Raw genomic sequence first — 57,671 nt, 5'->3', positions numbered from 1 at the left:
TGGTGGGACAAACTTCAGGCTGAAGCCCGGGAATCTAAAGAAAAGGCAGCGAAGGAATTGGTCCCGCTTACAGAACCCGTTTACCAGAGCTTCCGGTAGATAATCTCTAATAACTCACAATTACAAATATATCCCTAACACATACCATTTAGCGATGCAGGAAATAACATTAACAACAAACGAAATTTTTGAAAAGCGTTTAAGCGCATTACGTCTGGCTCAAGATGAATTGCTCAAACGGACCAATAAAGCTGAAGAATTGGGTAATGGCATTTTTACCCGTTATCAAAATCCAATTCTCACCGCAGCCCATGTTCCACTGGAGTGGCGATATGATCTAAATCCTGAAACCAATCCATTCCTGATGGAGCGTTTTGCAATCAATGCCACCTTTAATTCGGGAGCTATCAAATTTAGAGGGAAATACATAGTGGTAGCAAGGGTTGAAGGAGCAGACAGGAAATCTTTTTTCGCGGTGGCAGAGAGCGACAATGGAATTGATAATTTTCGCTTTTGGGAATACCCTTGTTTAATTCCCGAAACCAACGATCCTGATACTAATATTTATGATATGCGCCTGGTGCAGCACGAAGATGGCTGGATCTATGGGCTATTCTGTACCGAGCGGAGAGATCCTGCTGCTTCCGACGGAGACCAATCATCAGCTGTAGCACAATGTGGCATTGTTCGCACTAAGGATCTACTTACCTGGGAGAGATTGGCAGATCTAAAAACTCCCTCTGCCCAACAGCGTAACGTGGTCCTTCATCCGGAATTTGTGGATGGAAAGTATGCTTTCTATACCCGCCCTCAAGACAGCTTTATTGAGGCCGGAAAAGGCGGCGGAATAGGATTTGGATTAAGTGAATCCATTGAGAACGCTATCATAGAAAAGGAAGTAGTTATCGACAGGAAACAGTATCATACCGTTTACGAGTCGAAGAACGGTTTAGGGCCCGCTCCCCTAAAAACAGAGAAAGGTTGGCTTCACCTTGCCCATGGAGTTCGTAATACGGCCGCTGGTTTGCGTTACGTACTTTATGTTTTCGTAACAGATCTGCAAGATATTACCAAAGTGATCCATAAGCCAAATGGATATTTTATCGCACCTGAAAATGAAGAAAGAGTAGGAGATGTATCTAATGTCGTTTTCAGTAATGGCTGGATAGCTGACGAAGATGGCAGGGTATTCATCTACTACGCCTCATCCGATACCCGTCAGCATGTAGCAACTTCAACAATAGATCAGTTGCTGGATTACGCAATTAATACTCCTGAAGATGGCCTTTGCTCTGCGAAATCTGTAGAGACGATCTATAGCATTATCGATAATAACAAGATTTAAAATGAAGAGGGGCAGAGGATTCTCTGCGAATGAAGATCACAAAATAATAACACAAGCGGTAAGCATTACATCAATGTCAACAATCCAACTAAACTCATCACTGGAGGAATACCAGAAAGAGGCAAAACGTGAACTGGTCAATATTTTGGGCTATTGGTTGCAGCATGCACCAGATAAGGTGGATGGTGGGTTCGTTGGAAGGATTGATAATGATAATGCCTGTGATCATACCGCGGTAAAAGGAGCGGTGCTAAATGCCCGCATCCTTTGGTCTTTCTCTGCTGCTTATAATCTTGAACCTAAGGAATCATACCTTGAAGCAGCCGACCGGGCCTACCAATACATAATAGATTACCTGATTGATAAAGAGTTTGGGGGTGTCTACTGGACAGTGGATCACAAAGGAAAACCCCTTGATACAAAGAAACAGGTGTATGCTGTGGCTTTTACCATTTATGCTTTTGCTGAATACTTTTTGGCAAGCAACAGACCTGAAGCAAAAGACAAAGCAATAGAGCTCTATAAACTTTTACTGGAAAGGAGTTTCGACCAGGAGCAGACCGGCTATTACGAAGCCTTTACACGTGAATGGGGGGAAATATCAGATTTCAGGTTAAGCGACAAAGACGCTAACGAGAAGAAAACGATGAATACACATCTTCATGTTCTGGAAGCGTATACCACCTTATACAAAATATGGAGGGATGAGGGCTTGAAAGAGCAGATTCAGTTGTTGCTGATTAATTTCCTCGACCATATTATTGATGCAGAAAGTGGCCATCTGATCCTGTTCTTTGACGAAAACTGGAATCGAAAGTCGGATACCATTTCCTTCGGTCATGACATTGAAGCGGCATGGCTGCTATTGGAAGCAGCAGAGCAGATGCAGGATGAGTATTTGATTGAGGAAGTGAAGGAGGCATCTCTGGGATTAGCGAATGCAGCAGCCAGGGGCCTGGCAGCTGATGGCAGTCTGTATTACGAATTCGAGCCAGGGCATCAGCAGCTGATCAATGAAAAACACTGGTGGGTGCAGGCAGAAGCAATGGTTGGCTTCTTCAATGCATGGCAATTATCAGGGAACGAAGAACAGCTCGAAAGATCCATCAAGGTTTGGCGGTTTATACAAAACAAGATCCTCGACAGAGAAAACGGGGAATGGTTTTGGGGAGTGCTGGACGATGGAAGTATTATGGCCGATCAGGACAAAGCAGGATTGTGGAAATGCCCTTATCATAATAGCAGGGCTTGTATAGAGATTATAAAAAGGATCTAAATGCAGCTAATTCAGGAAGTAACACCATTTAAGAATGGCGACTGCTTTGCAGTTTTTTCGGGAAGCAAAAGCACAATTAGTGTTCCTGCCCATTCCCATCCAACATATGAACTGCATTTACTGCTAAATGCAGGAGGTGCCAGGAGAGTAGTAGAAGGCAGAGAAGAAACAATCACCGATTTCGATATGGTACTGCTAGGGCCTGATCTCATGCATGGCTGGACGGGAAAGGCATGCAACAGTGTTGAAATAATAGAAGTTAGTGTTCAATGGCCGGCAGACCTTTTTGCTGACAAGTTCCTGCAACGAAGTCAAATGAACTACCTGAAGGCAATGTTGAACAAAAGCTTTCAGGGAATTGCTTTCTCGAAGGACTCAATTTTAAATGTATTACCTAGAATGCTGGCTTTGAAGGGAAAGTCTGGCTTTGTTGCCTTCGCAGAAATAATGGGCATACTGAATGAACTTTCTCTTGCAAAAGGTTATCGAACCGTTTTACATGACGATGATGAGTCAGGCTGCAATTCAAATTATACCAGCAGAATAATAGAAAATGCTTTAGAACTTATGAACTGCTGTTTTGAGCAACAGATTTCCTTGTCAAATATGGCTTCGATGGCAAATATGACAGAGGAAGGCTTCTGCCGGTTTATTAAAAAACATACTGGTTGTACTTTCACAGAAAGTCTTACAAAAATACGTCTCAGTCAAGCTTCACGAATGCTTATAGAAACTTCGCAGCCAATTGCTACAATATCCAGCGCCTGCGGCTTCCGGAATCTTTCTAACTTCAACCGCATTTTCAAGCGTAAAAATGGCTGCACTCCTAGAGAATATAGGAGAGGTTTTCAAACGAAGATGCAATTTATTTAATGTAATGATGGCTAAACCTTTGTCAAATAATTTAGAAAAGCTGGTAGAGTTAATAGAAAAAATCCCAGTTTTGAAAAAGCAGCATTTAGCAAGCGATAATGGAAGAAATAGAAATCAGGAAAGTAACCGTAGACGATTTAGAAGCTTTGCAACGTATTGCCAAGGAAACTTTTGCAGAAACCTTTTCCGATAGTAACAACGAGGAAAACATGGCCAAATATCTGGACGAAGGCTTTTCAATAGAAAAGCTTACCAGGGAAGTACATAATGGGGCGTCTCAATTTTACTTTGCACTACTTAATAAGGAAGTGGTTGGTTATCTAAAGTTGAATACTGGTAACGCTCAAACCGAGGCTCAAGACGATCATGCATTTGAAATAGAGCGAATCTATGTGCTTGCAAAATATCATGGTAAAAAGGTCGGTCAAGTACTTTACAACAAAGCAGTACAGGTAGCAGAGGAATTAAATGCAACTTACCTATGGTTGGGCGTTTGGGAGGAAAATACCAGGGCGATCCGGTTTTATCAAAAGAATGGTTTTGTGGCTTTTGACAAGCATATTTTTAAGCTGGGTGAAGATGAACAGACTGACATTATGATGAAGAAAGAAATTGTCAAATGAACGAATTAATATCATATTGTTATTAATGTGTCTCCTACGGCAAGTTTGCCTGTTATTACCGATGCTAATCCTAAGAAGCTACTTTTTAAAGATGATCGTTTGTTTGTTGTTGTTCACCATATAAGGCCTGGTGATAGGACATTTTTAAAAGGAATCGATAACTTATTGAAAAGGGAAGCAGTAATTTATTCTTGAAGATCAGCTACTTTCTTTCTACTACTACTGATGATCTGCTCCCGATGCTGTAGCCCCCAATTAGCAATAACATCAATAACCTCTTTTAAAGTTTCGCCATACTCTGTCAATTCATAGATTACCGTTTTTGGGTAACCACTTCCCTCTGTTCTTTTAATCAGCTGGTTCATTTCCAGATCTTTCAGCTCTCTGCTCAACACCTTACCTGAAATGCCCAGTATTTTCTTTAGCAGATGGGAATATCGCTTAGGACTAAAACACAGACAAGACATGATCGAAACTTTCCATTTACCGTTTATTACGTCCATTGCGTCATAAATTGCCATTACCCGTTTACGGCACTCTTCTGAATTAAGTATATCCTGCTCATCCATATCATTAAATTGGTGGTGACTCAAATGTCACCATTATTACCAGCTACAAAAATAGCTAATGCACTACTCTGATTATAGCTTTGCATCCTAAAATAGAATATAACATGGGTTTACTACAAGATTTAAACTGGCGTTACGCCACAAAAAAGATGAATGGATCAAAGGTTTCTAAAGAAAAGCTCGACTACATCCTTGAAGCGGCCCGGTTAGCTCCATCATCCTCTGGTTTACAGCCCTATCAAATTTTTGTGATCGCTAATAAGGAACTATTAGAAGAAATAAAAAAGATAGCATACAATCAAACTCAGATTACTGATTGCTCACATCTTTTAGTATTTGCTGCCTGGAATGGATATAGCGATGAACGGATTTCAAACGTTTTCAATTTTATTGTAAAAGAACGGGGCTTACCTCCCGGCACGATGGATGACTACAAAAAACAACTACTGGATCTATATTTACCACTTGGAACCGACTGGCAGGCGCAGCATGCAGCGAAGCAAAGCTATATTGCATTTGGTATGGCGATAGCGGCCGCTGCCGAACAGAAGGTTGATGCAACTCCAATCGAAGGCTTTGTTAATAAAGATCTGGATAAGCTTTTGGATTTGGATAAATTAGAGTTAAAGAGCACTGTTCTTTTACCCCTTGGTTATCGGGATGAACAAAACGACTGGTTGGTTAAAATGAAAAAAGTTCGGCAATTGCCAGAGCAATTTATAACTTATATAGAGTAGGTCTTACGGCTTTAATAGATTTAATCAGAACGGAAAAGCATGAGCTACCAGAGCTACTATGATGGCTTTTTCATTACTGCGCAAGAAGAAGAAAAAAGAAACAAAGGGAAGTCTCAGGTTTATCTTTGTATTTATAAATTGAAAAGAATCTTATGCAGGAGGGGAGACATGGTACCAAGTATCAGGCGCATTTTATGATGCTTTGTATGAATGATGGAACTGTCCACTTGAAAATTCCCCTGTTCCTGAAGATTATAACGATATCAGCAACGTAATGGAGGAGATTGCATCAAATTCATTTGAAGATGGGCCCAAGGGACGAACTTTTGAAAATGTGGCAGCATGATCATTTCTAAATATTTAAGAGTAACTTTAATAGCCATTCTAATTTTAATAGGGATGGCTATTTTCTGTACTATTCCAACTTTTTTTTTATCCGGCTCTTATAAGGAGTTTGTAAGATTAACTACTGCCACCGTTTATAACTCTGTTGTTGCAATTTATTTATGGAAAAAGTTTAATTTGACTTTTACCCCAGTTAGGAGTGTTCAGGTTGGTTATGGTTTAGTTTGTGGTATCTTATTGTTTTTATCGGTTTCTACGATGAAGAATTTCATCCTTCCGTTCCAGTATCTAGATATAAATAATCAATTACCTCTTAGTCCCATCCTTCTTTCAATACTTATTGCTCCAATTTATGAAGAAATTATTTTCAGAGGGGTGCTACTTAAAGAGGTATTAGTTGTAAACAATACGTTTTTTCGTTTACTATTTATTTCAATACTCTTTGCATTGTTTCATTTAAGCTTCCCCTTCGACACTCGGGCATTACTAAATTTTACTGGCCATATTTTTGCGGGGATTGTATTCGGATATATCTATCTCAAATCAGGAAACTTGTTAACTTCTATTATTGCGCATAGTGTTACAAACATTTCAGCTGTCCTACTTACAACAACTATAATACCTACAATGAACCCAATTAATAGTCTTGTTTTCTTTTGCATAAGCTTGTCTACCTTGTGGCTTATTTTGTTCAGAATGAAGGTAACCTAGTTGGTTTGGAAAATACTGAACTATTATCTCAATGCTAAGACATTTATTCGCCTAATCCTGGCTATTAGTGATTGTCACATGCAGTTTTGAGAGTTCGTCAGGTTTTCCCTTTCAGTTATAGTATTTTTAAACCCATAAATAGGGATATCTTTTCACTAGGTCGCTTTTTAAGTCAAAATTGACCGATAGCTTTATGTTTTCAACTTTTTCTATTATTAATATTAAATAATTGTTAAAAAAAATTACAAAAGTGAGAAAAGTCATAGTTTTATTAACATAAGCCTGGTAGTTTTAGGAAACAAAATCCTAAAATCATATCAAAATGTCTATCGACTTTTACTCTGCCAGCTTTAAAGACTTCGAAGATGTTCCTGGTCTTAATGTTTATGAACGTTCAGCTTACTTTACACAATTCTTAAGCTACCTGAAAAGTCAGGATCGCCTCAATTACCGTTTACTTTCCAGCAGTCCCTGTTCGCCTGAAATGGATGTACATGTTGAAGGAAGTTCAAAACCAAGAAGAATGGTAAGCTTCGTTTCGAACGATTACCTTGGCTTTTCCCAACACCCTAAAGTGAAAGAGGCGGTGATAAAAGGAGTGGAGAAATTTGGGGCAGGTTCTGGTGCTTCGCCGGCGATAGGAGGCCACTTTAGCTACCACCAGATTCTGGAAGATAAAATAGCTGCCTTTTTTAAACGGAAAGATGCTATTCTTTATACCACTGGCTATACAGCCAACAGTGCTTCACTGATGAGTTTACTGAGGAAGCAGGATATCGCTATTCTTGACATGGCAGTACATGCCAGTATGTACGAAGGCTGCGCTTACACCAATGTTAAAACCTTTCCTCACAATAACCTGGATGCCCTGGAAAGGATCCTTCAAAATACAAAAGGTACTTACCGTACCCGTGCCGTAGTTATCGATGGCGTTTATAGTCAGAACGGAGACCTCGCTCCAATAAAACAGATCGTTGAGCTCACTAAAGCATACAAAGCTTTTTTAATTGTAGATGATGCACACGGAACAGGTGTATTAGGAAAAACAGGCCGGGGACTGATTGAAGTGTATAACCTCTTTCAGGAGATTGATATGATCACTGGAACCTTTAGCAAAACCTTTGGCAATATTGGTGGATATGTTATCGCCAAACCTGAGATCATAAATTACCTTAAATATCAATCCCGACAGCACTTGTTTTCTGTAACGGCAACCCCAGCAGTACATGGAATAATAAGAGCAATTGACCTTATCGATGAGGAACCCCAATGGATGAACCGCTTGTGGAATAACATAGACTATCTGAAAAAGGGATTGCTTGATCTTGGCTTCAATATAGGAAATACACAATCGGCGATAATCCCGGTTAAAATAGGCGATCCTGTACTAAACGCAGAATCGGCGCGCATTCTTCTAAATGCAGGAATATACGTCAACCCAATTATGTATCCTGCTGTCTCCCGAAAAGACGCCCGCATTAGGCTTTCTGTTATGGCTACTCATACCACCGAGCAGCTGGATAAAGCTTTGAATGCATTCCAAAAAGTAAAAACAATAATTCATTAAATATTCAATTCACATTAATCATTAAAAACTATGATGGATTTTAAACAAAGCAGGAACAAAGATTTAACAATGGCGAGACTTATCGAAACAGTTGGGGAGATTTTTATAAAAGACGGAGTTAAGGGTTTAGGACTTAACAATATAGCCAGAAAAGCGGGTTATGACAAGAATCTAATTAACCGGTATTTCGGATCACGTGACGGACTGCTGGATGCATATATTGCAGATAGAGACTATTGGATAAAATATAAGAACGAGATTCGGCAATCAATAAATAATGTAATTGACATTAAAAATTACCCCTTAGTTGTCGCAACGATATTAAAAAATCAGTTCAACTATTATTACGAAAACAAAGAAGCCCAGCTTATAATACTGGCAGAGATTTGTGGAGAGGAGGAGGAGCTTTTACAAAGTATCGCCCGCGTTAGGGAATTATTAGGTGAAGATATCTTTGAAAAAATAGACCCGATATTTATAAAATCCGGTCTTAATATTCGTACGGTAATGGCCCTGCTAACAGCGGGTATTTACTACCTGATCTTACATGCCATCAATAACGGTTCAACCTTCTGTGGTGTAGATATTAACACTAAAGAAGGCAGAGATAGCGTTGAGAAGGGGATTGACTGGGTGGTGGATCTGGTTTTCAAAGCTACAGGGCTTTTTTAAGCAAGTACTGGTAAGAAATGGCTGCGCTTTCTATGGTTAGAACTTAACGGTAGAGAGCGTAGCTGCTTTATCAGTCTTGCTCAATTAAGTGATAAGAGTGCACTAGGATGAGAGAAACTGGCGTATTCATTTAGTGTAATGCTGTTCCTATAGCAGCACGGATGAATTATACAAAAGCACGGTGCTCCCTTAGCCTGGACTTTTGTATTTCGGAATTACCTTAATCATAATGGAATAAAGGATTGAATGATTAATATAAATTTAGACAAGACGTACAATTTAGATTCAGTTATTATAGAATCAGCGCTCAGCGTTGCGGAATTTGTTTCTCCTCAAACTGATGGGTACAGTGTTCTAATGCGCATAGTATTTAGTCCTCATCCAGATCCGTTATTAAGGAACGTTTAAAATCTGGCTATGGGCCCCCCAGAAGGTGCAGAAAGGATTAATGATAGTATCAGATTAAGACATAGGGATTCGAGCCGTGTTTTTTCAACAGCAATTTTATTCGCACTTACCTTTCTAATAGATTTTCCGGAAACGCTTATTGGTTTAGATGGGTCAGATGATCTAAGGGCAATACTTTATCATAGTATGTTTATAACCAACAAGAGAGTAATGGATGAATATTTTATGACAATTGGAGTTGATTGGTATGTAAAGTTACTACGAAATAAGACAGATATCGAGCGTGATTATAATGGTAATCCTTTTTTCAAACCCCGGCCGGAAGCCTTTGACTATACCCGGAACCGGCATGATCTTTATAGATATTATATGTTTCAATTGAAAGATTAAGTATATTTGAGTATGAATTCGCGCATCCAGGGAAAAATAGCTGAGATTAAAAGGCTGTCTGACCAAAATAAAAAAACTGGGAAGATAACTTATAGTTACGCAACTCAAAGTCGTGATGGTTTATCTATCGCAATTCGTACGTCAAAAGACGCTGAGACTTTTATGGCAGAACTGAAGGCAATCAAGAAAAAGTAGGATTAAATTCAGTTTGATGGTAAATTGAGACATACCTTCATTAACTCCTTATCAATCCCTGCCGAGGAAACTGAGCATCCTGCTCCACCATTTTAATCTTCAATAGATTACTTTATAAGAGATGGACTTTTTTTCCTCCTTTCGCGCAGCCTGATCCTAAAACCGGCAAGCCCCTGTCAAACTTAGTACTTTCAATGCCCGTTATGATAAGCTTCTCAACTCCAACATCTGGAAGCCCCTGGTAGGAAAAAGGCATTGTTTGATGGTGGTGAATGGCTATTACGAATGGGAGGAGTTGTATGAATGGGCCGACGACAAGCATAAGAAAAAGAAAAAACAGCCGCATTTCATAAAGCAGAAGGGTGAAGATCTGACCCTCCTAGCTGGCCTTGGGAGGGATTGGGTAAACAAGGGTACCGGGGAATCATCAGCAGCTGTACGGTGATCACGCACAAAGCAGTAGCAGCCTGGGGTAAAATCCACGACCGAATGCCTGCTTTCGTAACCAGAGAAGATTCTAAGATCTGGCTGGACAGAGAAATTCCTGTTCAGGAAAGATTAAAAGTGATTCAACCAGTTGGAGAGGATTTCCTGGAATCCGTAACCATTGATACTGTTGGGGATATTAAGGAGTTCGAGCAAAAGGTGTTGAAGTAAAGTCAGTCCTGTATCTTTCTATTATTCATGATTTTGCCGAGCACTAGTCAGTAAAGTTATCAGAACTCATTTTTTGTGATCTTTAAGGGAGCCTTTTCGATGGATCACCCTGCTTAATTTTAGGAATGATCAATGAATAATAATAACGCACCTAAATCCTATCGTATTGGATAAAGAAATCGAACTTTAAAAACTCATCCTGTTGCTTAACTTCCCAAGTAGTCAGTGAATTACTTTCATTATCAGTGTAAGATTTCTCTTTAAATTCCACTATTTGCCCAACAACAAGGTAGTAGCACACATATTTCTTTCTAAAGGTTATATCATCATTAATACAAAAAATACCGTCTGGATTGATATCTGGCTGCCTTGAAAGGTCTACTCCCATCTGCTTTAATAACTCGAAAAGCTTAATTGGCTGTCTGATTAACTCATCTTGAAAATACTTGCAATCTCCACAAGAACAGTTTTCCTTTATTTGAGGCTGTTCAGCATAGTATTTAGCTGTAGCATCAAAGTCTACTTCAAGTATCATCTCTTCAATCTGAAATCTCATATCTGGTTTTCTGCATGGGTGCTTAGGTTCACTCACCGGTTTCCCTATCAACTTATGGATAGCTACTATACCTCCACCAATGACTAAAGCTACTACAAAATCAATTAAAATGTTTACAGCACTAAAAATGTATTGCTCCCCTATACGTAGGTCCTTTAAGTGGACATGCCTCAAGAAAGTTAACGGATAGCCGTATTGCGTTTCTGAATCATAATTACACCTCTGACATTCAACAGAAAGTTCAACAATTGTTGAAAGCGTAATGAGAACGAATATGACTATCGAATATAGCAGGGTGATTTTCAAATACTTTACCATAATTAATAATCATTTTACGCCATCACTTGCTTTATTTTCGTTAACAGTTACAAGAGTAATGAGAGCAAAAGCAACTCCAATCCGAAGTATAATACCTCTCAAACAGTGATTATTGTACACTCCAATAAATCTGCGTTTTCTCGTCACAGTAGAAACCTTCGAACCCATATTGCTGAACTATTCTTTCAACTGTTTTCTTATCAGCGCAAAGCATTGTATAGAAGCTATCCCAATGAGCGGTGTAAAGAATCTCGTTTTTAGGAGTATACCAATTCTCATGAGCAGTAGCTAGCTCTACCTCTCCATTCTTGTCTATTACATCTTGTACATAATGAAGCTTCCTTTCAAATCCGAATTCATCTGCCACAAACATGTGTGGATACCCAGCATCAAGTAAGCTTCTTAGCATATCAATTTTGTTTGCTTGAGAAAAACAACCTTCACCTGGTATAATTAATCCATTTCTTTCACATGTGTCTTTCAATATCTCAACATCTTCATAATTTCGGTACTTGCTTACAAGACCTCCAATCGCATTTCTTAACGCAATATCAAGTTGATTTATGTTTTTAAATCCAGCGAGCTCAATAACTTTTTTCCAGGATAGATACCCTATATTATCTCCCCTTTTATCAACCTTTTGAAATGGGTTAAGCATAACGTAGACACATTCAAAGTAACCTTGATAGAAAGAAAGGATAGGCTCATCTTCATAAGCACAAATACAATTGTGTTCAGGGTAGAATATCAGTTTATCCGTCATTTGTTTGGGTAAAAGGTACGCATATTCAGATTCTTGTTATAATTCTAATATACAGTTAAGATAAAGATATTCAATATCCTTACTCTTTTAAAAGGTTAAACTTCCTGAATTCCCATTGCCTGTATTACTTTCTAAAAGATAAGCTCCTAGAGGATGCATATTTTTGAACACCCTGAAGGTTTTTGGTCCTTGGTTAACCAACTGTTTTATTACCTTTAAATAAGAATGATATTTGCCAAGCTGATAAACATAAAAGATCACATCGATGGAATAAACACTTCAGAATCCCATTCGGAAAGGACTTACCTGGGTAAAAGCTACTTGATAATCCCATTCATAAATATCGATTTTTTACACGGCAAGTTTTTGGAATTGAAAAATTATAGTAGGGTGGAATTCGCTTATCTCCTTCTACAAAATGTCAGAAAAATAGAATGGGCAGAAACTAATTCAGATGGGAGTAAAATAGTAGGAAGAAAAATTTTTGCTACAAAACAGCCTGAGGACAAAGAAGACTACTTCGCTATAAATGACAAACTTTATTTAACAGACTTCGAAAACAACGAATACCTAATTAACTTCGATGGAATTACGATAGAGTAACAAGTAGCTACTAAATAAAATGTTTAATGATTAAACCACTGCCTTATTTTGGAGAGATAGACATCGCAGCCCTTTTAGACTATTATAATGTCAACACGACTTTTGATAATAAACAAGTAAGCCTTGACATTAATTTCCTTAACACCTCCATAAGCGAAGGAGTTTATCAGCGAATCAATGCATTTCTTGATAACATTCGGGAATTCAATAATCAGAACAAGTCTATAATTGAAAGAAATTTCAAAGAAGGTGGTGAAGTTGTAGATTATATCCAATTTCACCTCGAGGAATTAAGCGAAGAAGAGCTCGCCAGTATTATTGATAACAATGATTCGCAATCTAAAGACCAACAAATCCTTGACAGCCTCAGGCTTGTTAGAATAGGTCTATATCCTGATGGAAAGTATGAAACATCCTATTTCGCCGTATTCGATTATTCAATTGAAATAGATGGAGATCTATCTAATCAACTAGTAGTTGTTAAAACAAATGAACGAGGAGAGCTAGATCACGTTACTTGGGAAAGTTAATATATTTAAAATAAATGATTTGACTACCACGCTTGATCAAGGTAAGAACTCATCTATTAAAACTAATAATATAATATGGGAATGATTGGAAACCTTTACCGTGTTTCGGAAAAGGACTTAGAAGAAATATTGAAAGACTCCTCTATTCTTGAAAGTAAGGTTTACGCTGATGAAGGTGAAAACCTGGAGGATCTACTTGATCTTGACAAATCGTGGGAAGCTATCTTCTATTTGTTAACCGGATGTAGCATTGCTGAAATCGAAGATGCGCAGGCTCCCTTATCATGGAGCTTATTCAGCGGGCAGATTGTCGACGAAGAACAAGATATGGGCTACGGACCGGCACATTATCTAAGGGTTGACCAGGTTAAACAACTCGATGCTGAACTTGATAAAATAAGTATTGATGAACTGAAAGGGAAATATAACGGACAGGAGATGAATGAAGCCGGGATCTATCCTGAAGTATGGGATAGAGAAGAATCGCTTGACTATGTCACGGACTATTTCGAGCAATTGAAAGAGTTTTATAAAATAGCATCGGAAGAGAATAAAGCTGTCATTACGTTTCTTAATTAAGAATTATCGGACACTTTATTTAAAAACCCTGATTTCTAGAGGTAAATCGCAAAGGGTTCGGAACTGTCCTTACACTGGTTAAATTAGCGAATCAGAAGTAATAATTGACGACACCAATAATACCTAGTTGTCCTTAACTTGATGACACTGAGAATTAAAGTTTTAACCATGTCAATCATGCTATGCTTCATATCATGCTTTGATGTCTTAAATGTATACAATCCTAAAGAAACAGTCAACCTTAGCAAGGAAGATTTGGAAGCGTTCGAGTTGTTGAAGCAGGAATTATTGAACGATCTGGCCAGAATCAGGAAGGTTATGCCGGATTCCGACGAGGAATGGGTATTTACAAATTCCTACTATTTAAACCAGGTTGATTCGATCAAGTACACCCCATTATTAAAAAGGTTAAAAGGTAAATATGTAGATAATTTTGCGGTGGATGAAAGCGGGAATTGCGGGTTCATATTAAAGGAGTATGTAGATAGAAACGCCAGTGATTATAATCATCGTTACGAACAGCAGCTTATAAGCATTAAATGCAATTGCCTTGATAATTTTACAACTCTTAATGGCGATACAATCTTTGTCGACTCAATTGTCAATAATAACTGGCGCTATATTTCAAGAATGTATTATACTGGACATTAATTTGAGGCTATAATTATCATAGCCGGATTATTAAAACACTTATATTACAAGTTAATGCGCTAAGAGTTGGAAAAACGACAAATACATTGTCTTTTGAAATAAAAAGGGGAACTCTTACATTTAAGCTTCCGATCTTATTACAACAATGAAGTTTAGAATTTTTTCCATTGCAGCTATAACAGCTGCTATTCTACAGCTGGGGTGTAACAATCGCACTCCTAAAACATTCGAAGAAATTCCTATTGAGATGCAGCCTGATTGGAAAGGAATAGACATTAGTGAGCTACCCGTAAAATTCGGACAAATACTGAGGTTTAAGAAAGACAGTAATGTTATTGATGCTATCATTGTGGATTTTGATAAAGATGAACGCGGTATCTGGATCGGCTTATGTTTTATTAATAAAACAAAGCTTTTTGGAAGGCAGATACCAAGTGCTTGGATTAGTTCTCAATGTCTTAATCTTCTTGACCTGGCGTATTTAAACACTGACGGACTAAAACAATACGAGGTCATTAGTCAAATAAAAGTTGATAGAGGCAAAGTGGGAATAGGTTCAATAACTCCTGTATCAAACGTTAATGAGTTAATGGTAGAATATGAAAATGGAATTAAGCAGCGTAAGAAGAAGCAAACTCCTTGTAATGAGGAATTAACAGACGAAAAGTCTGTTAGAGAGTGCTATTTCGATGTTGAAACTATAAAACAGCAGTAGAACTAATAATATAAAGACACAAAGAGGAACAACTGGAAGTTTACATGATTCTGAAGAAGCAGATAAAGTTCATTTGGTAATAACTACCTTAACAGGAGAAAAAGATCTGTATATATCCAACTTGAACAAGAAGCCAGAAGTCATCTCACATTACGTGGAGTCTTTCAAATTAATTTCCAGGAACAGTAAATAGCTTATTGGTAGGTGCTCAGGGTGTTTTACAGAAGGAAATAGATCAATTTATTCTGAGGGTGATTGCCTTAATCTAATTGTAAACCTAAGCATAAAGCTTTAGAAGGGTAGGTTAAGGTATATTGACAGTGGAGAAAACGAAACAGCAATCATCAAATGACAATATCTGATGCCCTTACACAATACCTGGAACTTGGAAGTTACTTTGATCCCGAATACGGACGTGAAAATGAGGTGCTAAACATGTTTAAAAAAGACAATCCTATTTTGAGTGCTGCACATGCTCAAGAGTTGATTGTTATTTTAGAGGATTGGAGTGGCGATAACAAACGAATGTATTTCGTTGCTGATTTGGCTTACTTATATGACTCTTTACCAATAGAACTTGTAATTAAATTACTTAACACAGCAGTGGCATGGGATGACCCTAGCTTTAATCGAGTATTTCTTCGTCCTTGTCTAACATCTCTTCCCCATGAAAAAGTAACATGGATCCTGCAACGCAGGTTTAGACTTTATCCGACAGGTGTCATAAACTTAATTTTCCATCTTAATGCTTATGGAGTCGATACACGATCATTGACAGAATATATAGATGATTTAAACAAACCACATAAAACCTATTCACTACTAAATTCAGTACAAAATGTATGGATCAGAATAATAGTAAGCTTACTGGGGGCGAGAGTTATAACTGAGGGGTATTTATGGTCACCGGTGATCCTACCGGAAAAAGAACCGAACCAGACCTAACTTTATTATATGCAATCATGATCTTCCTTGTAGTAACAATAGTAATTAGAAGTCGAAAGCATGCAAGTTGATCAAGAATACAATCAAGCTATTGCAGATTTAAAACGGCAATGGGTATTTCTTTCTTATGGTGCAGCAATGGTGCTTTCAATAGCAGTTGCTTTTATTCTTTACATCTTTCTTGCTGTTATAGGTGAGAGTGTTACTCTTGCAGGTTTTGTTGGAATTTACGGTCGAGCATATGTAGGAGGTAGTATGGTTTTAATATCAATATCGGGATCTATTATATAGAACATTCGAAACGCTACGAAATGGTAAAGCCGCGCTTTCTGCTTCGGTTTGGTTATCTTCAAGATTTACTTCTATATCAGGAATTGTATTTATTGCGATTGCCTTGTTTGATAATCCTCATCGGGATAAGTCGTCAATTGCAGTGATATCCCTTATTGCTTTTGGATTGATTACCCCGGTAATAGCATTCACAATTGGTTTACTTGTATGTAATGGTATTAAGAAGACGATCAAAGAAATTGCAGTAGGTAGTTATATGGAAAGATATACATGTCCTTGTTGTGGTTACAAGACTCTTATTTTACCTCCAGGTCGTTATGATATTTGTTCTATTTGTTTTTGGGAGGATTGTCCTATTCAAAAACAGTATGTAGACGATGACGGAGGTCCAAACAAAGTACCGTTACATCGGGCACAAAAGAATTTTTGAAGATTTTGGGGCTTGTGAAAACGATATGATTAAAAATACCTCCCAACCATCAAGTTCAGATGTTCGTAATTCTAGATGGAGACCTTTAACATAGGAACCGTATACTTCCTTTTTAATCTTATGATTGTGTATCAGAAAATGTATTGATAGTTAATCTTATTCAGGGTTTCTAATAGAAAATTAATAAGGGCTATTAACAGATGTTTTTGAATAATGTTTGATGTTTTTTTTCTATTTTGCATTATCGAAACTTTTATACTCGTACTTAACCTTATTTTATGACAGTTGCAAAAATTGTGGCCCCTTTTAACTTTAACTTTACCTTTCCTGAACCCTTAGATGATGAACTAAAACGAAACGTTTTTATTGAAACTATTGAAAGATTACTTATTGAAGAAGATAGCGATGTGATCTTTTTGGAAGGTAAATCAGGGAGTGGAAAAACGACTATAATAAGCCAATTTATAAATAAACAGTTCAAAAATTCAATCTCTTATTTTGTTAGTAGTATTGACAGGTATTCTCAATCAAGGGAGTCGCTTAATATAAATTTATACAATCAGCTTAATAATTATCTAAGTTTTTCAGATGAAGAAATAGTACAAATTCCTGATAACTTTATCTATCAATTGAGACCACAATTAGATAGAAAAATCCGAAAACTACCAAAAGGGGAATATCTTTTTTTAATATTTGATGGTCTTGAGTGCCTTACTAAACAGGCATTAGAAATTTTCAAAGAAGTATTAAGTGATTTGCCGTGGGGAAAGGCAAAATTTATTTTTACAGGAGATATTGACCTGTTAAAATCGCTTTTGCCTTCAACTTCAAAATTGAAAATAAGGTCTTTTCCTATAAGTTTTTTTACTATCGAGGAAATTGCTGAATATTTTTCAGGATTCAACTTGACTATTGAGCAAATTAAAGACATTCATTTATTATCAAACCGCGGATTGCCGGAGATTTTATCCAGAATCAAAAGGAATTTTAATGAAAAGGAAGTGTCTGATGTGTTGAACGAATTGAGTGAAAAAAGACTTACATTATTCGAGATGGACTGGCAGAAAGTGGATACAGAGCTTCAAGTAATGATTCTTTCTGTCCTAGCTTTCTCCGAACCATTTTATATACTAAAAACTCTTTCTCAAATTCTCCAGATTAAGGAAGAAGACATTAAATTCTCTGCATCTAATATCCCTTTTTTAACCTTAAAAGGAAATACGCTTTCGTTTGCTAATCAAGAATATTTAACATTGGTAAGAAAAAAACTTGCCGATAAGGAACAACAAACGTTAGCACTGCTGATAGACTTTTACGTTTCCAATACCGGTGCTGGAAATGGCAATCAACTTTCTAATTTATACGTGCAAGCCAAGAGGTGGAAAGATCTATTGAAATACCTTTCGTTTGAAACCTTTTTAAGGCTAATAGAAGAAAGTAAATCATTTGATGCAGTTACAAATCAATTAAATATAGGCCTTAAAGCCTCGAAGGACTCTAATAATGCCTATTTTGACTTTTTGAGATTCTCACTTCCCAAATCTTCATTTAAAGAAATAGAAAAAATAGATGGCCTTGAAAGTGAAATTAAAGCAAGAGTAGCACTAGGGGACAATGAAGGAGCGTTAGCGTTGCTTGATAGCACTTTCCTTGTTGAAGATAGACTCAAACTACTCGCCAATCTGGCCAAACAGCAAAAGATAAATAACGTTGAAATTGACCCATCTATCATCAACCAGATTAAAGAATTGTATGATTCGGTTAATGTTGAGGCCTTGAAAGATGGAGCGGTGAAACTAGCATCCACGCTTTTGTACTCATGTCCCGATTTAGCAATAGATTTAGTTGAGAAAACTACCGAAGAAACGGAAGAGGGAACAAAACTTGATAAGGTTTACACGTTATTGTCTTTAACTGCACTTCGAGTTAATAAAAATTCTGATTCGAGCGTTGCTGACTTAACGGTTTTGCAAGACAGAATATCAAATACAGAAGAGCGAGAGTTGGTGCTTGCTCTATCTCATCTAAGTGAAGAATATAATGCTTCTGAAATCATAGAAAAGGCAAATGCACTAAATTCTTCTGCAAGAAAGTTATACATACTGAAAAATTGGATTAAGTTCAATATCAAAAATATTGATGTTGTGGAAGTCATTAATGAAGCTCTTAAAGAGGTAATCAAAAGCTCTGGTGATGATACCCCCAACGCTAACACCTTAATGGAGCTAGCTCAACCATTACCTTTTATAAGGAATTATGAATCATTAGAGCACATTATAGAAATATTTGATACTCAAAAGGAGACTATCATCACTCCTACTAGAGACTACGTGAAGCTGCAATTACTCTTGGCGGAAGGTGAAGGCAAATTTGAAAAAAAGAGAGCAGCTTGCAGGCTTATTGATATTTATTATTACATCGCCTCCTTAGATGATGTTGCTATTAAAAATGACTGTTTAGTTCTTTTATGGCTAAAATTAAAGTTGATTGATCCAGAGGATGAGATTGAGAAGAAAGAAGGCTTAAAAGCTCTGGCGAAGCAGGACGCAGATCAATTGTTGAATAATATCATTGGCCAAACTGCCATGCATTTTGAAGTAATGGAATATGTAATTTCATATTCTGTCGAATTTGATGGTGACTTCGTTCTAAATATTATTAATAGATTAAATACACAGGTAAGGCGAGATTTTGCGTACAAGCTAGCAATTGAAAAATATGTGGAGGGGGTTAAAGCTAGCGAAGCAAACATTGACTTTATTCTTAAATGCTACAGACTAATTTGCTATAAAGCGATAAAAGACCACATCTTAATACAAATTATTGATTATTTAGTTGCTGCTGAAGAATTAGATAATATTACATACTTTTTTCAGGTATTGGATGATATTAAACAGATTAATGATTCAGAAAGTCGCTGTTACGCGCTTTGTGAGGTTATAAAGGTTTTTGAAAAGGGGGGGAAAGATAGTGTAGTGGCAAATTTACTTGATCTCTTAAAAAAATCGTGGGAGGCAATTGATACGCTGTGGATAAAAGTAAAGGTAGCTTCTCAAATAGCTATTCAAATAGCTGATTATTCTAAAGAGCTAGCAAAAAAATATCTTGACGATGGGTTGCAAGAGAAATGCGATAGCGTATTTGAGTCTTATTCTTCTGCTCATGCATATTTCCTTAGCCTCAAATTAAGTATCCGCTCGTTTGGAGGCTTGATAAAACAGGGTCATAGCTATGACGATGATTTGCAAACGCTCTATGACCTAATCGAAGTTATACCTTGTTATGGAGAAAGGATTCGTTTGTATTCAAATTTGGCTATCAATTTTTATAATAAGAATGAAGAGTCTACATTTAAAAGTATATTTAAACAATTTGTTATTCCAGCTTTTTCAAGTCTGTCAAATAGCTTGGACAAGGAGTATTACACCTTCATTTTTAAGAGAATAGGCCCGGCATTATATCTTTATCATCCAAATACTTTCACAAGTTATTTAGAGAAGGTAGATAGTTTCGACAGAGATTCAGTTCTGATGGATTGTGTATATTTTCTTTTGAGAAAATTGTATTCTGACGATCATTATGATCTTGGAGATTATAGACCGACACTAAGCTACGAAAGAGCGACTGATGTTTTGGAACTAATTAGGAAGATGGACTATGACAATTCAATTTATATTGGAATAAGTGAATTAATACAAAGTCTAAAAGTTACTAAGGAAATTTCTGTAAATCAAAGAAATCTTATTGCTAAAGATCTTGAAATTATTATCAATTCTAAGTTACCAAACCCGGTAACCGGCGTGAAACATGATGGTTACAAGATAGCTGCTACTATTTTTTTAGATAGCCTAAAAGGTGCTCAGGAAAAAGCACATATTGAACACTTAGTTGGAAGAATCAAGCTGATACCAAATACTAGTGATAGATCTCTAATCCTTCATATACTTGCCCGTGAATTAAAATTTAAATCCACTGCTCAGAGACTCGAGGTGATGTTGGATGCGTTTGCGGAAGCAAAGAAAATTCCTTCGACTTTTGATATGCTAATGCGTCATGAAGAAATGCTTCCGACTATGGCTGATTTAGAAAAAAGCCAGTTTAAAAAAATTATTCAGGAGCTTATTTCGACCATCATAATTGATAAAGAGGATGAAAATATTTACTATAAGCATCGGAAATTAGTTGATCTGCTGCATCAGTATGATCCCAAAAATATTGGCAGCTATATAGACGTCTTAGATAAAGATCCCGCTCGAAATCGACAACTAACTGAGACAATGAAGGATCGACTTGATTTATTAGAACGAGATGCTAAATATCGGGATGATATTACCAAGGCTAGAAAGTTTAGATCAGGAGGAGAGCTTTCTGAGTTTTCCTACAAGTTATTATCCAAAGTACAAGCGGGTGTTTTTACTCCTAAAGATCCAAAGGAAACATTTTCTCTTTTAGAGGCAGCCGCCCAGTACAATTTATCTGATTCTTACAATACCTATGCTTATTGCATTGAGAATTTAGTTCGCAAGTATCAAAATGGGATGAAGCATCAAGATTTAGTACGGTTGGCTTTTGAGGCGACAATATTTAATGCTAAACTTATTTCCGCTTTGACTCAATCTTCAATACAAAATATGCGTAATAGGTATTCTATTATAAATAGGGCAAAAACAGCAGAAAAGAAGTTTTTTCGTTTAGGAGAGCGAGAACTGGCTTTAAATTTCTTTAAAAGGTGGTTGGAAGATGTAACATACGAATCTATAACTCTTATTGATAGCTATTTCAAGCCACATGATGTAGAGTTTCTTAAATTAGTCAAAGAAGTTAATCCAAAATTAGAGGTTTTCGTACTCACATCAAAAGAAGGCCTCAAAGATATTGTAGATTATGAAAAGGAGTACATGGAATCTTGGATTGCTATATCTGACGAACGAGCTCCGACAACCACAATAAAGATTGTATGGATAGACGGAACAGATAAAACACCATTTCATGATCGGTATTTAGTTGCAGGAGGGGATGAAGGACTGAGATTAGGAAGTTCTTATGGTGGCTTTGGATTCGAAAAAGTGGCAGAGGTTAGTATAATGTCTGAAGATCAGATGGGCGAACTTGAAGACACAATTATTAGAGACTATGTTTTAGGTGGTAAGCATTTTCATAATGATAAGCGGTTGAGGTTTAAAACTGTGACATTGTAGGTGAAACTAAAAATTATTTACTCCACCGCCTCCGCCAACGGAGGGAAGGCGGCAGAAATTTGATAAACCAAAGATCAAAAGTAAGTAATGTTACGATTCAATGTTTAAGTGGAGCCTGCCGTTCTACTGGGTGAGGTTTTATTTGGACCGATAATCTTCTTGCGTCTAAAAAAACGACTCTCCTTTTCCGCGGATTGTCTATATTTATTGTTATAGGAAGAGGCTGCATGACAACTTTGAACACAATATGTGCAAAATGTTCTTACCCTAAATGTTTTTAGTATCAGCGGGAATGGAATTTGTTTAAGCGCAGGAAACGCATTTTCCTAATTTTTATTTGCAGGCAAAAGGAGGGCAACATTGAGAAGAATATCCACTGCCTGTAAGATTCCTATAGGACTAATAACTAAATCTGTAAAGATTTTTTGGACGAGACAGTGTACTTTGCAGTGGAATGCTAGTGTACTTTCCTCGGAATATTTACCGGGTACTTGGCTTACGAAAGCTAGCTGACTTAGCCGCCCGCTTCACTGTCATGTTTGTTTTTAGCTTTTTTTGCCTCGGCTTTAGCATACTCCTGATGTGCTTTTTTTTCCTTAAATTCTTTTTGACGCTGCTTCTTTTGTTGCTCTGCTGCCTTGGTACTCATGACGTGCTGTTTTGGTAGATCTATTTATATAAGGGCTGGTTTCCCAATGATGATTTAAAATGAAATTTTATAAAGGATACAAATTATGTACCAAAGCGCAAACTGGAGATGTAAGGTAACGACGACCAAAAGTTGGGAAAAACCGTTATATTGCCCCAGCATTGCCACCGCTATTAGGGAAGAACGATGATCATCGAGAATACTGGCCCATTGACCTCCGTTTTATATAGGAGCATCTCCGGAATCTGCACTAAGTGTTTATAATTCTACTGCAAGGTTAGATTTCAAAATTTTTCTGTTTTATGCATGTTACTTCTGATTCTTCAACCCTAATTAAAACTTTATTGCTGCTTGTATATCGCGATCATTCTAAACACGTCGGTGAAAAGTTAGTCTCAAATTTCTTCTTTTGGCGCTTAGATAGCTAACAAAACTGAATTTAGGTCTTCAGCATGAATTTTCGAGTGAGGGCTATTGGCAAGAATACAACTATTTCAACTTGCTGAAATCCACTAAATCATTCAATGTAACATCTAGTGCTTTAGCAATCAACCATAAGTTATAAGCTGTAGGGTTGGCTCCTTGCCTTTCGTATCTATTAATAGCTTGTTTATCCTTACCGCCCAAAATTGCGGCTAAAGAAGATTGAGGAATGTTTTTTTGCTCACGCAGTTGACCTATACGCTTCCCTAAATTTTCCCTAAACTTTTCAAGCTCATTATCCACCAATGCAAGTTCAAAAGAAAAAAAAATTAAAGGTCAACATATATGTTTACTTTCCCATTTTATTTTTTATATTTGAGTTAAATAATTAGGTATTAATAAGAGTCTTACAATCGCATTTCTGACGCCGTGATGTAAGACAGCAGATTAGTACCCCACTTTCTATTAGTAGGTATGTATATTTGCCTACCTCAATAGATGTGGGGCTGCTGTTATACGTGGCACGTAAGGCGTCAGAAACTTTAAGCGATCACGAATACGGTTCCCCCACATCTATTGGAATCAGTTCGAAGACTCGTAATCCCAATACGAGTATGAAGCATTTATCATTAAAAACCCTTCTGCAAAATTTAATCTCAGCGCCTGAGTAGCGTAGGTACTTCCCTTTAGCCATATTGGCTTCTCTGTTGCAATCACAAACAATCGTCAAAATGATTTCACCAAACCAGTTAACATATGAATACAATTTTAAATCAACAGCTTCAATCCGACTCAGACCCTAGCTTGTTAGAAAACTTTTTCAAAACCTATCCTCCTGAAAAGACGGAGAAGATCTTATGGCGCTGGCTGCTGGCTAGTGTGAAAAATGATTTCACTGGCATATCTCAGGATGATATGCATGAGTTTTCTGATTTTTTCGAGAAGCTTCATCGTCTGGAAGTGGTGCTTCAAGAGCAATACAATGAGCAACAGAGTCAGCTAAAGAAAGGGGAAAGCGCATGAACATGAACGCTGAACTGAAGACCAGGAAATGGTCCCTTCTCATTTGTCCTCCTGAATAGAAACTACCTAAAGAAGACTGGGATTAGGAAATGGGAGACGTCACCTCACCCTATCCCTCCCGATGAATCGGGACAGGTCCTCCTCAAGGAGAGGGGAATGCTAGATGCCTATTCTAAACGATCCATTCCAAGTCAACCTCTTCTTTTTCTAATACAATTTTTCTTGATAATTCTAGGCCAGCAAAAAAGCTGAAAATAGCCTTAGGGGAATTCTATTGCCTTTCTGGGCCAGAATATTATTGAAACATTACTCGATCATTAATTCAATTCTTTAAAAATTATACTATGTCCGTTTACTATGATCCGAAGGAATCGCCTGAACGAAGGGGGATCAAAGCAATAATCTACATTATTTTAATTCTCATAGCAGCCTCTGTGATGTCTGTTGTGAAGGCGCAACCCTTAGCTGGGTTTAGAGCTTTGCAAAAAGGAGATTCTGTCCCTGATCTTACGCTTAGCAACTTGGTGAATACCAAAGATCCCGCAGAAACGATTCGTATCACAAGTAAGGATGATAACCTCACAGTCCTGATCTTCTTTGGTACCTGGTGTGGATCCTGCCGCGCTGAATTTCCTTCTCACCAGGCTTTGCAGAATCGCTTCAGCAAGGAAATGCAGTTAGTAATAGTAAGTGATGAAAGCAGAGCAAAGCTGAGCTCTTTCTTTCAAACAGCCCGCTACACAGATGGAACGCCTTATTCCTTCCCTTGTGTTGCAGAAGACAAGCACTTGAAAGCGCTTTTTCCTCATCGCTTCATTCCTCATTTGGTATGGCTCAAGTCGGGTAGGGTAGTGGCTACAACCAGCGGGGAAGAACTTACTGCCGAAAACATTACCGCAGTTCTTCAAGGATCTACCCCTCCCTATCAAAAGAAGGATAAAGATCCTACAAAACCTCTGTTCTTTAACGACGATCTGCCACCCTCTGCAACTTTTTCGCTCTTTGTTAAAGGCAAGATCGACGGTTTAAGTAGCGGCGGTCGGTTTCGAAAATCTGGTGACATCCTGTACGGCAGATTAGTTCATAACTGGCACCTGAATGAGATGTATCAGCACGCCGCATCCGAAATCATGCCTGGCTTCAGTAAGAAAAGAGTTCTTATAAGTATTAAAGATTCATCAGGTTTTTTCCGTCCGGCAAAACCTTCTCTTTCAGACACCAGGGAGAATTCTTGTACCTACGAAATCAGGGTCCCTTTAAAAGAAGCAGACAGTTTGTATGCCTACATGTTGAAAGACTTAAACCGCTATACGCCTTATCAAGCTTCGATAGAGAAACGTAAAGTGAAGTGCTATGTATTAACAGTCCTCCCGGGATACAAGGATCGCTTAAAGACCAGGGGAGGGGAAGCGGAATTCTCACTTTTCAGGGGACCGATTTTTAAGATGGTCAATTATTCAACCCAGATACTATTGATAAATCTTAACGAATTAGATTTTCTTCCCCTGCCGGTAGTAGACGAAACGGGTCTTAATGAAAATATTGATCTATCCTTCGCCTCGGTCCCAACCAGCATTACCGACCTGAAATCTGCCTTTTTAAAACAGGGACTGAAACTTACCGAAAAGGTTCGTGAGCTTGAAATGCTCTGTATTAAAGACGATAAGTAGCCCCTTGATGAAATTTTATTCTAGAAAATATGATACAGCATTCTACAAAATCTTTAGCTTTTAAAATAAACTTGATAGCGATTCTGCTTGCACTTTCCGGAATCTTTCTGGGAAAAAGAACTATTGCCCAACCAACAGCATTCGAAGTAAGTGGAAAGGTAACGGATGAAAACGGCCAAGCTCTGGCAGGCGCGGCACTGCTGATAGATGGGAAGACAATAGGCCATAGCGATAATCTTGGAAAGTTTAACTTAAGGATTTCCAGGGAGAGCGATTCACTGGAAATACGCTTTATTGGTTACCAGCATAAAAAAATAGCGTTAAGCTCAGTTCGCACATTTCTTGTCCTTCAATTAACTCCATCACGTTCGGAAATGGCTGCCGTCCAGGTGACTGTTTCTACAGGCTACCAGCAATTGCCGAAGGAAAGGTCAACGGGCTCCTTCAGCTTCCTGGATTCTAAAGTGCTTAATCAGCAAATCAGTCCCGGCATAATGGAAAGGCTGGAGGCTGTAGCACCTGCCTTTACCGTGGATCGCTCTACTTCCATGAGTGGCAGGATGATGGTAAGAGGCTTAAGTACCATTAACGGACCAAAGAATTTGCTTGTTGTGGTAGATAACTTTCCTTACGAAGGCGATATCAGTAATATAAATCCGAACGATGTAGAAAGTATTACGATCCTGAAAGATGCGGCTGCGGCTTCTATCTGGGGAACCAGGGCTGGTAACGGCGTGATTGTAATTACCACGAAGAAGGCCAGGTATAACCATAAAATCAGTGTCGAGTTTAATACCAATATACAAGTAGGAGAGAAGCCGGATCTGAACTATGTGCGCCAGATTTCTTCTACAGATGAAATTGAGGTAGAGCGAATGCTTTTCGATAAAGGATTTTTCAATAGTCAGATTACATCCGGCGATAAACCTGTATTGACCCCTGCTGTGGAAATCCTTTTGAAAAAGCAACAGGGCTTGATCAGTGCTGAGGGTGCCGAACTGCAGTTGAATGATTTGAAGTCGCATGATATTCGGGATGATCTTCATAAATACTTCTATAAACGATCAGTAAATCAGCAATACTTTCTGGGCTTGAAAGGAGGATCTGACAACTTTGCCTGGAACCTTTCTTCTGGTTATGATGATAATACCTCCAGCCTGGATGCTCAAAATAAGCGCTTGAACCTCCGTTTTGGAAGCAGTATAAAACCGCTTAAAAATCTGCAAATAAATACGGGTGCGTTTATAACCAGCACCAGAACGGAAAGTGGAAAGCCAGGATATGGCGAAATCGGTTCTAAGCTCGGAACTTCTTTTTACCCCTATGCTCAGCTGGCGGGAGCTAATGGCGAGGCGGTTTCCCTTCCGAAAGACCTGCGTGAAAACTATAAAGCAACAGCAGGAGCGGGGAAGTTGCTGGACTGGAATTATTACCCTCTGGAAGATTATCAGAATGCTATTGCTAAAAGGAATATGCTGGATCTTAATCTGAATGCTGGACTAGAGTACAAACTCCTGAATTCTTTAACACTCGATCTGAAATACCTCTATGAAAGGCAGCAAAGTTCAGGGGAGCTCAATCAAAATGAAAAGAGTTATTTCACCCGGAATTTGATAAATACCTATACGCAACTGAATGCATCAACAGGAGCGTTGAGTTATAAGGTGCCCTTGGGCGGCATCCTTGATCTTTCTGAAACGCGCATTTCAAACCATAATTTGCGTGGCCAGCTCAATTACCAGTACAATGGCAAGATCCATTCTCTTTATGCTATTGCAGGTGCTGAAGTGCGGGAAACCCTTACCGAGGGAAACCTCTACCGTACCTATGGCTACAACGGGAATATTCTTACTAGCATACCGGTAGATTATACAACAGCTTTTCCTTCTATCATCAACAGTATAACAAACTTTATCCCCAACCCGGCTGATTTCACGAAAACAAACAATCGCTTTATTTCTATCTATTCCAATGCTGCTTATACTTTGCTGTCAAAATATTCCTTTTCTGCAAGTGTGCGCAGGGATGCCTCTAACATGTTTGGATTAAAGACAAACGATAAGTGGAATCCGCTTTGGTCCATAGGCACTTCCTGGGCTGTCTCGAAGGAGGATTTTTACCCCTTAAGCTTTTTGCCTGAATTAAAACTGCGCGCCACTTACGGTTTTAGCGGTAATGTTAATCCGGCTATGACCGCTGTAACTACTATGGAATATGTTCCTGCTTTTGCACTTAGTGGTGTGCCTTATGGCCGGTTTACCAACTTTTCCAATCCGGAATTGAAATGGGAAACGGTGCGTCAAACAAACCTGGGGCTTGACTTTGGTTTGAAGGGTGGCTGGTTAAAGGGATCCGTAGAGTATTATGAAAAGAAGGCCGATAACCTTTTCGGAGCTGCCCTTGTTGACCCTACTGCTGGCATTGGCACTAGTGTATTGAAGAACGTAGCCAAGATGGCTGCTAAGGGTTGGGATCTGGAGTTAAACACTGAAAATTTTAAAGGAAAATTCTCCTGGAATACGGATTTAAACCTAAGTAAATATAAGGATAAGGTACTGCGCTACTACCTGGAGAACAAGCAGGGCAGTGTTTTTATCAACACCAAGAGTGCTATCTCCGGAGTAGAGGGGCTTCCTGTGTACGCCATTTTCTCCTATAAATGGGCTGGGCTTGATCCTGCAACAGGTGATCCTCAGGGTTACCTGAACGGACAGGTAAGCAAAAATTATGCTTCCCTTACCGGAGCTGCTACAACCATTGACGACCTCAAATATCATGGTTCTGCTATTCCAACAGTTTATGGTTCGATGCGTAACACCTTCTCCTACGGCAAGCTTTCCTTTGCTGCTGCCCTGTCCTTTAAACTGGGATATTATTTCCGTAGGGAAAGTATTTCCTATTCAACGCTTTATAATAACTGGCGGGGGGATACTGACTTTGAAAAGCGCTGGCAAAAGCCAGGCGACGAGTTCAGTACTTATGTTCCCTCTATGGTTTATCCGGCGCCAACAGCCAGGGATAATTTTTATAGCGGTTCGGAAGTACTCATTGAGAAAGGGGATCATGTTCGCCTGAGTTACCTTTATCTCGCTTACAGTCTTGATAATAAACGAACCAGGTCTCTGGGTTTTAGATCAGCCCAGTTGTATATGAATGCCAGTAACCTTGGGATCCTGTGGCGGGCAAATGACAAAGGCATAGATCCTGACTATTACTACACCTATAATACCTTAGAACAGCCTCTTACTCTAGCTGCCGGAATCAAAGCCTCATTTTAATCAAAGCATCTTATGAAATCTCTTAAACATTATATCTCTATCCTGTTCGTATTGTCCATACTTACTTCCTGCGACAGTTTTCTTCAGGACAAACCGAGTCAGAAGCTAGTCGTACCAGAAACGCTGGCTGATTTGCAAGGCTTGCTGGATAATCCTTCCTTAGTTGGTCTTAATCATTCCTATTTGCCGGAGCTATTTTCAGACGACTTCTATATCAATCACAGCAACTATAATGCAATTGAGGATGATGGGGTGAAGAATGGCTACGTTTGGAGCAAGGATCTTTTTAGGATTAATTCCACGGCCTGGAATAATACCTATAACGGGATTTACTATTGCAATACAGTTCTGGAACAGATTGATGCGGTGCCACAAACAGGTTCGAATATAAAACAGATGGAGGATATTAAAGGCCAGGCACATTATTACAGGGCTAAATTTTACCTTCTTGCAGCAAGCATTTGGTGCCAGGCTTATGATCCGGCCAATGCTACTACTGCCTTAGGCTTACCGCTAAGAACAGGTACAGATTTCAATGTAAAATCAGTCAGGGCACCTCTGGGAGAAACTTATGACCTTATACTGGCTGATCTCCGGCAGGCAGCAGCATTACTGAATCAGCCTAAAGCCCATCCTCTTCGACCTTCTAAAACCGCTGCCTTTGGTTTGTTGGCGAGGGCCTGCCTATTTATGCGGAACTACAGGGACGCAGGAGTTTATGCTGATTCTTGTCTTCGTTTGCAAAGTTCGCTTTTAGATTACAATACCTTGAATGCAACAGAAACTTATCCCATTAAGTATACTAATCCAGAGGTGATCCTACTTAATCGAATTGGCTCTCCATCCGCTTTAAGAAGTCCTATCGGGAAGATTGACACCAATCTTTACAGGTCTTACGAGACAAATGATCTTCGCAAAACCTTGTTTTTTATGAAAAATGCTGACAATACCTATAGCTTTAGAGGCGGCTATGAAGGTAATGGAAGCTTTTTTGGAGGGCTTGCTACAGATGAGATTTACCTTATTCGTGCTGAATGTTATGCAAGGGAGGGAAAAGTAAGCGAAGCGATGAGTGCATTAAATGTCTTATTAAGTAGACGATGGAAAACCGGAACTTTTGTTCCTTTGGTAGCAGCGAATGCTGAGGAGGCCTTAAGCCTTATCCTCCGCGAACGGCGAAAAGAGCTTTTGTTTCGTACCCTTCGCTGGCCGGACATAAAAAGGCTCAATAAGGAGGGATTGAATTTGAGTTTAAAACGAAGTATTGGAGACAAGCAATTTGAACTACCGGCAAATGATGTCCGATTTGCAGCACCAATACCCGAGGAGGTAATAGACATCACGGGGATGCTGCAGAACCCCTAAGGAGTTGCTAAGGGAGGCCGGAGCCTGCGCTCCGGCGTTCCTTTAGTCTCTCTTATTTGTAGACATGCTAACTACTTGAGCATCTGTCTTAGAATTAAGGAAACTTTGTAATTGCTCGGCATTGGAAGCCTCAGTGCTGATGGAACAAGGGAGGGCTGATCCCAAACCACAATCCGGATGTTCTGATATTCCCTGCTGATAGGCAGAGGCATCGCGAATTTGTGAGCTGGAACTTCCTGTAAATACCCAGGTGCTTGTTCTTCTGGCGCTGGTAAACGCGCTTCCAATTACTGCTAATGCAATTACCGCTGTGCTTAAAATGTAACGTTTCATAGATTGAATTTTTGTGTTTTAAATAATAATAGATGTAGAGTTAAACGGCTTCTTCACCTGGTGAAAAAGCTGCTGCTGTCTTGGAATTACTGCCTTGTCCTCCTTTCTTTAATAAGTAAGCCGGTGATGGATAGGATGAGAAGCGTTATATTGAATAGAAGATGAGCATCCCAGGAGAGATAGGAGATAAGACCGCCACAAGTGCATGCCGTATCTCCTAAAAGGTCAAGAAGAGCCATTACGACATAAAAAGTGAACGCGAGCAGGAGTCCAGTCGAGAGCTTGAAGCCCAGCGTTCTTGTTTTAGGGAAAAATAAAAGAATGACAGTTAGCAATTCAACCGCTGGAATAAACCAGGCAAGGATTATAGCAAGCCAATCTGGAACAGGTTGGTTGAGCATCTGCCTCTTAGTTTCCTCGAAATTTTGTAGTTTACTCAAGGAGGAATAGGTATAGACTAAACTTAATAGTAGGTAGCAAGTAGTAGTAACCAGTTCAGAAGATATATGATTAAGCCTTGCCTTATGTAGGATCTTATATTCGATTTCCATAGCTGATGTTCTTATCCTAAAATTAGATCAGCTGGAGCGGGAAGTAAAGGGTCGAAAGTCGCAGGATGCAAGGAAGAATAAGGCTGAAGTAGGGAGCAAATGTGCCGCTCGGCGTTCTTATCTGCGATAGGCTTCCTGGTTCTTAATCCTGCTAAGGTGCTTTCTCGACATGTTCAGGTAGGAGGAAAGCATGGGTAGTGTAGCTCGATCTGCTATGGACCTGTATCGCGACAGGAATAGCCGGTATCTTTCTGCAGCTGAGTTGATCCGTAGGAACTGATCCCGCTGCTGTACTCGCTCATACTGGTACTCCAGTAATTCTCTGATTCCCTGGTTCAGTTCAGGATTGTCTTTCAACACCAGCATCAAGTCTTCGTAACTGATTAGGTGTACAATACTCCTGTCCATAACTTCAATATAATCGGTGCTGATACCTCTGCTGAAGAAATTGCCTGGTATGAGAAATTCATTATCGGCAAAGAAGTCGCGGGTGATTTCATTTGATTTAACCTGGTAGTACGAGCGAAGCAATCCTTTTTCTACAAAATAGATGCATCCTGCCTTTTGCCCTCCTCCAAGAAGGATCTGATTTGGGGAATATACTTGTCTGATAAAGCTGGCTACAAGAGAGGTTTTAGTTTCAGTGGAGATAGAGGTAAGCTCTGTCAGTCTTACAAAAATAGGATGTATAGTCATAGCAATAATTCATGGAACTAAATTACCCTGCTATTTTTACAAAACTGGTGACATGAGAAATTTCTCCAAATGAAGAAAGCCCGAGGGCCGGGCTTTCTTCATTTGCTTAATGTCTAAAATGCTATTTAGTCTCCTGCTTCACGGTAGCCGCTGATACTGCAGAAGCTACTATTCCTGCCGTTGCCAGGTACCCTGCAGCGGTGATCACTGCTGCGGGTAAACTTACAGGCGCGGTTAATATTGCTCCACTGATTGCGGCAAGCACTAGGCCCGCGTTCCTCAACTTCTGAAAAAAGGGAGGACAAGGGGAGCTTATGCGGGTACTTAAACTTAAGGTATTTTGATTTTTCATTGTATCGTATTTTTAGGTTCAACCATCTGTTATTTATTCAGCTGTTCGATAGCTTATTGCCACCTCGATATTTCGTATATGCTGCTAAGCAGTCTTCTTTTTCTGAACACTCCGTCGCCTTCACGACTACCGGCTTCATTCGTGTTGCCTTCCACCGAAATCAAAAGATTACTTTCGATCTGGTCGATAAAGCCAACATGCGCTATCCTTCCTTTTTCTGGGAAGTAAATTCCAAAGACATCTCCTGGTAATAGCTTTTTGGGCAGGGGACTTCCCCGGATCCAGATCAATTTCGATTTAGGAAAGAGGGCAGGACTATACCCAGATCTTGGATTGGCTATTCCAGCTCTCCCTAGTGCCCAGCACACAAAGCTTGCGCACCAGGGAGAGCCTCTTTTTAACTCGACATAGGCCAGGTACTCTTCCACCCGTACGCCATCATTCTTGCCGCTCTTCTCCCTAACTCCAATCTCGGCTGTATAGATAGCGTGTAAGTTCTGCCGGGTTTTTAAATCCTGGCCCTTGTAAATCCCTGTATTTAATTTGGGCAACCATGCCAGCAGGAAGAGCGGGATTACAATCGTATAAATTCTCGTCATATCAATTCTCCTCCTATATCAAAGCCGCCAGGGTCATTACAAAGCTTAGTAGCAAGACGAGATAGAAGCTCAGAAAGATTAGTACCCGGTAAAGCTCATGAAGCCGGAGGAAATCACCGATCAGGTCAACCTGTGCATAGTGGGCAAAGTCGGGCCAGATCGATTGAATGATAATCCAGGTAACTGCTTTGAAAGTGAGCACAGCCAGGATAGCGACAAAGACGGCGCTTAAAATCCCGGGGTCCAGCGGGGCTGAAGTAATGTCGATCACCCTGATAAGCCAGGGGAAAGCAAGGAAGATAAGATACGATATGCCTAGCATAGCGTACTCTTTTTTAAGTAATAAGTTCATCTTTTTCTAATTGTTCGTTTAAGAAGTGAATCCTAGATAGTGAGTGGCCGAGGCCTTTTTGAACTCACTATTATGGAAGAAGAAATAGTAGTGCAGTCGCTGATTTTTGAAATGCTCGGGGAGCGGTACTGTGGCTTGAGTCGTTAAACGATTGGCAATATTCCATTTCATAGCATATTCATTCCGATCCTGATTATAAATTAAAAGGGCCGCCTGTTCTTTGATAGCATCAATAGAGGTGCAGTCGAGATCCCATTTCAAAAGGATGTTAGATTGCTCATGCAATTCCAGGGTGGCGCGCGTTCTTGCCAGGTTTCCTGAGCTAACCATGAGTTGGGCGTAATTGATCTCCAGATCGGGGTATTCTCCCTTAAATCCGCTCTGAAGAAGGTGCGAAATGGCTGCACCGTATCCAGTCGAATGCGTTTTACTTCTTCGTGTCATCGTCTTCTCCAAAAGACTTCTGATGGGGCTTATTAAGGCCGAAGCCATAGCGAGTTTCCTGTGCGAAGCTAATTGCAAAGCGCTGAACTCCTGTTGCGTCTTCTTTCTGGGAACACTCCTAATGTATTTTCTTTTGCTGCCAACGCAGCCGATGATATCTCCGATCCTACCGGAGAAGGACATATTTTTTAAATTGCGAATTACTGCCATATTTTTTAAGGGTAAATTTGAAAAGAGCGGGCCGCCAGGCCCGCTAGGTTAATTAAAATGCGGTTACCTCGCCCATGTAATACGAGTTGGAAAGCCTTCCTTTTTCCGGAGAAGTAAGGAAGATATAACCATGAACAGTATCGCCGGCATAGGTAGCCGGAACCTCAATATCGATCGTTCCATCACCCCTAAGTGCTGGGCTAAGACTGTTACTCATAAACAGTTTTTTAATACTGTTATAGAGGATCACCGTAACCTTGTCGGATACGCTGCCATTGAACTCATTTGGTGTAGGATCCCAGCTTGCCTTAACCTGTCCTGCTGTATCTGCAGTGAGCGTTGCAGCACCAGGTAAATTGAGCGTTCCCTTACTGAGTAGCACCTTAGAGTAGTCAATGCTGAATTCAGGATATACTCCGGCAATCGCATTGGTAAGGTTGTATTGTACCGCCAGGTTATAGGCAGTTGCGCGTCCTGTTTTACCACCGGCAAATCCAAGGTTCAATAGATCTTTCACCTGACCCAGGAAGGCCACCATCATCGCGAACTTCATTTGCTGTTCGATCTGCCCCTGACTGGGATCTTTTTTACTACGTTTTGCAATTCCGCGGATGTAATTAATTTCCCGCCAGTTACTGCCTACCACACTTCCAACTTTACCACTGAAAGAGCCATTTGCTCCATTATTAAATTCTGCCATTTTTTTTAAAATTTAAAGTTTAACCATTTGTGAATTATCTCTCAAAACCTTTGAATACCGGTATTATCTGTTTTGATGATGCAATGGTAAGGGCAGAATTTCTCCTGGAAAAATGAGTGAAAGGATTTGAAAGAAATTGAAAGAAATTGAAAGGATTTGAAAAGAGAACGCTGCTAAAATGCGGCTTTCTTCGTCGGTTTTTCGCCCTTTCTTTTATTGCTGGCTAAGACTGGCTCGAGGCAGATTCGGGACAGGCTTTACTATTCTTTTAGGTGTCTTTTACTTTTCTTATGCTTTCTTTTAAAAAAGTGGGCCAATACTCGGAGGAGACTCGGAGGAGAGTTGGAGGGTTAACATATCATTCTTGAACCGTTCTCAAACAGGGGTAGGAAGCTAGATTGTGCTCCAAATGTTAATAAGATCGTTATTGTTGATTACTTTATTTTGATAAGTCACCACTTCGGCCTTGCATCCCAACTAATTTTATTTAAACAATAAAAAAGGAGGTTTTATGCTTGGAAATTTTACTAAATCTTATTCCGAAACATCGAGGAGTCCTCCTGGTTGAAGATCAATTTAATTTTTTCATAATCATTCATTGAAAATTGGATTTAATAGGCAGCTACTAGTTTAATACTACTCTTTCTGCTTTGTTAATATCCATCTACTTTATTACAACAAATAAATATTAACGTTTTAATGGGCAAGACCCCTAATTGCTATGTTAAATGAAATAAAAATCCATTCCTTATTGGTAGAGCAACTCCAGGTGCTCAAAGACATTCGTAAATTTTTCGAAGATTTCTTCAAGCCTAAACGAAGTTCTCAGGAGAGCTTGAAAGACGATGGCTATGTGAAAGAGTTTCTAGGAATTAGCGAAACAACGCTTTGGCGCATGAAGCGACGTGGTATCCTGGTCGGATCAAAATTGGGTGGTCGGGATTATTACACCAAAGAATACCTCCTGCAGGTATTGGAGGACCGGAAAAGGAAAAAGGGAAAATAGAGTTTGGAAGAGGGGAGGTGCAAGCTACTTCCCCTTTTGTTTGATTAGTTCAGTTAGTATTTTTTATTCAATATTTAATAACATTTTTTTAAAGCCTTATGCAAAATTTTAATTACCGCCAGCACTTGATTAATATCTACCACGACCTTCAGTACTTCATTGACGAACTTTATATTTTCGGAATAAGGGTCGGGGTAAAAGGTGAGCTTTCGGATATGCAGGACATTTTCGAAGAAGATGATGAAATACCACGCGATCTGAATTATTTAAAAGGGCTGGAAAGCGAAGTTATTGCTGGATTTGTAAGGATCATTGAATTACTTATAAAAATGCAAAGTTCTCTGGTTAACCTGAATGCCCTCTCGGAGGAAGAGCTGACTGAAGCAGAGGGCTATGAATCGGAGGAAGAGTTGGAGGAAGAAAATGAACTTCCAGATCTCGGTGTTTACCTGAACGCCCAACGATTTGTTTACAGCGAACTTCTTCATGCTTTTCTTGCCACCTGGATGCTTGCTCATCAAACTGAAGAAGTTCCGGAAACAGCAATCAGTCTTTTTGACGATTATTTCTTCGAAGGCAAACTAGAATTAGCATCGGAAGATGCAAATGTTCAGCTTTTGATGGAGGGCATAAACGAGATATTAGAGCTGAACAGGGATATTAATTATTATGAGGATGAAGATGAGGATATGGATATGGGGAAATTAGGGTGGAAGATGGAGTAGTTAGAGAGGGAAGAAGTCTTGATAAAGATGGTTTAATATTGGTAAAGAAGGCCCTATAGGGCCTTCTTTACTAATCGGGATGTTAAATTGTTGAAACAATTAATGAAATACATTTAGCACAAATACTTCTACAGTTAAAATTTTGACTCACTCGCAGAGATTTCCTCTGGTAAACTCTAATAAGAACTTAAATTCTTACTCTATTGGTTTTGTAGGTTATTGTGATTATATTTGTTTTTTAATCTTTTGTTGGGGAAGAATAAATTGGAGTTTTTACGAAGCTTTGGCATTTAAACTTCTAAAGTGTTCTCAATTTAGAACTCCGATCTGATTTTTTGAAAAAAATAGGTATTTAACTGTCGAAGCTGAAGTGTTTGATTGGATGGGGCGTTTTATTTTACTTTTTTGTCCCTAATTTTTACCTGATGGTAGTGAATCTATGAAAAATTATCGCGCTTTATTTTAGGATTTATAAAGATTTCTTTAATATTGAAGTTAAACGATGCTTATTTAGAAGTATGCGGAAGTATTTGGAGTTTAGTGACCAAGATTTGATTGCTCTTTTGAAAGATGACGACCCTCAGGCTTTTACTGAAATTTATGAGCGTTATATTCAATTTGCCTATAGAACTGCTTATAATATTTTAAAGGACGAAGATGCCTGCATGGATATTGTCCAGGATGTATTTGTCTCTCTATGGAAAAATCGCATAACTATAGAAATACTCAACCCTAAAGGCTATTTATACACTGCAGTTAAGTTCCGAATGCTAAATGTGATCCGTAATGGCAAGTTTCGAGAGGAAGTGATTTATAACATAGGCAACACCAACGAACAGGTAAGCACCTTTGAAAATAACATAGAAGTCAAAGAATTGAAAGCTTTCATTGATCAAGTAGCGGAAACATTGCCTGATACTGCCAGGAAGATTTTCAAGATGAGCCGTAATGAACAGCTATCTCACGGGGAAATTGCAGATCAATTAGGGATTTCAGAGAAAACTGTTCGTAATCAAATTAATATTTCACTCAAAAAGCTTCGAACTTCCATTGCAAAGTTTGCATGTCTTTTATTTTTCTAGTAAAAGGGGCTCCCCGGCTCCTATTTTTGTTTTTTCTTGCCATAAATATCCTTTTTTTCTCTCTTTTTAGTCGAATGGCTATTTGGCGGTTTGATATTCCTTAGTGATTCTTCCATTTGTTAACTTGTTTTTTTTCTAACTCTGTTTTTTTTTAAAAAATAAATCTTTTCTTGGGCCATAGGGTGATTTGAGGTGTCTATAGTTTAAATGAGTTGGAAAAAGCCGCGAATGAATCGTAAGGAATTTATAGAACTTGCAAGGAAAGTTGAAAGTCGTCAGGCAACGGATGAAGAGATTAGAGTGTACAATAATTGGTTTAATTCATTCCAGCAACAGTCGCCCTCTATTGCTCCTTTAGGAAGAGAGCGGGTTGAAGGGTTATTGTTAACAATAAATAAAGAAATAGGAATTGCAAAAAAATTAAGAGTAAAGAGGAGACGATGGTTGGCAGCGGCATCAATATTACTTGTTTGCGTAACCGGTTTATCTCTCTTTCATTTCATTATACATGATGAATCCAGGCGGCTAGCAAATGATATACCCTCAGGTAAATTCGCCGCGACCCTTACACTTGCTAATGGGAGCAAAATAGACCTTTCTAAAATCATTAAAGGTGAAGTTTATGATTCGGGAGCAATCAGGATTACCAAGAACCCCGAAGGGCAACTCAGTTACGAGGTTCTAGCTGACCGCGAAAATCTTGGAAAAGGAACACATACCTTATCAACAGCTTTAGGAGAGTCTGTACGTATTGTTCTGGCAGACGGTACGCATGTTTGGCTCAATGCTGGATCACAACTTAAGTTTCCTGCGAATTTCAAAAAGTTTCCCAGCCGGATTGTGGAACTTTCAGGTGAGGCATATTTTGAAGTAGCAAAGGATAAGGAGCACCCATTTCTTGTTAGATCTGCTGAGCAGGAGATAAAGGTATTGGGTACACATTTTAATGTAAGCAGCTACCCCAGGGAAAGACAGGTTGCCACTTTAGTGGAGGGATCTATAGCCATAGGAAGAGGAGGAATAGAAAAATTGTTGCATCCCGGACAGGAAGCAGTTTCGTCAGAAAATGGTCTTGCGGTGCGGAGGGCAGATACAACCCTGGCCATCGCCTGGAAAAATTCAATGATCATGTTTGAAAGGGAGTCTATCGTCAATATAATGAAGAAGATTTCCCGCTGGTATAATGTTGAGGTGGAATATAAAGGGGAACCTGTTTTGGAAACATACACAGGGGCAATACCACGGGACAGAAATATAGCCGAAGTTCTTAAGATGCTGGAAAAATCCGGAGGTGTTGAATTTAAAGTGGATGGCCGTAGAATAACTGTGCAGGAAGGCTCTTCCTTCTTTTGAAATATAAATGAGAATATTAACAGAATGTTGAACGCTAATTTTTGATATGAGAATAGATCTACGAACGTAATTCCGGATACTTCCGGAAAAAGCGTCGGAAATACTGGCATATTTCCGACGTATCTGGCCCAAAACTAATTTTTGTTAAGCTTTTACCAGCAAGACCCTCAAGTTTGACCGCGAGTGGGGATTGCAAAGAACCATTAATGCAAATGTATAGAATTAATTCCGCAAAATCTGTGGCAGCATTCGCGCTGCTGCGAAAATTCTGGCTTGTTATGCGCTTAAGTTTTATTATCATGCTTGCATCACTTATGCAAGTTAGTGCTTCCGGCCTGGCACAAAGCATTTCGCTTTCTACCCGAAATGAATCTCTGCGAGCTGTGCTTAAGGAAATCGGAGAGCAGACTAAATTCAATTTTGTTTACCGTGATGGTCTTTTAGATGCCGCTGAGCCGGTTACTATTAAACTTAGGAATATTCCCATGGAGAGTGCCCTGAAATTGGTATTGAAAGGCCAAGGAATAGACTTTGAAATGAGCGGCAAAACAGTAGTATTGAAGGAAAAGGAAGAGCCATCAATTATTGATATGGCTGCCGCTGCTTTTCGACGAATGGATGTCAAAGGTCTGGTACTTGATGAAAGGGATCAACCTCTTGCCGGAGCAACAATAAAAGTAAAGGGGGGGACGGTTGGAACCGTTTCTAGCCGGGAAGGACGTTTTACCATTGTTGTCCCAGATGAAAATAGTGTTCTTATCATTTCCTTCATAGGTTATGAGAATCTGGAAGTTCCGGTAAGGTCTTCATTAACTGTCCATTTGAAGCCTGAATTAAATAAATTGAATAACATCGTGGTGGTTGGATACGGTAGCGCAAAAAGGAAGGACCTTACGGGTTCTGTCGCCTCAGTAGACTTAAATGAAGTAAAGGATGTACCATTTGCCACTGTCGATCAAGCTATTACTGGTAAAGCTGCCGGAGTTCAGGTTGTCCAGTCAGATGGTTCCCCGGGAGGAGTGGCAAAAATAAGAATAAGAGGAGGAACTTCTCTTCTAGGGGGAAACGATCCCTTGTACGTAATTGACGGTGTGCAGGTACAGGTTCAGAATCAATACCAAAAAGCCGCCGCAGACCTGGTTAGTCCTACCGAAAGGATAGGTCAGGATAACTACAACTCTTCCGTTTCCGGGTCTTTTGCGAGAGGCTTGAACAGTTTGGGGGGACTTAATATTAATGACATTGAATCAATTGATATCCTTAAAGACGCTTCGGCAACTGCAATCTATGGATCAAGGGCGGCTAACGGTGTTGTGATAATTACTACAAAAAAGGGAAAAACGAACCAGAAGCCGGTATTGGAGGCTAATTATTACACAGGGTTAAGTATTGCTGAGAAAGAGAGGGTTTTAAACAGGGACCAGTTTATCATGATCCTTAAAGAGGGCGCATCAAACCTGAATAATGAAAGGGCTGCGCGAAACCTCGCCCCAAATGCATTGGCAACCCAAATCCTGACAGATGCAACTTTTTTTGGCTCTGTTACTACTGATTGGATGAACCTGGTTACTCGCCAGGGGCAATTTAATAATGTTGATCTTTCTCTTAGAGGAGGCGGGGCTGGCTCCCGTTATTATACTTCTTTAGCTTATAATACGACTGAAGGAACAGTTGCAGGAACGGATTTTCAACGTATTGCAGGGAAGGTAAGCCTTGAAAATGATATTAACACCAGGCTCCGGTTTCATACCAATCTCGATTATGGTTTTACTACAAATGATATAACTAATGGCCTGTATACCCAGGCAATTTTTGCTCCTCCCACTCTAGATCCTTACAATCCAGATGGAAGTTTGAAGAACTACGATCTTACAGCTCTTAATTCTTATGCCTACCAGGGTTTCCAAAATCCCCTATTGCTGACTAAGGGAGTAAATAAGGCTAGTAATATTTTTCTACTTGGCAGTTTGGCGGGTGAGTACGATATTTTGAAGGATTTAAAATTCAGAAGTTCAATAGCTGTTAATTTTAGCAATTACCGGCAGAACAACTATGTGCCGAGTACGGTAGGGATAGCCACATCCAACGGCATGGGAAGTTCAAATAACGGAACAGCAAGCCAGGCTGAGAATCAACAAGTGAATACCTTTGTTGAGAACACGCTTACGTGGAATAAGCAATTTAATGATAATCACCGCCTTAATTTCTTATTAGGAACATCCTGGCAAATCACTAAAACAAATTCCTTTTCCGCCAGCGGCCAGGGTTTTCCCGATGATACTTACTTAAATAATCTATCATCAGCCGCTGTTACACTACCTTCTACTGGCCTTTCAGGTCAAAATTCATTACTCAGTTTTTATGCGCGTGCCAACTACAGTCTCAAGGACAAATACTTGTTTACCTTCACTGGACGTTCTGATGCCTCTTCAAAGTTTCCTGAAGCGAACCGTGTAGGTTATTTCCCTTCCGGAGGTGTTGCATGGAGGATTTCACAAGAAAATTTCCTTAAAGGGGTAAGCTGGATCAGCGATATCAAGTTGAGAGCTAGCGCTGGTTATACAGGTACCCAAAATATTGCTGACAATTTATTCTATACCCTGTATTCACCGGTTTCCTACGCTGGTTTGAACGGGCTTTCTCCTACTCAGCTGGGTAATGATAGGTTAAAGTGGGAGTCGACTTTACAGAAGGATGCAGGAGTTGACTTCGCATTTTTTAATTCAAGGATTAGAGGAGGGGTGGGTTATTATGATAAATCTACCAGCGGTATATTGTTTCCTACTTCAGTAGCTTCAAGTGCGGGTTTCAGTACAGTAACCGCAAATATTGCAAAAATTCAAAATCGAGGTCTGGAGCTTGAATTAACTGGAGAATTTGTAAAAACTAAGCCGTTCCAATGGTCGGGAACTTTTACTATAGCAGGAAATCGATCAAAAGTACTGACCTTATCTCCGCAATTTGAAGACCCTGCAAATCCTAAGGTCTATCGTTTTGGAAACACTGTTTTAAAAGTTGGACAACCTGTCGGATTGTTGTACGGTAGAGTTTTCGATAAAATTCTTCAGACTCAGGAAGAAGTGAATAATTATAAAAAGGGATTATTGTCTACTCCACAGTTTCTTGGAATAGGTGATGCCAGTTATGTTATGGAAGATAATTATTCGGGTATCTCTGGTGTGCGGTATTTTAAGAATGATGTGATCGGCAATGCAGAACCAAGGTTTTATGGCGGTTATACTAACAGAATAAGTTATAAGAGCTTTAGCTTGACTGCTTTGGCTACGTACTCTTATGGAGGCGACATTTTTTACCTTGCAGATGTTCAAAATATGGATCTCGCTTCAGCAACAAATAAGGGAGTACGTATCTTGGATAGATGGACGCCCGAGAACGCCGGCTCAAGCAGGCCACGATTATTGCTCGGGCAAAGCTCCTTTGCTTATACAGCTAGCAATAGTGTTTATGACGCATCTTTTATAAAGTTAAAATCCTTAACTTTTGGTTATCAATTGCCAATAAATATAAGGCAGAAATTAAAGTTAACCGGCGCTTCAGCCTACGTCTCAGCAACCAATTTATTTACACTGACTAACTATCCAGGGGTTGACCCAGAGACGAGTAATGATCCTTACAGTTTAATTGGGGGATATAGCGATTCAGGCGGTTATCCCTATGTCCGTCAACTTAGTTTAGGACTTCGATTAGGCTTATAGTTCAAGGTAGTAAATCAATAAAGTAAAGAAAGTACATGAAAACAATTTATAAAGCTGTGTTAATGCTGCTTCTATTGACAGGAAGCATTGGTTGCGAAAGTGAGTTAAGTGCACCACCGAAAAATGCAAAAGTAGAGGGTAACACCATACTTGACCAGGCAACTTCCCAGATTGCCCTTAATGGGGCTTATTATAATTTTGCTAATGCTACAGCTACAAGGGCAAATTGGCAGCAGCACCAATTGCTTCCGGCTACTCTGGCGGGTTACCTCGGTTATGGCTTAGGGACTGGGAAATTAGAGGAAAATCGGAATGAAACTGCAGCGAGTTATTATTGGGATGAATCTTATAAAGCGATAAATGCTGCTAATGGAGTTATTTCAGGAGTAGAGTTATTGCCTGACAATAAATTTACAGGTAGCAAAAAAAAGGAGATTCTTGCTGAAGCTAAGTTTATTAGGGCTTACTCGCACTTTAAATTGTTGAGTTTTTATGGAGAATGGTTTAATCAAAATAGCACTAAAGGCGTTCTGCTTCGGGATAAACTTTCAACGCTGGAAAATGTCCAGAAGAAACGGAGTACGGTAAAGGAAAGTTATGATTTTATTCTTTCAGACTTAGATGAAGCCATTAGTAATGCCCCTGACATAAATCCTAATCATTATGCAACCAAGTGGGCGGCCATGGCTTTGAAAATGCGGGTGTTGATTAATCGTGGATCTGCTAGTGATTATGAAACTGTAATAGCACTTGCGGATCAAATCATTGATAGTGGGAAATATCAACTGGAAACTAACTATCAGGATATCTTCAGGAAGAACGGTTTGGCAAGCAAGGAAGTGATTCTTGGAATAAAACCGCAAGCCTCACAAGCGAGCGATAATTACTCTAAAAGCAGACAATACTGGCCAGGAGCTTCCGCTCTTTATGTCGCAAAGAAAGCTTTGAAAGATCTATACTTTGGTGATCCCCGGGGAAGTTGGATCATTGGCTCTCCTAATCCCTACTCTACCTACTCTCCTAACACTAACTACTTTACTAAGTACCAGCAAGAAGGGCTTTCTGCGTCTGTTTTGTCTGAAACTGACTACGCCATTCGACTGTCTGAGGTCTATTTGTTAAAAGCAGAAGCCATTGTTCGGTCAGGTGGAAGTTTAACTTCAGCGCGCTCTTTACTTCATCTGGTGCAGTCCAAATCAGGTATTATGGCTACAACTAACAATATCCCTTATCTCGCTGCGGAAGCAGCAGATACAGCCGATAAACTCTTGATGGAACTCTATAAAGAGACTGCTAAAAATCTTGTTGCAGAAGACGGAAGTGAATGGATGGCACTCCTGCGGCTTCCTTTTAACCTCCTTAGGCAGTTGCGACCAACCATCACAAGCCAGAATCAATTCATCTTACCGGTACCAGTTACTGAATTCATAAATAATCCGGCATTTGGGGAACAAAACTCAGGGTATTCAGCGAATTAGACTCTAAACGAATATTAATATAGTGTAGTGTGATCACACTGCACTTACACAAAGAACTTTATGAAAAGAACAATTCTATGCTTGTTTTCACTGGCCAACTTAGGGATGAGCCAGGCCCAGGAAAAACCATTTACCCTTATGGGGAAAATTAAAGGCCAGAGCTCGGGTTATATTAGATTATTTTACTCAGTTGGAGAAGAATATAAGAAGGATAGCGCAGCTATTATCAACGGTGCCTTTAGATTCAAAGGTACCTTGATTGAGCCTACAATGGCTTATATCATGGGTGGTACAACATCGCCGGCAATGGGCGATCCTAATACGGCTTCATTTTTCATCGAGCCTCAAGCGCAGGAGATAGAATTAATTGCGGGTGATTTTGCAAATCTTAAAGTTACGGGTTCTAAGACGCAATTGGAATATCAAGAGCTTGAACGCTTGAAAAAAAAGCAAAAGGAAAAATTAAAGCCTATTTCGGCAGCTTATAATAAAGCCAACATGGAATATATGGCAGCAGTAAAGGCTAAAGAGCCAGAAGTGAAGCAAGAAGCGTTAAAGGCGAAAGCTACAGCTATTAAAGATCAAATGGATCCTTACTATGAGGAAATAGGTCGTATTGATAATGAGTATGTCAGGACTCATCCAGATTCATATCTTACCGCTTATTCTCTTCGTTTCCGAATCAGTCAAATGAAAGTGGATGAGGCAAAAGCGGTTTATGAAAATTTAACACCACGGATTAAGGAGAGCTCTAATGGTAAGTTAATCGCTGAAGAAATAAAAAAATTGGAAGCAGGATCTTCTGGTGCTGTTGCTTCGCTATTCAGTACATCAGATATCAACGGCCAACCTCTAAGTCTTGCCGACTTTAAGGGTAAAAATTACGTTCTTCTTGACTTCTGGGCAAGCTGGTGCGTGCCTTGTCGGAAGGGAAACCCTCATTTGTTATCCTTATACAGGAAATACAAAGACAAGGGTTTAGAGATTGTTGGCGTTTCTGATGATGATTCTAATCTTGAAGCGTGGCGTAAAGCTATCGATAAAGACGAGATAGGGGTTTGGAAACATGTGCTCCGGGGCTTGAAACGTACGTCTACTGGATTTGACAGGTCTAACGACATAAGCGAAGCTTACGGTATTCATAGTTTGCCTACAAAGATTCTTATTGATAAAGATGGAATAATTGTGGGACGCTACGGCGGCGGCGGGGAAAATGATGAAGCAATGGAAAAGAAGCTAGCAGAGATATTTAATTGAAAATATGATGAACTATGTACTGCTAGTACAAATAGTAGTTATTAATAAATATAATGCTAATAATCGTAGTGATCAACCGCGTCTTAATGCACAATTAGATGAGAGCGGATGTGCTAAAGTTTAATAGGGGACTTACTTAAGTTTGGAGTATAGAGGGCAAGGAAACTTCAGCTTACCCTCTGAATCCAATCTTATTCAATCAACTGATAAATTGAAAATATGAAATACAGAATGAAGACTTGGGGAGCAATTTTTGTTTGTGCATCTCCGTTCATTGCTCAGGCTCAAGATGGCCAATACACTTTAGATGGGAAAATTGCCTCGTTGTCGGCCACAGCAAAGGCCTACCTTTATCAGACGTCAATTGGAACAGCAACAGACTCCACTCTTATTAAAAATGGCTGCTTTTCGTTTTCAGGGAAGGTAGATCAGCCACAAAGTGCCTACTTGATAATAAACCCCAAGGGAACAGGAATTCGCCAAAGAAATCTGCAAATGATTTCTTTCTATTTAGAGCCTGGTAGAATCTTAGTATCTAGTCCTGATTCTTTGCCGAATGCAAAAATTGCTGGCGGTAAAGTAAACTCAGATAATGAAGAACTTAAAAGGTCACTGAAGCCGATACAAGACAAGATGGCTTTAGTGATGAAGGAATATAATTCAGCCCCTCCTGAAAAGCAAAAATCCAAAGAGTTCAGTAATGGGCTTCAAGCTAGTTACACAGCTTTAGAGGGTGAAAAGAAGGGTATTCAGAATGAGTTTATTAAAACTCACCCCTCTTCGGTATTAAGCTTGTTTTTGATTAAAGAAGTAGCAGGATCTGTACCTAACCTTACTGAAATTGAACCTCTTTATAATTCACTATCGGCTTCAATTAAAACTAGTGTTGCTGGTAAGGCCTACGCTGAAGATCTTGCTAAATTAAAGAGCGTTGCAGTTGGAGCAATGGCTCCTGAGTTCAGCATGGCTGATACTCTTGGCAAACAGGTATCGCTAAAGGATTTCGGAGGAAAATTCGTTTTAATTGATTTTTGGGCAAGCTGGTGTGGGCCGTGCAGAGCTGAAAATCCTAACGTCGTAAAAGCATTTAATGCCTACAAATCTAAAGGCTTCACTATCCTTGGAGTTTCTTTAGATCAACCAAATACAAAGGAAAAATGGATAAAAGCTATTCATGACGATGGGTTAACTTGGACGCAGGTGTCTGACCTTAAAGGCTGGAAGAATGAAGCTGCTGCACTTTACTCCGTCCGTGCAATCCCCCAGAATTTTCTGGTTGATCCTAACGGAAGAATCGTCGCTACCAATGTAAGAGGGGAGGAACTGGAGGAGACGCTCAGCAAACTTCTTGGTCCAAGATAATTTTAATAACATTTGGTTTGAGTGAAGCTTCTGGGCTTATCGATAAAAGTCGATGCAATGATCAGAAAGCGCAGGAGAGCAACCTATCAGCGGAAAGCAGCAATTCTTCCAGCATACAGAAGTTTGATCTGAAGCCTGAATATCTGAACACAGATAGGTCTAAATAGCTATTGTTTTTTGATGAAGCCCCTTGTGCAAAATGCGCAAAGGGCTTTTTTAAGATGAGATACATTCAATAAAATGATTTAATCCCCTATGTATCTAACGGTGATTTTCTTGGTCATTTTTTTTCAATACAAAATCAGGCTGTTTTGAAGATACCTTAATGAAGCTGCCCCCTTTATCAAACTCTACTTTTACAATACCTGGTTTTTCTCTCCAGGGTGCTTGATTATCATTTCCAAAGAAACCACAGTACCAGTTACCTGATTTATCTTTGAAGTAATTGGTACCACCACCACAAGGTACGGCTTCATGTCGGTTATAATAAGGACCGTAAATATTAGTGGATACTGCCACCATACTGCTGTATCTTCCCTGATAGGAATCAGCAGCAGTTAAGTAGTATTTTCCATCCTTTTTAAATAGAAAAGCACCCTCATGTCCTATATCCTGACAGTTTCGTTTAACTGAACAACTGGATGCGTGGTTTTTAGGGTCTATATCTGGATTGATCAAAACTGGTTTCTTCGGATCTTCAGCTAATCCACTCATATCGTCCTTCATTCGAGCAATCCAGCCTCCGCCCCAAACTAGATAAACTAAACCATTTGTATCTTCAAACAAAGTAGCGTCGATATCACCTGGAAGTTTAGCGTCATTTGCAAGTGCGTTTACATAAGGACCTTCCGGCTTTCCAGAGACGCTCTTAAGTACTCCTCTGTCGCCCGGAGGCATACTTAAAGTGATATAGTAGTTTCCTTTAATGTACCTTAATTCCGGAGCCCACAACGCTCTTACTTTCTTTTTGTGAAAACGCCATTCCTTCTGCCAGGTCGCATCCTTTTCAAACGACCAAACCAAGCCCATATAATCCCAACTTTGCAAATCCTTCGATCTCCATAGCTCAACGCCATCATTGTGGTCCCATATGTCGTCCCCGGTAGAGCCAGTCAGATAATAATACCCGTCTCCCCCTAAAATAACTACTGCATCCCTAATTTGTGCTTCGATTAAGGGCTTTATATCTGGCACTAGCCCGGCCTTAACAGCAGAACCAGTCACCCTTTCATTAACTTTTAGAAAATTCTTTCCGGGAGGGTTTTCTTTCAACCCCGGTCCACTAATGCCTAGATTAGTAGTTCGGGCTGGTGTTGTTTGTGCTTGCGCCTGCGCATTTAACCCAAGGGCTAAAGCCGCACTTAAAATTATTCCTGTTTTTTTCATATATAATTCAATGCCAATTCAGATTAGTGAGCTAAAGAGATGAAAAGACCTTTTTAGAAGAGTCAGTAGTCGTATCAAAAAAAGCCAATTCGGTATTCAAACAGTAAGTCTTTTAGCCCATGAGGTATTCGTACTATCGATCCAGACTCTAGAAAATATTCCAGTACTCAGAGGGTTTAATAATGTCCTGCTCCGTCTCGGTTCAAACCTACGGTGTTAAGTTTTTTTCTTCTTTAAGAAATTGATGAAACTCTTTAATATTTATTCAAGTCTGTTACGGCCAGACCCTAAACGTTATTCTTCAGAAAAGTATACCATTAGAGGAACGAATGTTCATCTTTTTTCTTCGACAGCTTAATTCAGAAATGTGTTATAAATAAAAGACGGCGTCAGAATTCTAAACTATTTCACCAAAAATTGAAAGCCTATTCGTTATAACTCATCCAATTTTGCATTGAAGTTTTTCAGCATCCTTGTTGATACTATCAAACTGGTTCGTGAATCGGTCCCATACTGATTCACATTTTTGACTGGAGCTGAACTATCACTTAAGATTTTATGAAGCTAAGTTATTAGCAAAACTGAAGTCTTTTAAGCGCTCTCTGTAATGGGCCTATTTTAAAATGCTCAATAGATATTATCGCTTAAAACAGAGGATACAACTAATCAAATCAAGCTTTTCTCAAATTTAGAATGAGAAAGCAGAAATAGGGAAAAAACCAAAAACTTAAATTATAGAATGAAAAAACAGCTACTATTTTTAATTATTATCTGCTTTTCAGGACTGCTCCTAAAGGCACAACAACTTGCTTTTCCTGGAGCTGAAGGCTTCGGCCGTTTTGCTGTCGGGGGGCGAAATGGCTCGGTCTACCATGTAACAAATCTTAATGATTCAGGCCAGGGCTCTCTGCGAGACGCGGTCAGTAAATCCAATAGAATTGTAGTTTTTGACGTTTCTGGTGTTATTAAAACGTCAAGTCGTATTTCAGTTTCCTCTAACGTTACAATCGCTGGACAAACTGCGCCCGGTGAGGGAATCACGATTTATGGTAATGGAATGTCTTTTTCCGGTGCAAACAACACTGTTTGCCGGTATATACGGATTCGGATGGGCGTAAACGGCGAATCAGGAAAGGACGCTGTCTCACTTGCCAGTGGAACAGATATGATTTTTGATCATATTTCAGTTTCTTGGGGAAAGGATGAAAACTTCTCAATAAACGGTGATGGCGCAGAGTTAGGAAGAATAACCATACAAAACTCTATTATCTCGCAAGGTTTACAGACCCATTCTGCTGGTGGTTTGATCCAGACAAATGGAGGAGTAACTCTATTTCGTAATCTTTACATCGATAATAAAACACGAAATCCTAAGGTAAAGGGACTGAACCAGTTTGTTAATAACGTAGTGTATAATTGGGGTAATGGGGGAGGCTACATATTAGGAGACTCCCAAGGTTCTTCCTGGGCAACAATAGTAAATAGCTATTTTATTGAAGGACCAGGCTTTAATTATGATGGAGGGAAGGTAACACCTACCGCACCTTATACCCGTGCTAATCAGTATTTCCAGCTATATGCAAGCGGTAATTTTTTTGATAGCAATAATAACGGTGTACTTGATGGTACAGAAAGTGGACAGGCAGATTACGGGCCTGCTACATGGGTGAGTGATCCTTCCTCTGGATGGGATTCTATTCCTGCACTTCATCCTGTTATCTCTTCGCAGACTTCCGCCGCCGCCGCCTATGAATACATTGTAAAACATGTTGGAGCGTCTCTTCCTGTTCGAGATCCTGTCGACTCTATTTTAATCCGCGAATTAACATCTTTGGGAACACAAGGGAGAATGATTAACAATGAGACTTCGCTTGGGTTACCAAAAAATGTAGGCAATATTTTTAATGCGCCAAAAGCTCCTGATGCGGATAATGACGGTATGCCAGATAATTGGGAAAATGCCAATGGTACAAACGCAAGTGCGGACGACGCAATGATTGTTGGACCGGATGGATATACCAATATTGAGCGCTATATAAATAGCATTAATTCTTCATCGACTTTCTTAAAGTACCCTGTTAACCTAAGTGTCTCGCTTTCTAACCCAACTACTGCAGTATTAAAGTGGACAAATGTAGAAGCTAAGGCTAAACGAATTATTCTGGAAAAGTCTACTGACAGGATTAACTATACTATTGTATCTACCTTTGCTGCCGATGCAACAACGGCTACATTAACAGTTACAGCAGACGCTCCATGTTATTTCAGGTTAAAAACCATGGATGATACCCGCGAATCATTATATTCTGAAACCGTAAAGATATATGATGACGTCACAAAAGCCGGAGGAGGTACACCAAAGGGAACAAAAATTTTTGCTCCCCAAATAGGAAAATATTATCGAATAATTAATTATGGAAGTGTAGCCTTTAATTCGGGTGCAAATTTTTCCGGCGTCCCCAAATATATAAACGTCACCCAGGATAATTTAATTGGCTCTACAGCCACCTTTGTTTGGGATAATCCAACTTTGCTTTGGGAAATTATCGACGACGGCAGAGGTAAAGGTACCTTTATTATCAAGAATGTTGGAACAGGGAAATATTTTGGAAACGTCTCCAGCAATAATACCACGGCAGTAGTTAACGAACCTAACGGTGGTTACAGCGTAGTTTTTGGACTAAATCAATTTCCATCTCAAGGTGGTGTTGTTGATTCAGTCTCCTTTTTTAGAATACATAATGGAAGTAACCAATTGCGTCCTCGATCGTTTGGAGGTCAATGGTTTTGGGCCTCTGGTAATGCCAACCGAGCGGATATGCTCTACACTTTTGTACCGGTAAGTAAGGAAGCTGTTTCGCTTTATCTTGGAGGCTTGAGGACCCTAATTACTCAGGCTACTAGTTTGGCAAATGGCGCGCAGCCGGGCTCTGATGTTTTGCAATATCCTCCAGATGCAATCGCTGTTTTAAATCAGGAAATTGCAGCAGCACAAGCTTTTGTTGAGGCTGTCGACTATTCATCAACCTTACAGCCGGAGGTGGATAATGTAGCAACGGCTTTGCAAACTTCTGTCAACAATTTCATTGCCACACAAATTCGCACCTTTGCTAATCATAATCCTCAGAAACTTTATAACATTTTTAGTTACGGTACAACTTCCGGATCTGGTACAACCAGCGCATCTGCTTCATCCGCAAGGCGTTACCTGGTTGCTGTTCCTAATTATAACAGTACAAAGGATTCTCTGGTCTACATCATTGGTAAAAGTGATAATGAAATCAAAGCAGGAGCTGTTGATGTACTTCAAAAACAGAAAAATGCGCAGTGGATTATATCTGAATCGGAAGCCAATCCAGGATTTTTTATTGTAAAAAACAAAGCTCGAGGGACATATTTAACAATTGATAATTATTTGTCGGCATCCCCTGTCGAAATCTATCCGTATTACCAGAAAGAAGATAACGGGAAACATGCCTATTCTTTACAGGTCTCGGATTTGAATACGAAGTGTTTCAACGTCGGAAATGTTGATGCAACAGGAAAAGGAGGTGCGCTGGCATTTGGCACTCCAGCTGACAGAACCCGTTTGAGATGGATATTTGATGAAACAAATCTTGCAGATGATGCAGTCCCCGAAGTTATCACAAAGAATATCAGTATACCTTTAGATGAAAACGGAAGGGCAACCATTGATCCGTCTCAAATTGATGGAGGGTCGAGCGATAATGTAGGAATAGTTTCAATGACTCTGGATAAAACAACTTTCGATTGTTCTAATATTGGCGTTAACACAGTACTGCTTACAGTAGCAGACGCCGAGAATAATGTGTCGTCTAAAACCGCAATTGTAACTGTTCGTGACAGCATTGCACCGGTGCAAGTACAACTTCCGGATGTTACAGGCGAATGCTCTGCTTCCGTTACCGATATTCCAACAACTACCGATGGATGTGCCGGAACCATTACGGGAACAACCATTGATTCTCTTACTTACAGCACTCAAGGAACACATGTTATCACATGGAGATTTGATGATGGAAATGGAAATGTTACTACAGCTACTCAAAATGTAATAGTGAAAGATACGACCCCTCCTGTAGCAGTAGCCAAAGATATCACCGTAACATTGGTAAATGGTTCAGCTACAATCGCGGCTTCAGCTATCGATAATGGAAGTAACGATGCGTGTGGTCTAAAATCATTAACAATTGATAGAATGCATTTCGATTGCTCAAACACTGGTAACAATACAGTTTTGCTTACGGTTACTGATGTGAACGGAAACGTTTCTTCAACACCGGCTACTGTAAATGTCATTGGCGTTACTCCGGTAGTTAAAATTGGTGTTTCCAGAACAGATGAAACATTTACTGGTCTTGACAACAAAACTATCGCTTTAGGTTATGGCACACAAAGTGTAATACTTACTGCGTCAAACACCACTTCTGCAAATGGCTCCACAAGGTATAACTGGTCACCTGCAACGGGGTTAAGTGATACAAACAGTTTTAACCCGGTGTTTACTCCAACTGCTGCTGGCACCTATACATTTAATGTGCTTGCTACAAACGAATTTGGATGTACTTCAAGTGCTGTTGTTAGCATTACCGTTATAGACGTGCGTAGTGGAAAGAAAGGTGATAAGGTATTGGTTTGCCACAAAACAGGCAGTGAATCTAATCCCTGGAGACAGGTTAGCATTGGTTACAATGCGGTTGCCGAGCACTTGAAAAAAAGTGGTTATTTAGGCGCTTGCACCTTTTCAGAATCTGGAAAAATTGCTGCAATTGAAACTACTGAACATAGCCTTAATACTCTTAATGTAAGTAGCATTAACACGTTGTCGGTATATCCGAATCCATTTACAGCACGAACAAAGGTTACATTTAAGTTGCTTTCGGATCAGTCCAACGTGTCTTTGGACTTATACGACCTAAAGGGTGTTAAAGTGAAAAATATCTACTCCGGCTCAGCAAAAGCACAACAGGAGTATTCATTTGATTATGATACCGATATCGCTCCTGGAGTTTATTTTTTCTTGTTAAGCGGTTCTAAACTGGCATTAAGTTTTAAAATTATTGCAGGGAAATAAGCTGGGCTAATTAGCGATTCAATTTTTCGGAAATGATGTTAACCTTGATGTACTACACAAGCTCTTGAATACCATTTATGCAATTATTAATAAAAAGAAAACTCTTTTGTGCAGGGACTACCTTTAAATTATGTTATAAATGCTTTTCAAAAGGATTTCTGTCAAATATTGAAAATCTTTCGTCAAATTTTTAAAGCCAAAAATCTCGCAACAGCGTACGTTTGGGGCATGAAAAGCGCAGTTATTTTCTCTTGCGCAGTTCTCTAACTAACATTTAGAAAAATCATTTTAATTACTGGCTGAGCCAGGTTGATGTAGGGCGAGAAATCCATGACTCTATCCCGTAAGGGAGAGTCGTGGATATTCTTTACCACCTAATTATCGCAATTGTCTATAGACCATTAAAGTATTTTTTATTAACAAACTAATTATTATGAACGAGAGATTGAAACAGGTCTTATTAAAAATGTCCTCGCTTTTAATGCTATTCTGTTTGTGCTGGCAAACAACGGTAGCGCAAAATCAAAAGCAGGTTTCAGGAACGGTAGCTGCCGCCAACGGCGAGCCAATTATCGGTGCTACGGTTAAAGTAGTTGGCGAACAATCAGGTGCGACAACAGATGTAAATGGAAAGTTTTCCTTATATGTCAAGCCTAGCGCTGTGTTAGAAGTTAGTTATCTGGGTTTCAATACCCAAAGGGTCAATGTGGGTGAACAAACCTCACTGAATATCATCTTAAAAGAAAATACCAAGACCTTGGATGAGGTTGTTGTTATTGGCTATGGTGTAGCCAGAAAGAAAGACCTGACCGGTTCGACAGTCTCTATAAAAGGGTCGGAAATTGCAAATATCCCGGTAACCAGTGCTGCTCAGGCAATCACCGGTAAACTGGCAGGTGTTAACGTGGTAACTCAAAGCGGCGCACCAGGAGCTCCTGTCAATATAACAATACGTGGTGGTACCTCAATCACTCAAAGTACTACGCCATTATATATTGTTGATGGTTTTCAGATGGATAATGCCCTGAAGAATATCGACATTAACGATATCGAGTCTATAGATGTAATGAAGGATGCATCAGCTACAGCTATATATGGTGCACGTGGCTCAAACGGAGTAGTAATTATAACTACTAAATCTGCTAAAACGGGTAAAAGTCAGGTTTCTTACAACGGTTATGCAAGTTTTGAACGACTTAGCGAAAAGATAGACGTTATGAGTCCCGAAGAATACGTAAGGCACCAATACGAATTCCTGATGTTGCGTGGAACTCCAATGGATCAATTTACCAAGAATTTCGGTGGAGGTAATTCACAAGACCCTGCATTCTATACCGGAGCGTCTCAATACATCCATGACACCTATTCTCAAACTCAGGGGATAGACTGGCAGGATATTGTTTTTGGAGGTTCGTCGCTGCTTCAGAATCATAATGTAAGTGTTTCGGGAGGAACCAACAAGACAGGCTTTATTTTAAGCTATAACAATGTTGGGCAGCAGGGCATTCTTGATAAGCACGGTTATGGTAAGAATAACGTAAGGGCAAAAATAAACCATACTGTAAATGATCGTATTCGTGTAGACTTCAACTCAAATTACAACAATACAAAGTTAGAGGGAGGTGGATCTTTAGGTGGCCGTTTAAGGATGACGCTTATGGCGCCTGTTACGGGAGGAACACGCTTTACCAATGATCAAATGATCAATACGGATGATTTCTATAATAGCATACTGACTGATGTAGGAACCTATAACGTTTATAATCCAATACTTTTAAACAATGCTACTTCTTCTAAACAACTCACCAGACAATATATGGGAAATGTGGGAGTAGATATTAATATCTTAAAAAACCTGACTTTCCGAACAGCAGGAAGCTATTTTTGGCAGCAAGAAAGATCGGAATCTTGGGAAGATGAAACGACTCAGGGAGCAATAGCGAATCACGGAGGCCGTCCTTTTGGATCCAGAAATAATAGCGAAAAATATTCCTGGCAGATCACCAATACCCTTAATTGGAAACAGACTTTTGGAAAGCATAACATAAATGCACTTCTTGGACAAGAGGCCTACAACTCTCAATCCATGTACTTGAACAATAGTTATGATAATTTCAATCAGGTAAATTTCGGTTTAAATAATCTCGACGGAACGCTGGTGTATGACAAGTCATCAGGTTTATCGAATTACCGGATTACCTCAGTGTTTGGCCGTGCACTATATAATTATAATGAAAAGTACTTGCTAACGGCTTCTCTAAGGGGTGATGGAGTGTCTAAATTTGCTAAAGGAAAGCAATGGGGGCTTTTGCCTTCTGCTTCAGCAGCATGGCGTATCACCGAAGAAAGCTTCATGAAAAACAATACCTTTTTTGATCAGCTGAAACTTAGGGTTGGTTATGGGGTAACTGGGAATTGTGATATCGATGACTATATGTATACTACTGCTTACGGAGCGAGTGTTTATGCGATTAATAACACAAATCCGGTAGTTCTGGCGCCAGGTAGCAGACTAGGCAATCGGGAGTTAGTTTGGGAAAAAACGAAATCTGCAAACCTTGGACTGGACATTTCTATACTTCAAGGCAGAGTAAGCCTAACCGCAGAACGCTATAGAAATGTATCTGATAACTTATTACTAGAAGTTGCTATTCCAAAAAGTACAGGGTATTCTACCCAGTATCAGAATATTGCATCTATTCGCAACCAAGGTTTTGAGTTCGTTCTTAATACAAGAAATATCGTTCATAAAGCTTTCACCTGGACAACAGATTATAATATGTCGTTTAACCGGTCCAAAGTGTTGAAGCTATACGGCACGGATACTAAGAGAATGCCTCCGGGTACTTTTCTTGTAGAGGAAGGAAGTCCATTGGGCCAGTTTTTTGGGTATAAATATGATGGCGTTTACACAACGGACGACTTTGTGCAAAATGCAAATGGATCTTATACTTTGAAAGACGGGGTTGCAAGAGCGAAAGCGCCGGGAGGTACAATAAAACCTGGAGATTTGAAGTACGTGCCTACTGCAGGAGAAGTTGATGCAAATGGTAACCCTGTCTGGACTGCCAACGACCGCACTGTTATCGGTAGCGCATTACCAAAATTTACGGGAGGTATGGTTAATTCCTTTTCCTATAAAGGATTTGATTTAAGTGTATTCGTGAATTTCAGTTATGGAAACCGGGTTATGAATGCCAACAAACAAAGCTTTATGGGGCCAAATATGGCTTTTACAAGTTCTTTCTATCCAATGGCAAACCGTTTTGTTTTGATAGATCCAGCAACCGGTAGAGAGACTACGGATTTGCAACGTCTTGCAGCCTTAAATCCTAATCAATACGCAAAAGATGCGGTTTGGAGTTTGCAATCAAGAAATCAGAACGCCTTAACCGAAACTTCGGATTACTATCTTGAAGATGGCTCATTCCTTCGCATTAATACCGTTACCCTTGGCTATTCCCTTCCTTCAATGGTGTTAAAGAGAGTAGGGGTAAAAACTACAAGGATGTATTTTACCCTTAATAATCCCTATGTCTTTACCAACTATTCGGGATACGATCCGGAAGTATCAAACTCAAGCAAAGGGTTCGAGCAAGGTGTCGACAACTCTGCTTACCCACGCTCCAAGAGCTTCGTATTCGGTCTGAACTTGTCATTTTAAAAGTATAAAAAGAGCAAAAGATGAAAAATCTATTATATAAAGGACTTTTTGTATTGTCCATCATCGCTATTTCATCCTGCAAGAAGGATTGGCTTTCTATTCCTTCACCAACTAAAATGGATGACGAAACTGTCTTCAAAAACTTAAATGCCGTGGATATGGCTGTTTTAGGTATATATCCCAGTACTTTCCACCAGGAATTATATTACAATTTAACCGCTAATTCAGATGAGGTAATAACTACTGAAAACAACAATAGCAAGACAAGGCTGGCAACCTATAACTATACGCCTTCGGAAAGTCCCAGTGGGCTATATACTACGGCATATAGGGCAATTGAGATGGCGAACCTAGTACTGAAAAAGCTACCTCCTTATACTCCGAAGGATGCCTCAGAGGAAAAAAAGAAAAATATGCTACTAGGAGAGTGCTATGCCATCAGAGCCATGTCTTACCTTAATCTTGTTCGTCATTTTGGGGATGTTCCTTATACTAATATCCCTACAGAGGATGCAAAATCCTATTCCTCAGGAAGGGTTTCAAGAGATTCGATCTACGATAGATCTATTCAGGATTTACAAAAAGCTGTAGAGTTATTGCCATGGCAAAGTGAGGGGCTGATTCCGACTCCTGAACGCTTCTCAAAAAATGCAGCCTACGGTATTTTAGCAAGAACCGCTTTATATGCTGCAGGGTATTCCTTACGGTGGGATTTAAATACTTATTCCCCTTCATCATTACAGTTAGCGCAAAGACCTGATCAGGCTCGTATACAGGAGCTTTATAAAATAGCCTCGGATGCTTGTCAGGAGGTTATCAAAAGGGGCGAAAACCGTCTTCTTCCAAAGTTCGAGACAGTCTTTAGAGATCTCGTAAACGGTAGATACAATGCAGAGTCTATGCTTGAGCATGGCCAATTTGGTAATGACTTCAATAGCAGTGCTATCGGCTACAC

General features: G+C 39.5%; 52 protein-coding genes (2 of these 52 cut by a window edge). 37 read left to right on the top strand and 15 right to left on the bottom strand.

Annotation, left to right across the window (positions count from 1 at the left end; all coding sequences use genetic code 11):
• The 5 genes from J4N24_RS01290 to J4N24_RS01270 form a co-directional block, all read left to right on the top strand.
• Positions 1–99, top strand: the end of a protein-coding gene (locus J4N24_RS01290; RefSeq protein ID WP_207531831.1) for a sodium:solute symporter family protein. Its footprint begins 1,806 nt before the window's first position; only the last 99 of its 1,905 coding nucleotides appear in the window; its start codon lies beyond the left edge, outside the window; its stop codon occupies positions 97–99.
• A 55-nt stretch (positions 100–154) separates the two neighbouring features.
• On the top strand, positions 155–1,345 hold the full coding sequence (locus J4N24_RS01285) for a glycoside hydrolase family 130 protein (RefSeq protein WP_207531830.1): 1,191 nt from the start codon (positions 155–157) through the stop codon (positions 1,343–1,345).
• A gap of 1 nt (position 1,346) precedes the next feature.
• Positions 1,347–2,621, top strand: a complete 1,275-nt coding sequence (locus J4N24_RS01280) for an AGE family epimerase/isomerase (RefSeq protein ID WP_242691458.1) — start codon at positions 1,347–1,349, stop codon at positions 2,619–2,621.
• Positions 2,622–3,494, top strand: coding sequence for an AraC family transcriptional regulator (locus tag J4N24_RS01275; protein WP_207531829.1), 873 nt, complete (start codon positions 2,622–2,624; stop codon positions 3,492–3,494).
• Between the two features lie 98 nt (positions 3,495–3,592).
• Positions 3,593–4,117 carry a GNAT family N-acetyltransferase gene (locus J4N24_RS01270; protein WP_207531828.1) on the top strand — a complete coding sequence of 175 codons (525 nt, stop codon included), beginning with the start codon at positions 3,593–3,595 and terminating at the stop codon, positions 4,115–4,117.
• Between the two features lie 185 nt (positions 4,118–4,302).
• Here the strand turns inward: J4N24_RS01270 and J4N24_RS01265 are convergent, their stop codons facing one another.
• Positions 4,303–4,686: a winged helix-turn-helix transcriptional regulator gene (locus J4N24_RS01265; protein WP_207531827.1), complete on the bottom strand. Its 384-nt coding sequence runs from the start codon at positions 4,684–4,686 to the stop codon at positions 4,303–4,305.
• Positions 4,687–4,790: 104 nt separating this feature from the next.
• Between J4N24_RS01265 and J4N24_RS01260 the strand changes: the two genes are divergently transcribed.
• The 6 genes from J4N24_RS01260 to J4N24_RS01235 all read left to right on the top strand — a co-directional run bounded on the left by J4N24_RS01260 (position 4,791) and on the right by J4N24_RS01235 (position 9,711).
• Complete coding sequence (locus tag J4N24_RS01260) at positions 4,791–5,423, top strand: nitroreductase family protein (protein WP_207531826.1); 633 nt, start codon at positions 4,791–4,793, stop codon at positions 5,421–5,423.
• 399 nt (positions 5,424–5,822) lie between these two features.
• On the top strand, positions 5,823–6,479 hold the full coding sequence (locus J4N24_RS01255; RefSeq protein ID WP_207531825.1) for a CPBP family intramembrane glutamic endopeptidase: 657 nt from the start codon (positions 5,823–5,825) through the stop codon (positions 6,477–6,479).
• 322 nt (positions 6,480–6,801) lie between these two features.
• On the top strand, positions 6,802–8,046 hold the full coding sequence (locus J4N24_RS01250; RefSeq protein WP_207531824.1) for an aminotransferase class I/II-fold pyridoxal phosphate-dependent enzyme: 1,245 nt from the start codon (positions 6,802–6,804) through the stop codon (positions 8,044–8,046).
• 30 nt (positions 8,047–8,076) lie between these two features.
• Positions 8,077–8,718, top strand: coding sequence for a TetR/AcrR family transcriptional regulator (locus J4N24_RS01245; protein WP_207531823.1), 642 nt, complete (start codon positions 8,077–8,079; stop codon positions 8,716–8,718).
• A gap of 417 nt (positions 8,719–9,135) precedes the next feature.
• A complete protein-coding gene (locus J4N24_RS01240; RefSeq protein ID WP_207531822.1) occupies positions 9,136–9,516 on the top strand; it encodes a hypothetical protein in 381 nt (126 codons plus the stop codon).
• A gap of 12 nt (positions 9,517–9,528) precedes the next feature.
• A complete protein-coding gene (locus tag J4N24_RS01235; protein WP_207531821.1) occupies positions 9,529–9,711 on the top strand; it encodes a hypothetical protein in 183 nt (60 codons plus the stop codon).
• Between the two features lie 112 nt (positions 9,712–9,823).
• Here the strand turns inward: J4N24_RS01235 and J4N24_RS25455 are convergent, their stop codons facing one another.
• Positions 9,824–9,967, bottom strand: coding sequence for a hypothetical protein (locus J4N24_RS25455; RefSeq protein WP_242691457.1), 144 nt, complete (start codon positions 9,965–9,967; stop codon positions 9,824–9,826).
• Between J4N24_RS25455 and J4N24_RS01230 the strand changes: the two genes are divergently transcribed.
• Positions 9,938–10,156: an SOS response-associated peptidase family protein gene (locus tag J4N24_RS01230; RefSeq protein WP_369806189.1), complete on the top strand. Its 219-nt coding sequence runs from the start codon at positions 9,938–9,940 to the stop codon at positions 10,154–10,156. The two genes, J4N24_RS25455 and J4N24_RS01230, sit on opposite strands and share 30 nt — an antisense overlap.
• Positions 10,153–10,368, top strand: coding sequence for an SOS response-associated peptidase family protein (locus J4N24_RS01225; protein ID WP_207531820.1), 216 nt, complete (start codon positions 10,153–10,155; stop codon positions 10,366–10,368). The genes J4N24_RS01230 and J4N24_RS01225 overlap by 4 nt, the downstream gene beginning before the upstream one ends.
• A 151-nt stretch (positions 10,369–10,519) precedes the next feature.
• Here J4N24_RS01225 and J4N24_RS01220 read toward each other — a convergent pair whose 3' ends face one another.
• Complete coding sequence (locus J4N24_RS01220; protein ID WP_207531819.1) at positions 10,520–11,242, bottom strand: hypothetical protein; 723 nt, start codon at positions 11,240–11,242, stop codon at positions 10,520–10,522.
• A gap of 109 nt (positions 11,243–11,351) precedes the next feature.
• On the bottom strand, positions 11,352–12,005 hold the full coding sequence (locus J4N24_RS01215; protein WP_207531818.1) for a DUF2711 family protein: 654 nt from the start codon (positions 12,003–12,005) through the stop codon (positions 11,352–11,354).
• 225 nt (positions 12,006–12,230) lie between these two features.
• Here J4N24_RS01215 and J4N24_RS01210 point away from each other — a divergent pair, with 225 nt between their 5' ends.
• The 9 genes from J4N24_RS01210 to J4N24_RS01170 all read left to right on the top strand — a co-directional run bounded on the left by J4N24_RS01210 (position 12,231) and on the right by J4N24_RS01170 (position 21,947).
• Positions 12,231–12,608, top strand: coding sequence for a hypothetical protein (locus tag J4N24_RS01210; protein WP_207531817.1), 378 nt, complete (start codon positions 12,231–12,233; stop codon positions 12,606–12,608).
• A gap of 26 nt (positions 12,609–12,634) precedes the next feature.
• Positions 12,635–13,138, top strand: a complete 504-nt coding sequence (locus J4N24_RS01205; protein ID WP_207531816.1) for a DUF2004 domain-containing protein — start codon at positions 12,635–12,637, stop codon at positions 13,136–13,138.
• Between the two features lie 75 nt (positions 13,139–13,213).
• A complete protein-coding gene (locus J4N24_RS01200; protein WP_242691455.1) occupies positions 13,214–13,717 on the top strand; it encodes a YfbM family protein in 504 nt (167 codons plus the stop codon).
• Between the two features lie 168 nt (positions 13,718–13,885).
• Complete coding sequence (locus J4N24_RS01195) at positions 13,886–14,368, top strand: hypothetical protein (RefSeq protein ID WP_207531815.1); 483 nt, start codon at positions 13,886–13,888, stop codon at positions 14,366–14,368.
• 145 nt (positions 14,369–14,513) lie between these two features.
• Complete coding sequence (locus J4N24_RS01190) at positions 14,514–15,083, top strand: hypothetical protein (protein WP_207531814.1); 570 nt, start codon at positions 14,514–14,516, stop codon at positions 15,081–15,083.
• Positions 15,084–15,431: 348 nt separating this feature from the next.
• Complete coding sequence (locus tag J4N24_RS01185; protein WP_207531813.1) at positions 15,432–16,028, top strand: hypothetical protein; 597 nt, start codon at positions 15,432–15,434, stop codon at positions 16,026–16,028.
• A 60-nt stretch (positions 16,029–16,088) separates the two neighbouring features.
• A complete protein-coding gene (locus J4N24_RS01180; RefSeq protein WP_207531812.1) occupies positions 16,089–16,319 on the top strand; it encodes a hypothetical protein in 231 nt (76 codons plus the stop codon).
• A 256-nt stretch (positions 16,320–16,575) separates the two neighbouring features.
• Complete coding sequence (locus J4N24_RS25800; protein WP_369806188.1) at positions 16,576–16,749, top strand: CPCC family cysteine-rich protein; 174 nt, start codon at positions 16,576–16,578, stop codon at positions 16,747–16,749.
• Between the two features lie 278 nt (positions 16,750–17,027).
• Positions 17,028–21,947, top strand: a complete 4,920-nt coding sequence (locus J4N24_RS01170; protein WP_207531810.1) for an NB-ARC domain-containing protein — start codon at positions 17,028–17,030, stop codon at positions 21,945–21,947.
• Positions 21,948–22,461: 514 nt separating this feature from the next.
• Here the strand turns inward: J4N24_RS01170 and J4N24_RS25655 are convergent.
• The gene (locus tag J4N24_RS25655) at positions 22,462–22,596 is read right to left on the bottom strand and encodes a hypothetical protein (protein WP_256439334.1); all 135 of its coding nucleotides are present in this window, start codon (positions 22,594–22,596) and stop codon (positions 22,462–22,464) included.
• A 489-nt stretch (positions 22,597–23,085) separates the two neighbouring features.
• Entirely contained in the window at positions 23,086–23,322 is a 237-nt protein-coding gene (locus J4N24_RS25650) for a helix-turn-helix domain-containing protein (protein WP_207531809.1), read from the bottom strand.
• Positions 23,323–23,775: 453 nt separating this feature from the next.
• Between J4N24_RS25650 and J4N24_RS01160 the strand changes: the two genes are divergently transcribed.
• The 4 genes from J4N24_RS01160 (at position 23,776) to J4N24_RS01145 (ending at position 30,355) form a co-directional block, all read left to right on the top strand.
• Complete coding sequence (locus J4N24_RS01160) at positions 23,776–24,042, top strand: hypothetical protein (RefSeq protein ID WP_207531808.1); 267 nt, start codon at positions 23,776–23,778, stop codon at positions 24,040–24,042.
• 344 nt (positions 24,043–24,386) lie between these two features.
• A complete protein-coding gene (locus J4N24_RS01155; RefSeq protein ID WP_207531807.1) occupies positions 24,387–25,712 on the top strand; it encodes a TlpA family protein disulfide reductase in 1,326 nt (441 codons plus the stop codon).
• 71 nt (positions 25,713–25,783) lie between these two features.
• Positions 25,784–28,990, top strand: coding sequence for a SusC/RagA family TonB-linked outer membrane protein (locus J4N24_RS01150; RefSeq protein WP_207531806.1), 3,207 nt, complete (start codon positions 25,784–25,786; stop codon positions 28,988–28,990).
• Positions 28,991–29,002: 12 nt separating this feature from the next.
• Positions 29,003–30,355 carry a RagB/SusD family nutrient uptake outer membrane protein gene (locus J4N24_RS01145; protein ID WP_207531805.1) on the top strand — a complete coding sequence of 451 codons (1,353 nt, stop codon included), beginning with the start codon at positions 29,003–29,005 and terminating at the stop codon, positions 30,353–30,355.
• Positions 30,356–30,397: 42 nt separating this feature from the next.
• Here the strand turns inward: J4N24_RS01145 and J4N24_RS01140 are convergent, their stop codons facing one another.
• The 8 genes from J4N24_RS01140 to J4N24_RS01105 form a co-directional block, all read right to left on the bottom strand.
• Positions 30,398–30,688: a hypothetical protein gene (locus tag J4N24_RS01140; protein WP_207531804.1), complete on the bottom strand. Its 291-nt coding sequence runs from the start codon at positions 30,686–30,688 to the stop codon at positions 30,398–30,400.
• An 86-nt stretch (positions 30,689–30,774) separates the two neighbouring features.
• Positions 30,775–31,239 carry a MauE/DoxX family redox-associated membrane protein gene (locus J4N24_RS01135; protein ID WP_207531803.1) on the bottom strand — a complete coding sequence of 155 codons (465 nt, stop codon included), beginning with the start codon at positions 31,237–31,239 and terminating at the stop codon, positions 30,775–30,777.
• Positions 31,240–31,356: 117 nt separating this feature from the next.
• A complete protein-coding gene (locus J4N24_RS01130; protein WP_207531802.1) occupies positions 31,357–31,935 on the bottom strand; it encodes a Crp/Fnr family transcriptional regulator in 579 nt (192 codons plus the stop codon).
• A 121-nt stretch (positions 31,936–32,056) separates the two neighbouring features.
• Complete coding sequence (locus tag J4N24_RS01125; RefSeq protein ID WP_207531801.1) at positions 32,057–32,287, bottom strand: hypothetical protein; 231 nt, start codon at positions 32,285–32,287, stop codon at positions 32,057–32,059.
• A 53-nt stretch (positions 32,288–32,340) separates the two neighbouring features.
• Entirely contained in the window at positions 32,341–32,886 is a 546-nt protein-coding gene (locus J4N24_RS01120; protein ID WP_242691454.1) for a C40 family peptidase, read from the bottom strand.
• 13 nt (positions 32,887–32,899) lie between these two features.
• Complete coding sequence (locus J4N24_RS01115) at positions 32,900–33,238, bottom strand: hypothetical protein (protein WP_207531800.1); 339 nt, start codon at positions 33,236–33,238, stop codon at positions 32,900–32,902.
• 18 nt (positions 33,239–33,256) lie between these two features.
• Positions 33,257–33,892 (bottom strand): DUF6266 family protein, encoded by a 636-nt coding sequence (locus J4N24_RS01110; protein ID WP_207531799.1) that lies wholly within the window; start codon positions 33,890–33,892, stop codon positions 33,257–33,259.
• A 52-nt stretch (positions 33,893–33,944) separates the two neighbouring features.
• Entirely contained in the window at positions 33,945–34,592 is a 648-nt protein-coding gene (locus tag J4N24_RS01105) for a DUF6266 family protein (RefSeq protein WP_207531798.1), read from the bottom strand.
• Positions 34,593–35,313: 721 nt separating this feature from the next.
• Between J4N24_RS01105 and J4N24_RS01100 the strand changes: the two genes are divergently transcribed.
• The 8 genes from J4N24_RS01100 to J4N24_RS01065 all read left to right on the top strand — a co-directional run bounded on the left by J4N24_RS01100 (position 35,314) and on the right by J4N24_RS01065 (position 46,571).
• The gene (locus J4N24_RS01100; RefSeq protein WP_207531797.1) at positions 35,314–35,598 is read left to right on the top strand and encodes a helix-turn-helix domain-containing protein; all 285 of its coding nucleotides are present in this window, start codon (positions 35,314–35,316) and stop codon (positions 35,596–35,598) included.
• A gap of 98 nt (positions 35,599–35,696) precedes the next feature.
• Positions 35,697–36,323, top strand: a complete 627-nt coding sequence (locus tag J4N24_RS01095; protein ID WP_207531796.1) for a hypothetical protein — start codon at positions 35,697–35,699, stop codon at positions 36,321–36,323.
• Positions 36,324–36,841: 518 nt separating this feature from the next.
• Complete coding sequence (locus J4N24_RS01090; RefSeq protein WP_207531795.1) at positions 36,842–37,405, top strand: RNA polymerase sigma-70 factor; 564 nt, start codon at positions 36,842–36,844, stop codon at positions 37,403–37,405.
• Between the two features lie 228 nt (positions 37,406–37,633).
• Complete coding sequence (locus J4N24_RS01085; RefSeq protein WP_207531794.1) at positions 37,634–38,758, top strand: FecR family protein; 1,125 nt, start codon at positions 37,634–37,636, stop codon at positions 38,756–38,758.
• A 299-nt stretch (positions 38,759–39,057) separates the two neighbouring features.
• Positions 39,058–42,474, top strand: coding sequence for a TonB-dependent receptor (locus J4N24_RS01080; RefSeq protein WP_242691453.1), 3,417 nt, complete (start codon positions 39,058–39,060; stop codon positions 42,472–42,474).
• Positions 42,475–42,509: 35 nt separating this feature from the next.
• On the top strand, positions 42,510–43,952 hold the full coding sequence (locus J4N24_RS01075; RefSeq protein ID WP_207531793.1) for a RagB/SusD family nutrient uptake outer membrane protein: 1,443 nt from the start codon (positions 42,510–42,512) through the stop codon (positions 43,950–43,952).
• Between the two features lie 60 nt (positions 43,953–44,012).
• On the top strand, positions 44,013–45,209 hold the full coding sequence (locus tag J4N24_RS01070) for a TlpA disulfide reductase family protein (protein ID WP_207531792.1): 1,197 nt from the start codon (positions 44,013–44,015) through the stop codon (positions 45,207–45,209).
• 219 nt (positions 45,210–45,428) lie between these two features.
• Positions 45,429–46,571, top strand: a complete 1,143-nt coding sequence (locus J4N24_RS01065; protein WP_207531791.1) for a TlpA disulfide reductase family protein — start codon at positions 45,429–45,431, stop codon at positions 46,569–46,571.
• Positions 46,572–46,832: 261 nt separating this feature from the next.
• Here the strand turns inward: J4N24_RS01065 and J4N24_RS01060 are convergent, their stop codons facing one another.
• Positions 46,833–47,957, bottom strand: a complete 1,125-nt coding sequence (locus tag J4N24_RS01060) for a family 43 glycosylhydrolase (protein ID WP_207531790.1) — start codon at positions 47,955–47,957, stop codon at positions 46,833–46,835.
• A 739-nt stretch (positions 47,958–48,696) separates the two neighbouring features.
• On the opposite strand from J4N24_RS01060, the gene J4N24_RS01055 reads away from it, so the two are divergent.
• The 3 genes from J4N24_RS01055 to J4N24_RS01045 form a co-directional block, all read left to right on the top strand.
• On the top strand, positions 48,697–53,052 hold the full coding sequence (locus J4N24_RS01055) for a T9SS type A sorting domain-containing protein (protein ID WP_207531789.1): 4,356 nt from the start codon (positions 48,697–48,699) through the stop codon (positions 53,050–53,052).
• 433 nt (positions 53,053–53,485) lie between these two features.
• Positions 53,486–56,716, top strand: coding sequence for a SusC/RagA family TonB-linked outer membrane protein (locus J4N24_RS01050; protein WP_207531788.1), 3,231 nt, complete (start codon positions 53,486–53,488; stop codon positions 56,714–56,716).
• A 20-nt stretch (positions 56,717–56,736) separates the two neighbouring features.
• Positions 56,737–57,671 carry the 5' portion of a RagB/SusD family nutrient uptake outer membrane protein gene (locus J4N24_RS01045; RefSeq protein ID WP_207531787.1) on the top strand. Its footprint extends 913 nt past the window's final position, so 935 of the gene's 1,848 nt are visible here — the first part of the coding sequence; it begins with the start codon at positions 56,737–56,739; its stop codon lies beyond the right edge, outside the window.

The sequence above is a fragment of the Desertivirga arenae genome (assembly GCF_017355785.1).
GTDB classification, from domain to species: domain Bacteria; phylum Bacteroidota; class Bacteroidia; order Sphingobacteriales; family Sphingobacteriaceae; genus Desertivirga; species Desertivirga arenae.
Note: the sequence above shows the minus strand (reverse complement) of the source record. Positions and strands in the feature narration are given on the sequence as shown.

What these genes read in the sequence shown, in the direction of transcription:
- J4N24_RS01160 (WP_207531808.1), top strand. Translation starts at nt 23,776, where the DNA reads ATGAATACAATTTTAAATCAACAGCTTCAATCCGACTCAGACCCTAGC.
- J4N24_RS25655 (WP_256439334.1), bottom strand. Translation starts at nt 22,596, where the DNA reads ATGAGTACCAAGGCAGCAGAGCAACAAAAGAAGCAGCGTCAAAAAGAA.
- J4N24_RS01120 (WP_242691454.1), bottom strand. Translation starts at nt 32,886, where the DNA reads ATGACGAGAATTTATACGATTGTAATCCCGCTCTTCCTGCTGGCATGG.
- J4N24_RS01100 (WP_207531797.1), top strand. Translation starts at nt 35,314, where the DNA reads ATGTTAAATGAAATAAAAATCCATTCCTTATTGGTAGAGCAACTCCAG.
- J4N24_RS01210 (WP_207531817.1), top strand. Translation starts at nt 12,231, where the DNA reads ATGATATTTGCCAAGCTGATAAACATAAAAGATCACATCGATGGAATA.
- J4N24_RS25800 (WP_369806188.1), top strand. Translation starts at nt 16,576, where the DNA reads ATGGAAAGATATACATGTCCTTGTTGTGGTTACAAGACTCTTATTTTA.
- J4N24_RS01195 (WP_207531815.1), top strand. Translation starts at nt 13,886, where the DNA reads ATGTCAATCATGCTATGCTTCATATCATGCTTTGATGTCTTAAATGTA.
- J4N24_RS01125 (WP_207531801.1), bottom strand. Translation starts at nt 32,287, where the DNA reads ATGAAAAATCAAAATACCTTAAGTTTAAGTACCCGCATAAGCTCCCCT.
- J4N24_RS01240 (WP_207531822.1), top strand. Translation starts at nt 9,136, where the DNA reads ATGGGCCCCCCAGAAGGTGCAGAAAGGATTAATGATAGTATCAGATTA.
- J4N24_RS01270 (WP_207531828.1), top strand. Translation starts at nt 3,593, where the DNA reads ATGGAAGAAATAGAAATCAGGAAAGTAACCGTAGACGATTTAGAAGCT.
- J4N24_RS01065 (WP_207531791.1), top strand. Translation starts at nt 45,429, where the DNA reads ATGAAATACAGAATGAAGACTTGGGGAGCAATTTTTGTTTGTGCATCT.
- J4N24_RS01115 (WP_207531800.1), bottom strand. Translation starts at nt 33,238, where the DNA reads ATGAACTTATTACTTAAAAAAGAGTACGCTATGCTAGGCATATCGTAT.
- J4N24_RS01170 (WP_207531810.1), top strand. Translation starts at nt 17,028, where the DNA reads ATGACAGTTGCAAAAATTGTGGCCCCTTTTAACTTTAACTTTACCTTT.
- J4N24_RS01130 (WP_207531802.1), bottom strand. Translation starts at nt 31,935, where the DNA reads ATGACTATACATCCTATTTTTGTAAGACTGACAGAGCTTACCTCTATC.
- J4N24_RS01155 (WP_207531807.1), top strand. Translation starts at nt 24,387, where the DNA reads ATGTCCGTTTACTATGATCCGAAGGAATCGCCTGAACGAAGGGGGATC.
- J4N24_RS01245 (WP_207531823.1), top strand. Translation starts at nt 8,077, where the DNA reads ATGATGGATTTTAAACAAAGCAGGAACAAAGATTTAACAATGGCGAGA.
- J4N24_RS01180 (WP_207531812.1), top strand. Translation starts at nt 16,089, where the DNA reads ATGCAAGTTGATCAAGAATACAATCAAGCTATTGCAGATTTAAAACGG.
- J4N24_RS01070 (WP_207531792.1), top strand. Translation starts at nt 44,013, where the DNA reads ATGAAAAGAACAATTCTATGCTTGTTTTCACTGGCCAACTTAGGGATG.
- J4N24_RS01200 (WP_242691455.1), top strand. Translation starts at nt 13,214, where the DNA reads ATGGGAATGATTGGAAACCTTTACCGTGTTTCGGAAAAGGACTTAGAA.
- J4N24_RS01235 (WP_207531821.1), top strand. Translation starts at nt 9,529, where the DNA reads ATGAATTCGCGCATCCAGGGAAAAATAGCTGAGATTAAAAGGCTGTCT.
- J4N24_RS01075 (WP_207531793.1), top strand. Translation starts at nt 42,510, where the DNA reads ATGAAAACAATTTATAAAGCTGTGTTAATGCTGCTTCTATTGACAGGA.
- J4N24_RS01215 (WP_207531818.1), bottom strand. Translation starts at nt 12,005, where the DNA reads ATGACGGATAAACTGATATTCTACCCTGAACACAATTGTATTTGTGCT.
- J4N24_RS01255 (WP_207531825.1), top strand. Translation starts at nt 5,823, where the DNA reads ATGGCTATTTTCTGTACTATTCCAACTTTTTTTTTATCCGGCTCTTAT.
- J4N24_RS01085 (WP_207531794.1), top strand. Translation starts at nt 37,634, where the DNA reads ATGAATCGTAAGGAATTTATAGAACTTGCAAGGAAAGTTGAAAGTCGT.
- J4N24_RS01275 (WP_207531829.1), top strand. Translation starts at nt 2,622, where the DNA reads ATGCAGCTAATTCAGGAAGTAACACCATTTAAGAATGGCGACTGCTTT.
- J4N24_RS25455 (WP_242691457.1), bottom strand. Translation starts at nt 9,967, where the DNA reads ATGCCTTTTTCCTACCAGGGGCTTCCAGATGTTGGAGTTGAGAAGCTT.
- J4N24_RS01280 (WP_242691458.1), top strand. Translation starts at nt 1,347, where the DNA reads ATGAAGAGGGGCAGAGGATTCTCTGCGAATGAAGATCACAAAATAATA.
- J4N24_RS01055 (WP_207531789.1), top strand. Translation starts at nt 48,697, where the DNA reads ATGAAAAAACAGCTACTATTTTTAATTATTATCTGCTTTTCAGGACTG.
- J4N24_RS01135 (WP_207531803.1), bottom strand. Translation starts at nt 31,239, where the DNA reads ATGGAAATCGAATATAAGATCCTACATAAGGCAAGGCTTAATCATATA.
- J4N24_RS01140 (WP_207531804.1), bottom strand. Translation starts at nt 30,688, where the DNA reads ATGAAACGTTACATTTTAAGCACAGCGGTAATTGCATTAGCAGTAATT.
- J4N24_RS01145 (WP_207531805.1), top strand. Translation starts at nt 29,003, where the DNA reads ATGAAATCTCTTAAACATTATATCTCTATCCTGTTCGTATTGTCCATA.
- J4N24_RS01260 (WP_207531826.1), top strand. Translation starts at nt 4,791, where the DNA reads ATGGGTTTACTACAAGATTTAAACTGGCGTTACGCCACAAAAAAGATG.
- J4N24_RS01060 (WP_207531790.1), bottom strand. Translation starts at nt 47,957, where the DNA reads ATGAAAAAAACAGGAATAATTTTAAGTGCGGCTTTAGCCCTTGGGTTA.
- J4N24_RS01080 (WP_242691453.1), top strand. Translation starts at nt 39,058, where the DNA reads ATGCTTGCATCACTTATGCAAGTTAGTGCTTCCGGCCTGGCACAAAGC.
- J4N24_RS01250 (WP_207531824.1), top strand. Translation starts at nt 6,802, where the DNA reads ATGTCTATCGACTTTTACTCTGCCAGCTTTAAAGACTTCGAAGATGTT.
- J4N24_RS01205 (WP_207531816.1), top strand. Translation starts at nt 12,635, where the DNA reads ATGATTAAACCACTGCCTTATTTTGGAGAGATAGACATCGCAGCCCTT.
- J4N24_RS01110 (WP_207531799.1), bottom strand. Translation starts at nt 33,892, where the DNA reads ATGGCAGTAATTCGCAATTTAAAAAATATGTCCTTCTCCGGTAGGATC.
- J4N24_RS01285 (WP_207531830.1), top strand. Translation starts at nt 155, where the DNA reads ATGCAGGAAATAACATTAACAACAAACGAAATTTTTGAAAAGCGTTTA.
- J4N24_RS01090 (WP_207531795.1), top strand. Translation starts at nt 36,842, where the DNA reads ATGCGGAAGTATTTGGAGTTTAGTGACCAAGATTTGATTGCTCTTTTG.
- J4N24_RS01050 (WP_207531788.1), top strand. Translation starts at nt 53,486, where the DNA reads ATGAACGAGAGATTGAAACAGGTCTTATTAAAAATGTCCTCGCTTTTA.
- J4N24_RS01185 (WP_207531813.1), top strand. Translation starts at nt 15,432, where the DNA reads ATGACAATATCTGATGCCCTTACACAATACCTGGAACTTGGAAGTTAC.
- J4N24_RS01095 (WP_207531796.1), top strand. Translation starts at nt 35,697, where the DNA reads ATGCAAAATTTTAATTACCGCCAGCACTTGATTAATATCTACCACGAC.
- J4N24_RS01105 (WP_207531798.1), bottom strand. Translation starts at nt 34,592, where the DNA reads ATGGCAGAATTTAATAATGGAGCAAATGGCTCTTTCAGTGGTAAAGTT.
- J4N24_RS01265 (WP_207531827.1), bottom strand. Translation starts at nt 4,686, where the DNA reads ATGGATGAGCAGGATATACTTAATTCAGAAGAGTGCCGTAAACGGGTA.
- J4N24_RS01220 (WP_207531819.1), bottom strand. Translation starts at nt 11,242, where the DNA reads ATGGTAAAGTATTTGAAAATCACCCTGCTATATTCGATAGTCATATTC.
- J4N24_RS01190 (WP_207531814.1), top strand. Translation starts at nt 14,514, where the DNA reads ATGAAGTTTAGAATTTTTTCCATTGCAGCTATAACAGCTGCTATTCTA.